Source organism: Streptomyces roseicoloratus (assembly GCF_004117935.1).
In the GTDB taxonomy this organism is placed as follows: Bacteria; Actinomycetota; Actinomycetes; order Streptomycetales; family Streptomycetaceae; genus Streptomyces; species Streptomyces roseicoloratus.
The window spans coordinates 1-55,872 of sequence record NZ_SDOY01000061.1 but is presented as its reverse complement, the minus strand read 5'-3'; the positions used below and the strand labels follow the sequence as shown (position 1 = coordinate 55,872).

Annotated in this window: 54 protein-coding genes and 2 riboswitches (1 of these 56 only partly in view); of the genes, 20 read left to right on the top strand and 34 right to left on the bottom strand. The window is 72.6% G+C overall.

Going from position 1 to position 55,872, the window contains the following annotated elements:
• The 5 genes from ESG85_RS05120 to ESG85_RS05100 form a co-directional block, all read right to left on the bottom strand.
• A protein-coding gene (locus ESG85_RS05120) for a hypothetical protein (RefSeq protein WP_128976808.1) crosses the window boundary here: on the bottom strand, nt 1-80 show its 5' portion. The gene continues 694 nt to the left of window position 1, outside the view; only the first 80 of its 774 coding nucleotides appear in the window; it begins with the start codon at nt 78-80; its stop codon lies beyond the left edge, outside the window.
• Between the two features lie 51 nt (nt 81-131).
• Nucleotides 132-1,049 (bottom strand): methylenetetrahydrofolate reductase [NAD(P)H], encoded by a 918-nt coding sequence (metF, locus tag ESG85_RS05115; RefSeq protein WP_128976807.1) that lies wholly within the window; start codon nt 1,047-1,049, stop codon nt 132-134.
• A gap of 199 nt (nt 1,050-1,248) precedes the next feature.
• Nucleotides 1,249-1,899, bottom strand: coding sequence for a thiamine phosphate synthase (thiE, locus tag ESG85_RS05110; RefSeq protein ID WP_128976806.1), 651 nt, complete (start codon nt 1,897-1,899; stop codon nt 1,249-1,251).
• A 123-nt stretch (nt 1,900-2,022) separates the two neighbouring features.
• Complete coding sequence (locus ESG85_RS05105) at nt 2,023-2,388, bottom strand: Rv2175c family DNA-binding protein (RefSeq protein ID WP_128976805.1); 366 nt, start codon at nt 2,386-2,388, stop codon at nt 2,023-2,025.
• Between the two features lie 43 nt (nt 2,389-2,431).
• Nucleotides 2,432-3,721 (bottom strand): NAD(P)/FAD-dependent oxidoreductase, encoded by a 1,290-nt coding sequence (locus tag ESG85_RS05100; protein WP_374050338.1) that lies wholly within the window; start codon nt 3,719-3,721, stop codon nt 2,432-2,434.
• Nucleotides 3,722-3,805: 84 nt separating this feature from the next.
• A riboswitch (TPP riboswitch) is annotated at nt 3,806-3,918 on the top strand.
• On the opposite strand from ESG85_RS05100, the gene thiO reads away from it, so the two are divergent.
• The 6 genes from thiO (at nt 3,916) to ESG85_RS05070 (ending at nt 9,741) form a co-directional block, all read left to right on the top strand.
• Nucleotides 3,916-5,082, top strand: coding sequence for a glycine oxidase ThiO (gene thiO / locus ESG85_RS05095; protein ID WP_128976804.1), 1,167 nt, complete (start codon nt 3,916-3,918; stop codon nt 5,080-5,082). Its footprint overlaps the riboswitch before it by 3 nt.
• A 104-nt stretch (nt 5,083-5,186) precedes the next feature.
• Nucleotides 5,187-5,387: a sulfur carrier protein ThiS gene (thiS, locus tag ESG85_RS35675; protein ID WP_374050425.1), complete on the top strand. Its 201-nt coding sequence runs from the start codon at nt 5,187-5,189 to the stop codon at nt 5,385-5,387.
• A gap of 5 nt (nt 5,388-5,392) precedes the next feature.
• Nucleotides 5,393-6,187, top strand: a complete 795-nt coding sequence (locus tag ESG85_RS05085) for a thiazole synthase (RefSeq protein ID WP_128976802.1) — start codon at nt 5,393-5,395, stop codon at nt 6,185-6,187.
• Between the two features lie 125 nt (nt 6,188-6,312).
• Entirely contained in the window at nt 6,313-8,229 is a 1,917-nt protein-coding gene (pknB, locus tag ESG85_RS05080) for a Stk1 family PASTA domain-containing Ser/Thr kinase (RefSeq protein WP_164986169.1), read from the top strand.
• 6 nt (nt 8,230-8,235) lie between these two features.
• Nucleotides 8,236-9,087 (top strand): deoxyribonuclease IV, encoded by an 852-nt coding sequence (locus ESG85_RS05075; RefSeq protein WP_128976801.1) that lies wholly within the window; start codon nt 8,236-8,238, stop codon nt 9,085-9,087.
• Nucleotides 9,088-9,177: 90 nt separating this feature from the next.
• The gene (locus ESG85_RS05070) at nt 9,178-9,741 is read left to right on the top strand and encodes a DUF4396 domain-containing protein (RefSeq protein WP_128976800.1); all 564 of its coding nucleotides are present in this window, start codon (nt 9,178-9,180) and stop codon (nt 9,739-9,741) included.
• Nucleotides 9,742-9,781: 40 nt separating this feature from the next.
• Here ESG85_RS05070 and ESG85_RS05065 read toward each other — a convergent pair whose 3' ends face one another.
• The gene (locus tag ESG85_RS05065) at nt 9,782-10,435 is read right to left on the bottom strand and encodes a sulfite oxidase-like oxidoreductase (protein ID WP_374050337.1); all 654 of its coding nucleotides are present in this window, start codon (nt 10,433-10,435) and stop codon (nt 9,782-9,784) included.
• A gap of 188 nt (nt 10,436-10,623) precedes the next feature.
• On the opposite strand from ESG85_RS05065, the gene bfr reads away from it, so the two are divergent.
• The gene (gene bfr, locus ESG85_RS05060) at nt 10,624-11,100 is read left to right on the top strand and encodes a bacterioferritin (RefSeq protein ID WP_128976798.1); all 477 of its coding nucleotides are present in this window, start codon (nt 10,624-10,626) and stop codon (nt 11,098-11,100) included.
• Between the two features lie 50 nt (nt 11,101-11,150).
• On the opposite strand, the gene ESG85_RS05055 is transcribed toward bfr, so the two are convergent.
• Both ESG85_RS05055 and ESG85_RS05050 read right to left on the bottom strand, forming a co-directional pair.
• Complete coding sequence (locus tag ESG85_RS05055; RefSeq protein ID WP_128976797.1) at nt 11,151-11,423, bottom strand: (2Fe-2S)-binding protein; 273 nt, start codon at nt 11,421-11,423, stop codon at nt 11,151-11,153.
• Between the two features lie 122 nt (nt 11,424-11,545).
• Nucleotides 11,546-12,892, bottom strand: a complete 1,347-nt coding sequence (locus ESG85_RS05050; protein WP_128976830.1) for a class II 3-deoxy-7-phosphoheptulonate synthase — start codon at nt 12,890-12,892, stop codon at nt 11,546-11,548.
• A gap of 171 nt (nt 12,893-13,063) precedes the next feature.
• Between ESG85_RS05050 and ESG85_RS35670 the strand changes: the two genes are divergently transcribed.
• From ESG85_RS35670 to ESG85_RS05035, 3 genes are all read left to right on the top strand, one after another.
• Entirely contained in the window at nt 13,064-15,271 is a 2,208-nt protein-coding gene (locus tag ESG85_RS35670; RefSeq protein ID WP_246094806.1) for a peptidoglycan recognition protein family protein, read from the top strand.
• Nucleotides 15,272-15,281: 10 nt separating this feature from the next.
• Nucleotides 15,282-15,338: a trp operon leader peptide gene (locus ESG85_RS36865; protein WP_078513512.1), complete on the top strand. Its 57-nt coding sequence runs from the start codon at nt 15,282-15,284 to the stop codon at nt 15,336-15,338.
• A gap of 129 nt (nt 15,339-15,467) precedes the next feature.
• Nucleotides 15,468-17,339, top strand: coding sequence for an anthranilate synthase family protein (locus tag ESG85_RS05035; protein WP_128976796.1), 1,872 nt, complete (start codon nt 15,468-15,470; stop codon nt 17,337-17,339).
• A 90-nt stretch (nt 17,340-17,429) separates the two neighbouring features.
• On the opposite strand, the gene ESG85_RS05030 is transcribed toward ESG85_RS05035, so the two are convergent.
• Genes ESG85_RS05030 through ESG85_RS05020 form a run of 3 tightly spaced genes read right to left on the bottom strand, consistent with a single transcriptional unit; the run spans nt 17,430 to nt 20,115 of the window.
• Nucleotides 17,430-18,077 (bottom strand): response regulator, encoded by a 648-nt coding sequence (locus ESG85_RS05030; protein ID WP_128976829.1) that lies wholly within the window; start codon nt 18,075-18,077, stop codon nt 17,430-17,432.
• A 44-nt stretch (nt 18,078-18,121) separates the two neighbouring features.
• Nucleotides 18,122-19,351, bottom strand: a complete 1,230-nt coding sequence (macS, locus tag ESG85_RS05025; protein WP_128976795.1) for a MacS family sensor histidine kinase — start codon at nt 19,349-19,351, stop codon at nt 18,122-18,124.
• 32 nt (nt 19,352-19,383) lie between these two features.
• A complete protein-coding gene (locus ESG85_RS05020) occupies nt 19,384-20,115 on the bottom strand; it encodes a lysophospholipid acyltransferase family protein (protein ID WP_128976828.1) in 732 nt (243 codons plus the stop codon).
• A 237-nt stretch (nt 20,116-20,352) separates the two neighbouring features.
• On the opposite strand from ESG85_RS05020, the gene ESG85_RS05015 reads away from it, so the two are divergent.
• A complete protein-coding gene (locus ESG85_RS05015; protein WP_128976794.1) occupies nt 20,353-21,171 on the top strand; it encodes an alpha/beta hydrolase in 819 nt (272 codons plus the stop codon).
• A gap of 214 nt (nt 21,172-21,385) precedes the next feature.
• Nucleotides 21,386-22,027, top strand: a complete 642-nt coding sequence (locus ESG85_RS05010; protein ID WP_425471159.1) for a hypothetical protein — start codon at nt 21,386-21,388, stop codon at nt 22,025-22,027.
• Between the two features lie 27 nt (nt 22,028-22,054).
• On the opposite strand, the gene ESG85_RS05005 is transcribed toward ESG85_RS05010, so the two are convergent.
• From ESG85_RS05005 to ESG85_RS04980, 6 genes are all read right to left on the bottom strand, one after another.
• Nucleotides 22,055-22,801 (bottom strand): endonuclease/exonuclease/phosphatase family protein, encoded by a 747-nt coding sequence (locus tag ESG85_RS05005; protein ID WP_128976793.1) that lies wholly within the window; start codon nt 22,799-22,801, stop codon nt 22,055-22,057.
• Between the two features lie 86 nt (nt 22,802-22,887).
• On the bottom strand, nt 22,888-23,829 hold the full coding sequence (locus tag ESG85_RS05000) for an ROK family glucokinase (protein ID WP_128976792.1): 942 nt from the start codon (nt 23,827-23,829) through the stop codon (nt 22,888-22,890).
• A gap of 77 nt (nt 23,830-23,906) precedes the next feature.
• The gene (locus tag ESG85_RS04995; RefSeq protein ID WP_164986168.1) at nt 23,907-24,446 is read right to left on the bottom strand and encodes a DUF5304 domain-containing protein; all 540 of its coding nucleotides are present in this window, start codon (nt 24,444-24,446) and stop codon (nt 23,907-23,909) included.
• A gap of 85 nt (nt 24,447-24,531) precedes the next feature.
• Nucleotides 24,532-25,674 carry an ArsA family ATPase gene (locus ESG85_RS04990; protein ID WP_128976791.1) on the bottom strand — a complete coding sequence of 381 codons (1,143 nt, stop codon included), beginning with the start codon at nt 25,672-25,674 and terminating at the stop codon, nt 24,532-24,534.
• Nucleotides 25,675-26,175: 501 nt separating this feature from the next.
• The gene (locus tag ESG85_RS04985) at nt 26,176-26,619 is read right to left on the bottom strand and encodes an SRPBCC family protein (RefSeq protein ID WP_128976790.1); all 444 of its coding nucleotides are present in this window, start codon (nt 26,617-26,619) and stop codon (nt 26,176-26,178) included.
• Nucleotides 26,620-26,689: 70 nt separating this feature from the next.
• Nucleotides 26,690-27,445, bottom strand: coding sequence for a metallophosphoesterase family protein (locus ESG85_RS04980; protein WP_128976826.1), 756 nt, complete (start codon nt 27,443-27,445; stop codon nt 26,690-26,692).
• A 316-nt stretch (nt 27,446-27,761) separates the two neighbouring features.
• Between ESG85_RS04980 and ESG85_RS04975 the strand changes: the two genes are divergently transcribed.
• Both ESG85_RS04975 and ESG85_RS04970 read left to right on the top strand, forming a co-directional pair.
• A complete protein-coding gene (locus ESG85_RS04975; RefSeq protein ID WP_128976789.1) occupies nt 27,762-29,558 on the top strand; it encodes an AMP-dependent synthetase/ligase in 1,797 nt (598 codons plus the stop codon).
• A gap of 107 nt (nt 29,559-29,665) precedes the next feature.
• A complete protein-coding gene (locus ESG85_RS04970) occupies nt 29,666-30,190 on the top strand; it encodes a hypothetical protein (RefSeq protein ID WP_128976788.1) in 525 nt (174 codons plus the stop codon).
• A 78-nt stretch (nt 30,191-30,268) separates the two neighbouring features.
• Here ESG85_RS04970 and ESG85_RS04965 read toward each other — a convergent pair whose 3' ends face one another.
• Nucleotides 30,269-31,411 carry a glycosyltransferase family 4 protein gene (locus ESG85_RS04965; RefSeq protein ID WP_128976787.1) on the bottom strand — a complete coding sequence of 381 codons (1,143 nt, stop codon included), beginning with the start codon at nt 31,409-31,411 and terminating at the stop codon, nt 30,269-30,271.
• An 87-nt stretch (nt 31,412-31,498) separates the two neighbouring features.
• On the opposite strand from ESG85_RS04965, the gene ESG85_RS04960 reads away from it, so the two are divergent.
• Nucleotides 31,499-32,824: a glycosyltransferase 87 family protein gene (locus ESG85_RS04960; protein ID WP_128976786.1), complete on the top strand. Its 1,326-nt coding sequence runs from the start codon at nt 31,499-31,501 to the stop codon at nt 32,822-32,824.
• On the opposite strand, the gene ESG85_RS04955 is transcribed toward ESG85_RS04960, so the two are convergent.
• Nucleotides 32,776-34,206 (bottom strand): MATE family efflux transporter, encoded by a 1,431-nt coding sequence (locus ESG85_RS04955; protein ID WP_128976785.1) that lies wholly within the window; start codon nt 34,204-34,206, stop codon nt 32,776-32,778. The genes ESG85_RS04960 and ESG85_RS04955 overlap by 49 nt on opposite strands.
• A gap of 121 nt (nt 34,207-34,327) precedes the next feature.
• On the opposite strand from ESG85_RS04955, the gene ESG85_RS04950 reads away from it, so the two are divergent.
• On the top strand, nt 34,328-34,879 hold the full coding sequence (locus tag ESG85_RS04950; RefSeq protein ID WP_128976784.1) for a PadR family transcriptional regulator: 552 nt from the start codon (nt 34,328-34,330) through the stop codon (nt 34,877-34,879).
• A gap of 84 nt (nt 34,880-34,963) precedes the next feature.
• Here ESG85_RS04950 and ESG85_RS04945 read toward each other — a convergent pair whose 3' ends face one another.
• The 5 genes from ESG85_RS04945 to ESG85_RS04925 all read right to left on the bottom strand — a co-directional run bounded on the left by ESG85_RS04945 (nt 34,964) and on the right by ESG85_RS04925 (nt 40,368).
• Complete coding sequence (locus ESG85_RS04945; protein ID WP_128976783.1) at nt 34,964-36,175, bottom strand: hypothetical protein; 1,212 nt, start codon at nt 36,173-36,175, stop codon at nt 34,964-34,966.
• 39 nt (nt 36,176-36,214) lie between these two features.
• A complete protein-coding gene (locus tag ESG85_RS04940; protein ID WP_128976782.1) occupies nt 36,215-37,228 on the bottom strand; it encodes a C40 family peptidase in 1,014 nt (337 codons plus the stop codon).
• 195 nt (nt 37,229-37,423) lie between these two features.
• The gene (locus tag ESG85_RS04935) at nt 37,424-38,452 is read right to left on the bottom strand and encodes a C40 family peptidase (RefSeq protein WP_128976781.1); all 1,029 of its coding nucleotides are present in this window, start codon (nt 38,450-38,452) and stop codon (nt 37,424-37,426) included.
• Between the two features lie 265 nt (nt 38,453-38,717).
• Entirely contained in the window at nt 38,718-40,082 is a 1,365-nt protein-coding gene (locus tag ESG85_RS04930; protein WP_128976780.1) for an NYN domain-containing protein, read from the bottom strand.
• A gap of 43 nt (nt 40,083-40,125) precedes the next feature.
• Complete coding sequence (locus tag ESG85_RS04925) at nt 40,126-40,368, bottom strand: hypothetical protein (RefSeq protein WP_128976779.1); 243 nt, start codon at nt 40,366-40,368, stop codon at nt 40,126-40,128.
• A 151-nt stretch (nt 40,369-40,519) separates the two neighbouring features.
• Here ESG85_RS04925 and ESG85_RS04920 point away from each other — a divergent pair, with 151 nt between their 5' ends.
• Together ESG85_RS04920 and ESG85_RS04915 are read left to right on the top strand one after the other, a co-directional pair.
• Nucleotides 40,520-41,263 (top strand): rhomboid family intramembrane serine protease, encoded by a 744-nt coding sequence (locus tag ESG85_RS04920; protein ID WP_128976778.1) that lies wholly within the window; start codon nt 40,520-40,522, stop codon nt 41,261-41,263.
• Entirely contained in the window at nt 41,260-41,541 is a 282-nt protein-coding gene (locus tag ESG85_RS04915) for an Lrp/AsnC family transcriptional regulator (RefSeq protein WP_128976777.1), read from the top strand. Before ESG85_RS04920 ends, ESG85_RS04915 begins: the two co-directional genes overlap by 4 nt.
• Before the next feature lie 111 nt (nt 41,542-41,652).
• Here the strand turns inward: ESG85_RS04915 and ESG85_RS04910 are convergent, their stop codons facing one another.
• The 6 genes from ESG85_RS04910 to ctaE form a co-directional block, all read right to left on the bottom strand.
• Nucleotides 41,653-43,149 carry an aminotransferase class V-fold PLP-dependent enzyme gene (locus ESG85_RS04910; protein WP_425471156.1) on the bottom strand — a complete coding sequence of 499 codons (1,497 nt, stop codon included), beginning with the start codon at nt 43,147-43,149 and terminating at the stop codon, nt 41,653-41,655.
• 182 nt (nt 43,150-43,331) lie between these two features.
• A riboswitch (SAM riboswitch) is annotated at nt 43,332-43,448 on the bottom strand.
• A gap of 106 nt (nt 43,449-43,554) precedes the next feature.
• Nucleotides 43,555-44,619, bottom strand: coding sequence for an anthranilate phosphoribosyltransferase (trpD, locus tag ESG85_RS04905; RefSeq protein ID WP_128976776.1), 1,065 nt, complete (start codon nt 44,617-44,619; stop codon nt 43,555-43,557).
• Nucleotides 44,620-44,754: 135 nt separating this feature from the next.
• Nucleotides 44,755-46,377: a cytochrome bc1 complex cytochrome b subunit gene (qcrB, locus tag ESG85_RS04900; protein WP_128976775.1), complete on the bottom strand. Its 1,623-nt coding sequence runs from the start codon at nt 46,375-46,377 to the stop codon at nt 44,755-44,757.
• On the bottom strand, nt 46,374-47,426 hold the full coding sequence (gene qcrA / locus ESG85_RS04895; RefSeq protein WP_128976774.1) for a cytochrome bc1 complex Rieske iron-sulfur subunit: 1,053 nt from the start codon (nt 47,424-47,426) through the stop codon (nt 46,374-46,376). Before qcrA ends, qcrB begins: the two co-directional genes overlap by 4 nt.
• Nucleotides 47,423-48,232 carry a cytochrome bc1 complex diheme cytochrome c subunit gene (gene qcrC, locus ESG85_RS04890; RefSeq protein ID WP_128976773.1) on the bottom strand — a complete coding sequence of 270 codons (810 nt, stop codon included), beginning with the start codon at nt 48,230-48,232 and terminating at the stop codon, nt 47,423-47,425. The genes qcrA and qcrC overlap by 4 nt, the downstream gene beginning before the upstream one ends.
• Before the next feature lie 74 nt (nt 48,233-48,306).
• A complete protein-coding gene (gene ctaE / locus ESG85_RS04885) occupies nt 48,307-48,927 on the bottom strand; it encodes an aa3-type cytochrome oxidase subunit III (protein WP_128976772.1) in 621 nt (206 codons plus the stop codon).
• Nucleotides 48,928-49,114: 187 nt separating this feature from the next.
• Here ctaE and ESG85_RS04880 point away from each other — a divergent pair, with 187 nt between their 5' ends.
• Complete coding sequence (locus ESG85_RS04880; RefSeq protein ID WP_128976771.1) at nt 49,115-49,516, top strand: DNA-binding transcriptional response regulator; 402 nt, start codon at nt 49,115-49,117, stop codon at nt 49,514-49,516.
• A gap of 104 nt (nt 49,517-49,620) precedes the next feature.
• Here ESG85_RS04880 and ESG85_RS04875 read toward each other — a convergent pair whose 3' ends face one another.
• The 4 genes from ESG85_RS04875 to ctaC all read right to left on the bottom strand — a co-directional run bounded on the left by ESG85_RS04875 (nt 49,621) and on the right by ctaC (nt 54,086).
• Complete coding sequence (locus ESG85_RS04875; RefSeq protein WP_128976770.1) at nt 49,621-50,877, bottom strand: L,D-transpeptidase; 1,257 nt, start codon at nt 50,875-50,877, stop codon at nt 49,621-49,623.
• A gap of 115 nt (nt 50,878-50,992) precedes the next feature.
• Nucleotides 50,993-51,391 carry a cytochrome c oxidase subunit 4 gene (locus tag ESG85_RS04870; RefSeq protein ID WP_128976769.1) on the bottom strand — a complete coding sequence of 133 codons (399 nt, stop codon included), beginning with the start codon at nt 51,389-51,391 and terminating at the stop codon, nt 50,993-50,995.
• Nucleotides 51,388-53,124, bottom strand: coding sequence for an aa3-type cytochrome oxidase subunit I (gene ctaD / locus ESG85_RS04865; protein ID WP_128976768.1), 1,737 nt, complete (start codon nt 53,122-53,124; stop codon nt 51,388-51,390). Before ctaD ends, ESG85_RS04870 begins: the two co-directional genes overlap by 4 nt.
• On the bottom strand, nt 53,121-54,086 hold the full coding sequence (gene ctaC / locus ESG85_RS04860) for an aa3-type cytochrome oxidase subunit II (RefSeq protein WP_128976767.1): 966 nt from the start codon (nt 54,084-54,086) through the stop codon (nt 53,121-53,123). Before ctaC ends, ctaD begins: the two co-directional genes overlap by 4 nt.
• A 292-nt stretch (nt 54,087-54,378) precedes the next feature.
• On the opposite strand from ctaC, the gene ESG85_RS04855 reads away from it, so the two are divergent.
• Entirely contained in the window at nt 54,379-55,764 is a 1,386-nt protein-coding gene (locus tag ESG85_RS04855; RefSeq protein WP_128976766.1) for a cysteine desulfurase/sulfurtransferase TusA family protein, read from the top strand.
• The last annotated feature ends 108 nt before the right edge of the window (nt 55,765-55,872 follow it).

Sequence of the window (55,872 nt, the reverse complement as noted above, 5' to 3'; positions counted from 1 at the left end):
GCCTTGTACTGCAGCAGCACCTCACCCAGCAGCCACAGCGCCACGACACCGAATGCGATGTAGAGGACCGTCCACCACATGCCCGCCCCTCTCCTACGGCCTCCGCCGCGGGTAGGGGCGGGTACGACCGGTCACGACTGCTGGTGCAGTCCGAGATTCTCGTAGATCTCGAGCGTAGCCCTGGAGTTGTTCAGCGTGATGAAGTGCAGCCCTGGGACACCCTCGGACAGCAGCCGCGCGCAGAACTCCGTCGCGAACTCGATGCCCATGGAGCGTACAGCGGCCGGATCGTCCTTGACCGCGAGGATGCGTTCTTTCACGTTCTCGGGGAAGTGCGCGTTGCTCAGGACGGGCAGCCGTTCCAGCGTCCGGACGCTCACCACCGGCATCACCTCGGGGATGATCGGCGTCTCGCAGCCCGCCTTCTGCACGCTGTCGCGCAGCCGCAGATAGGCCTCCGGGTCGAAGAACATCTGGGTGATCGCGTAGTCGGCGCCGGCCCGGCACTTGTCGACGAAGTGCCGGACGTCGGTGTCCCAGTCCGTGGACCGGGGGTGCATCTCCGGGAAGGCGGCGACTCCGACGCAGAAGTCGCCCGACTCCTTGATCAGCCGGACGAGGTCGGCGGCGTAGTGGACGCCCTCCGGATGGGCGACCCACTCGCCGAGCGGGTCGCCCGGCGGATCGCCGCGCACGGCGAGCATGTTCCGGATGCCGGCGTCGGCGTACTGGCCGAGGACGTTGCGGAGCTCGGCGATGGAGTGGTCGACGGCGGTGATGTGGGCGACCGGGGTGAGCGTGGTGTCCGAGGCGATCTTCTGGGTGGCCTTGACCGTGCCGCCGCGGGTGGAGCCTCCGGCGCCGTAGGTCACGGAGACGAAGCTGGGGCCGACCGCCTCGATCCGGCGCATGGCGTCCCAGAGGCTCTGCTCGCTCTTCTCGGTCCGGGGGGCGAAGAACTCGAAGGAGTACGAGGTGCCACCGGCGGCGAGGATGTCGCGGACCGTGCGAGCGCGGTCCGAGCGGACGGAAGCGGTACCAAGGGCCATACGGGCAGGTTAGACGGGGTCCAGGAGTCGAGTGAAGTCGAGTCCGCTCCGTGGACACCTTTCCGGACACCCGGCACAGGTCACCGTGTGCGGGAGACCACGATGCGGACGGCGCCCCGGGCGCCGCACGGGATGACGGCGAGCCATGCGCCGCACGGGATGACGGCGGCCCGGGCCCCGCGCCGGGTTCCGGTCCGGCTCAGCCCAGGCGCTCGCGGACCCGCTTGGCGAGGGAGGCCGCGGCGGCCGCGGGGTCGTCGGCCTCGGTGACGGCGCGGACCACGACGATGCGCCGGGCGCCCGCGTCGAGGACCTCGTCCAGATTGGTCTCGTCGATGCCGCCGATGGCGAACCAGGGCCGGTCCTGGGCCAGGCCCGCCGCGTACCGCACGAGGCCGAGGCCCGGCGCGTACCGCCCGGGCTTGGTGGGGGTGGGCCAGCAGGGACCGGTGCAGAAGTAGTCCACGCCGGGCTCGGCGGCGGCCGCGGCGGCCTCCTCCTCCGCGTGGCAGGACCGGCCGATCAGCACCTCGTCGCCGAGGATCGCCCGGGCGGCGGGCACGGGCAGGTCGCCCTGGCCGAGGTGGAGCACGTCGGAGCCGATGGCGTGGGCGACGTCGGCCCGGTCGTTGACGGCGAGGAGCTTGCCGTGGCGGCGGCAGGCCTCGGCGAACACGGCGAGGTGCTCCAGCTCCTCGCCGGCCTCCATGCCCTTGTCGCGGAGCTGCACGATGTCGACGCCGGAGGAGAGCACGGCGTCGAGGAAGGCGGGCAGGTCGCCCTGGCGCTTCCGGGCGTCGGTGCACAGGTAGAGGCGGGCGTCGGCGAGCTGCGCGCGAGGCGTGGGCATGTGGGTGTCCCCCCGTCGGGTGGTGCGGGCGCCGGGCCGCCGACCGGGGGTCGGCCGGTGGCCCGGCACCGCTGTGGTGTCTTCGGTGCGGCTCGGCGAGCGTGCGTCGGACGGCGCCGGCCGTCAGACGGCGAGCGCCTGGGCGCGGCGCTTCACCTCCGTGCCGCGATTCTCGCCGAGGGCCTGCGCGGGCGTGCCCGGCAGGGTCGGGTCCGGAGTGAAGAGCCACTCCAGCATCTCTTCGTCGCTGAAGCCGTCGTCCCTCAGGAGCGTCAGGGTCCCGGAGAGGCCCTTGACCACCTTGTCGCCCTGAATGAAGGCGGCAGGCACCTGCAGCGCCTTGTTCTCACCGCGGCGGACGGCGATGAGCTGGCCTTCCTTGACCAGCTGCCGCACCCGCGTCACCTCCACGTCGAGCATCTCGGCGATGTCCGGGAGGTAGAGCCAGTCGGGGACGAGAGCATCGATCTTTGCGTCAATCTCGGTCACGGAACAAGCCTGCCATCCCGGACTGACAGTGGGTAGCCGGGCCCTACCGGACTGCCGCCTTCAGAGGTACGGAGGGGTCGGCGGCCCGTGCCGGGTCGACGGCGGTGCCGTGCTCGATCAGCCTGCGGCCCTGGGCCAGGTCGCGCGGCCGGCCGACGGCGAGCAGCGCGACCGGGGTCTCGCCGCGCAGCCACAGCACCGTCCAGGACTCGTCGGCCGGGTCGCCGCGCCACAGCAGGGTGTCGGCGGCGCCGTGGTGCCCGGCGTACTGGACGAAGCGGCCGAACTGCTCGGACCAGAAGTAGGGCACCGGGTCGTACGGCCCGGGAGCCTCGCCCGCGATGCCGGCGGCGACGGTGCGGGGGCCCTGGAGGGCGTTGTCCCAGTGGTGGACGAGGAGCCGTTCGCCGTAGCGGGCGGACGGGAAGGAGGCGCAGTCGCCGACGGCGTACACGTCGGGCAGCGAGGTGCGCAGCCGGTCGTCGGCGGTGAGCGCGCCGCTGGGGTCGAGGGCGGCGCCGGAGCCTTCGAGCCAGCCGGTGGCGGGGCGGGCGCCGATGCCGACGACGACGGCGTCGGCGGGCAGTTCGCGGGTCTCGCCGGTGGCGCCGAAGTCGTCGGAGTCGGCGGTGAGGACGACGCGGCCGTCCTCGACGCGCTCCACGCGCGCGTGGAGCCGGAGTTCGGCGCCGGCCTCGGCGTACCAGGCGGCCATGGGGGCGGTGACCTCGGCGGGGAGCGCTCCGGCGAGGGGGCGGCCGGCGGCCTCGACGACGGTGACGGCGCAGCCGGCCTGGCGGGCGGCGGTGGTGAACTCGGCGCCGATCCAGCCGGCGCCGACGACGACGATGTCGTGGCGGCGTTCGAGGACGGGCCTGAGCCGGGCGGCGTCGTCGAGGGTGCGCAGCAGATGGACGCCGGGGACGCCTTCGGAGCCGGGCAGGGTGAGCGGGTGGGCGCCGGTGGCGATGACGAGGACGTCGTACGGGACGGGTCCGGACCCGGTGTCGAGTTCGTGGTCGGCGGCGCGGAGTCCGGTGACCTCGACGCCGAGGCGGAGGTCGACGTCGAGGGCGGCGAAGTCGATGTCGAAGGCGGAGTCCTCGGCCTTGCCGAGCAGCACCGCCTTGGACAGCGGCGGCCGGTCGTAGGGCTGGTGGGGTTCGGCGCCGATGAGGGTGACGGGGCCGGTGAAGCCCCGCTCGCGGAGGGCCACGGCGGTCTGGACGCCGGCCATCCCGGCACCGGCGATCACGACGTGCCGTCGGGTCCCGTCGGGCGACCGGTGCTGCGGCTCGACCCCGGACTGCTGCTGCTCGCTCTGCTCGCTCACCCGACCACTGTATTCACCTGACGATGCGTCAGGAAGGGAGGGGGTCCTGTGGCGGTGCGGCCCGGGCGGTTAGTCTGGCCGCCGTAGAGCACTCGCGGGAGCCCGGACGCACCGGGCTGAGAGGGAGGCTGGCCGGCCTCCGACCGTACGAACCTGATCCGGGTCATGCCGGCGAAGGGAGGGGCTGGACGCCCATGTCGCGTACACGCACCACCTCGGACGTTCTCGTCGTCGGAGGTGGCATCATCGGCCTGGTCACGGCCTGGCGCGCCGCGCAGCGCGGACTACGCACCGCCGTGGCCGACCCCGAGCCGGGCGGCGGCGCCGCCCGGGTGGCGGCGGGCATGCTCGCCGCCGTCACCGAACTCCACTACGGCGAGGAGACCCTGCTCGGCCTCAACCTGGCCTCCGCGCGCCGCTATCCCGGCTTCGTCGCCGAACTCGCCGAGGCGACCGGCGGCATGGACGTCGGCTACCGGGCCTGCGGCACCCTGGCCGTCGCGCTCGACGCGGACGACCGGGCCCATCTGCGCGAGCTCCACGCGCTGCAGACCCGCTGCGGGCTCGCCTCCGAGTGGCTCAGCGGCCGCGAGTGCCGCCGCCTCGAACCGATGCTGGCGCCGGGCGTGCGCGGCGGGCTCCGGGTCGACGGCGACCACCAGGTGGACCCGCGGCGGCTCGCCGACGCGCTGGTGGTGGCGTGCGAGCGGGCCGGGGTGGTCTTCCACCGCTCGCTCGCCGAGCGGCTCACGGTGGTGCGGGACCGGGCCGCGGGCGCGGTGCTCGCGGACGGCACCGAGCCGGCCGCGGAGCAGGTGGTACTCGCCGCCGGCAGCATGAGCGGCCGGCTCGCCGGGGTGCCGGAGAAGGTCCTGCCGCCCGTGCGACCCGTGAAGGGGCAGGTGCTGCGGCTGCGGGTGCCGCCCGCGTACGCGCCGTTCCTGTCCCGGACGGTCCGGGCGGTCGTCCGCGGCAGCCACGTCTACCTGGTGCCGCGGGAGAACGGCGAGCTGGTCGTCGGCGCCACCAGCGAGGAGCTCGGCTGGGACACCACGGTCACCGCCGGAGGCGTGTACGAGCTGCTGCGCGACGCGCACGAGCTGGTCCCCGGCATCACCGAGCTGCCGCTCACCGAGACCCGCGCCGGGCTGCGGCCCGGCTCCCCCGACAACGCGCCGCTGCTCGGCCCCAGCGCCCTGCCCGGGCTGCACCTGGCCACCGGCCACTACCGCAACGGGGTGCTGCTCACCCCGGTCACCGGTGACGTCATGGCGGAGGCGCTGACCACCGGCACGCTGCCGGACGAGGCACGCCCCTTCACCGCCCGCCGCTTCTCCCCCGCCCACCTGGAGCACGCATGAACGCGCCCCTGTCCGCATCCCCGTCCGCATCCCCGTCCGGGCCCTTGTCCGCATCCCCGTCCGCATCCCCGTCCGGGCCCCTGTCCGCATCCCCTTCCGGGCCCCTGTCCGTCTCCGTGAACGGCGAGCCCCGCACCGTCGAGGGCCCGCTCGCCCTCGACGCCCTCGTCGCCGCCCTGACCACGGCGCCGTCGGGCGTGGCCGCCGCCGTCAACGAGACCGTGGTCCCGCGCGGCCAGTGGGCCGCGACCCTGCTCGCCGACGGCGACCGGGTCGAGGTCCTGACCGCGGTGCAGGGAGGGTGAGCGCGATGTCCGACGACGTGTTCCTGATGGGCGGTACCGAGTTCTCGTCCCGGCTGATCATGGGAACGGGCGGGGCGCCCAGCCTCGACGTTCTGGAGCGCTCGCTCGTGGCGAGCGGCACCGAGCTGACGACGGTCGCGATGCGCCGGCTCGACCCGACGGTCCGCGGCTCGGTCCTGTCGGTCCTGGAGCGGCTCGGCATCCGGGTGCTGCCCAACACGGCGGGCTGCTTCACCGCCGGCGAGGCGGTGCTCACCGCCCGGCTGGCGCGGGAGGCCCTGGGCACCGAGTGGATCAAGCTGGAGGTCATCGCCGACGAGCGGACCCTGCTGCCGGACGGCGAGGAGCTCCTCGCGGCCGCCGAGACGCTGGTGGACGAGGGCTTCGTCGTGCTGCCGTACACCAACGACGACCCGGTCCTCGCCCGGAAGCTGGAGGACGTCGGCTGTGCGGCGATCATGCCGCTGGGCTCGCCGATCGGCTCCGGCCTGGGCATCCGCAACCCGCACAACTTCGAGCTGATCGTGGACCGGGCCACCGTGCCGGTGATCCTGGACGCGGGGGCGGGCACGGCGTCGGACGCGGCGCAGGCGATGGAGCTGGGCTGCGCGGCGGTGATGCTGGCGTCGGCGGTCACGCGCGCCCAGGAGCCCGTCCTGATGGCCGAGGCGATGCGGCACGCGGTCGAGGCGGGCCGGCTGGCCCACCGCGCGGGCCGCATCCCGCGCCGCCACTTCGCCGAGGCGTCCTCCCCGCACGCCGGACGCGCCCGCCTGGACCCGGAGCGCCCGGCGTTCTGAGGCACCGGAGGCGGTCCCGCGGCGACGCACCGGGACCGCCCCGCCCCGTCACGCTCGTCACAGCTGCGCTGCAGTACGGGCCGCGGGGGTCGGGGCGGGTCCGGGGCCCTCGTAGACTCGACGCCGTGGACACGACCCTTCAGGACCCCCTCGTCGGGCGGCTGCTCGACGGCCGCTACCGCGTCGACGCGCGCATCGCCGTCGGCGGGATGGCCACGGTCTACCGGGCCCTGGACACCCGGCTGGACCGGGAGCTCGCGCTCAAGGTGATGCACCCGGACCTCGCCACGGACGCCGCGTTCGTGGAGCGGTTCATGCGGGAGGCCAAGTCCGTCGCCCGGCTCGCCCACCCCAACGTGGTCGGCGTCTTCGACCAGGGCGCGGACGGCGCGTACGTCTACCTCGCGATGGAGTACGTGCCCGGCTGCACCCTCCGCGACGTGCTGCGCGAGCGCGGCGCCCTGCGGCCGCGGGCCGCGCTCGACGTCCTGGAGCCGGTGCTGGCCGCGCTCGGCGCCGCGCACCGGGCCGGGTTCGTGCACCGGGACATGAAGCCGGAGAACGTCCTGATAGGGGACGACGGCCGGGTGAAGGTGGCCGATTTCGGTCTGGTGCGGGCCGTGGGTTCGGTCACCGACACCAGCGGCGCGGTCCTCGGCACCGTCTCCTACCTGGCGCCGGAGCAGATCGAGCACGGCACCGCCGACACCCGCGCCGACGTGTACGCGTGCGGCGTGGTGCTCTACGAGATGCTGACCGGCGGCAAGCCGCACTCCGGCGACACCCCGGCCCAGGTGCTCTACCAGCACCTCAACACCGACGTGCCCGCGCCCTCCGCCGCCGTCCCCGGCCTCGCCGTGGAACTGGACGAGCTGGTGGCCGCCGCGACCGCGCGGAACCCCGACCTCCGGCCGTACGAAGCGGTGGAGCTGCTGGCCCGGACCCGGGAGGCCCGCGCCGCACTCGGCGACGAGCAGCTCGACGCCGAGCCCCCGCAGGCCCGCGCCCAGGCCGTGCCGGACGGTGCCGGCGACGAGGACCCGACCTCCGTCATCCCGCGCGTGCGGCCGCTCCCGGTGGAGCACACGAGCCTGCTGCCGGCGCCCGCCGCCACCGCCGCCGAGTCGGCGCCCGCCCCGCGGCGCGGCCCCCGCCGCCCGCGCGGGCCGCTGCTCGTGGTCGCCGCCGTGCTGCTCGCCCTGGGCATCGGGAGCGGCGTCTGGTACATCAACTCCGGCCAGTTCACCCGCGTCCCCGCCGTCCTCGGCCAGACCGAGGCGCAGGCCACCCAGCGGCTGGCCGACGCCGGGCTCGAGGTGGGCGCGACCGAGCGGGCGTTCAGCGACGTGTACGAGCGCGGCACCGTCATGGCCGTCGACCCGGCGCCCGGCGAGCGCATCCGCGGCAACGGCACGGTGACGCTCACCCTGTCCCGCGGGCCGAGGATCGTGAAGGTCCCGAACCTGAAGGGCACCCCGCTCGCCGAGGCCAGGAAGGCCCTGGCCGAGGAGGGCCTGGCGACCGGTGTGATCACGTACGAGTTCAGCCGCTCGGTCGCGCAGGGTGCCGTGATCGGCTCCGACCCGGAGCCGGGCACCGAGCGCAACCCCGACTCGGCCGTGGCGCTCGTGGTCAGCAAGGGCGCGCCGGTCGAGGTGCCCTCCGTCACCGGCGAGTCGGTCGAGGACGCCACGGCCACGCTCCAGGAGGCCGGTCTGAAGGTCGTCGTCGCGCCGGAGCGGATCCACTCGCCCGAGGAGACCGGCTCCGTCGCCGCGCAGTCCCTGGCCGAGGGCAGCCGGGCGGCGAAGGGCGACACGATCACGCTGACCGTCTCCAAGGGACCGAAGATGGTCGAGGTCCCGGACGTCGTGGGCATGAAGACGGACGAGGCCCGCGCCGAGCTGGAGGACGCCGGCTTCGAGGTGAAGGTCGAGAAGACCTTCCCGTACCTCGGCGACACGGTCGCCGGCCAGTCCGTCGAGGGCGGCTCCACCGCCGCCGAGGGCTCCACCGTCAGCATCACGATCAAGGGACTGTAGGCACTCATGCGCAACCCCGTCGGCGGCCACGTCCCCGTGGCCGGCGGTCTCGCCACCGTCGGGCTCGGCTACGCCCGGGAGCTCGGCGCGGAGACGGTGCAGGTCTTCGTCGCCAACCCGCGCGGCTGGGCCACCCCGGCCGGAAACCCGGCCCAGGACGAACTGTTCCGGGCCGGCTGCGAGGCCGGGGGCCTGTCGGCCTGGGTCCACGCCCCGTATCTGATCAACTTCGGCTCGCACACCGAGGCCACCGTGGAGAAGTCGGTGGACTCGCTGCGGCACTCGCTGCGCCGCGCGCGGCGGATCGGCGCCAGGGGCGTGGTCGTGCACACCGGCTCGGCGACCGGGGGCCGGCCGCGCGCCGAGGCCCTGGCGCAGGTGCGCGAGCGTATGCTGCCGCTGCTCGACGAGCTGACGCACGAGGACGACCCGGACCTGCTCATCGAGTCGACGGCCGGTCAGGGCTTCTCGCTCTGCTCGACGGCGGAGGACTTCGGTCCGTACTTCGAGGCGCTCGACCGCCATCCCAGGCTGGGCATCTGCCTCGACACCTGCCACATCTTCGCCGCGGGCCACGACCTGACCGGCCCCGACGGCGCGGTCCGCACCCTCGACGAGCTGGTGGCGGTGGTCGGCGAGGGCCGGCTGAAGCTGATCCACGCCAACGACTCGAAGGACGTCGTGGGTGCGCACAAGGACCGGCACGCCAACATCGGCGCAGGTCACATCGGCCAGGAGGCCTTCCGGAATCTGCTGGGCCACCCCGCCACGGACGGCGTACCGTTGATCATCGAGACGCCCGGCGGACCGCAGGGGCACAAGGCGGACGTGGAGCTGCTGAAGAAGCTGCGGCCCTGAGCCGGGGTCCTCGAATTCCCGTTGAGGAATACCCTAGGGGGGTATACGGTTCCGAGTACGGAGGAACCGTCACCCGGACTTGGGGGCACCATGCAGCACGAAGCGCACGCCCACCACGAACACCACGAGCAGCACGAGCAGCACCAGACCCCCGGACACCACGAGACCCATGAGGGTCACCAGCACCACCAGCACCAGCACGGCCACGGCCACGGCAAGGTGTCCTGGTCGACGGCCGCGCAGGCGACGCTCCACTGCCTCACCGGCTGCGCCATCGGCGAGGTGCTCGGCATGATCATCGGCACCGCGCTCGGCTGGGGCAACGTCCCGACGATGGCGCTCGCGATCGTCCTGGCGTTCTTCTTCGGTTACGCCCTCACCCTGCGCGGCATCCTGAAGGCCGGCGTCGACTTCGGGACCGCGTTCAAGGTGGCGCTCGCCGCCGACACGTTGTCCATCACCGTCATGGAGATCATCGACAACGGCGTGATCGCCCTGTGGCCGGGCGCCATGGACGCCCATCTGACCGAGCCGCTGTTCTGGATCGTGCTCGCCATCGCACTGGCCGCCGCCTTCGTGATCACCACGCCGGTCAACAAGTGGATGATCGGCCGCGGCAAGGGCCACGCCGTCGTCCACCAGTACCACCACTGACGGCGCCCGAGGGCGGGACGGCCGCGAGGACGCCGGAATTCTAGAGCTCGGGGCCGTCGCCCGGCTCCTCCTGGTACGAGTAGCGCTGCTCCCGCCACGGGTCACCGACGTTGTGGTAGCCGCGCTCCTCCCAGAAGCCGCGCCGGTCGGCGGCCATGTACTCCACGCCCCGGACCCATTTGGGACCCTTCCAGGCGTACAGGTGCGGCACGACGAGCCGCAGGGGGAAGCCGTGCTCGGCGGTGAGCAGTTCGCCGTCCTTGTGGGTGGCGAAGATCGTGTGCTCCGCGGCGAAGTCGGCGAGCCGCATGTTGGCGCTGTAGCCGTACTCGGCCCAGACCATGACGTGGGTGACGTTCGGCGCCGGCGGGGCGAGCTCCAGGAGCGTTCGGGCGGGCACACCGCCCCATTCGGCCCCGAGCATGCTGAATTTCGTCACGCAGTGCAGATCGGCCACGACGGTGGCGAAGGGCAGCGCCGAGAACTCCTCGTGGTTCCAGCAGCGCTTGTCGCCGTCGGCGGTCGCACCGAAGACCCGGAACTCCCAGCGCTCCGGCTTGAACCGGGGAACGGGGCCGTAGTGGGTCACCGGCCATCCGCGCTGCAGCCGCTGCCCCGGCGGAAGATCCGGCGGAAGATCCGGCGAAACCGCCATTCCTGATTCCCGGCGTGCTCCGCCCTCCGGCTGACCCATGTCATCCATGGTGACAGACCGCGAGGGGTGGTCATGACCAGCCATGCCTCGCCATCCCCGTGGATATTCTGACAATTTAGGCAACCCACAGTAAGCCTGCACTTACTGGACGTCACCCGTGCGTGCTGCGAGGATGCGGCCATCCTGCCCAGTGGCGGCACCGACATGCGTGGAAGGATCCTGAAGCGATGCAGGGCGACCCCGAGGTCCTCGAGTTCCTCAACGAGCAGCTGACCGGCGAGCTGACGGCCATCAACCAGTACTGGCTGCACTACCGCATCCAGGACAACAAGGGCTGGACCAAGCTCGCCAAGTACACCCGCGAAGAGTCCATCGACGAGATGAAGCACGCGGACAAGCTGACCGAGCGGATCCTCATGCTCGACGGCCTGCCCAACTACCAGCGGCTCTTCCACGTCCGCGTCGGCCAGACGGTCAAGGAGATGTTCGAGGCCGACCGCCAGGTCGAGGTGGAGGCGATCGACCGGCTCAAGCGCGGGATCGAGGTCATGCGCGCCAAGGGCGACATCACCTCGGCGAACCTCTTCGAGGAGATCCTGGCGGACGAGGAGCACCACATCGACTACCTCGACACGCAGCTGGAGCTGATCGTGCAGCTGGGCGAGGCGCTGTACTGCTCCACCCTGATCGAGCAGCCGAGCTAGGGCCGGCCCGGCACCGATCCGGAAGGAAGCCTCAGGCGGCTCCGGGGAGCCTAGGCGGCTTCGCGGAGCTCCGTGACCTCGGCGGTCTCGGTCATCGCGGTGACCTCGGACGCCAGGGCCGGCATGCCCTGGTCCACGAGCTCACGGCGGGGGCAGGTGCCGCGACCGAGAATGGCCTGAATGCGTCGTACACACGAGCCGCAGTCGGTACCCGCCTTGCAGGCGGACGCTATCTGGCGGGGGGTGCAGGCGCCGGCTTCCGCGTGCGCCTTGACCTGCTTCTCCGTCACTGCGAAACACGAGCAGACGTACACGCGGTTCACCTCCCGCCGAGATCGATAAGGCTAACCTAACCTTACCCGGCGGCTTGGGGGCGCAAAAGTCCCCGATACGACAGTGGGGCGCGGATCACAAGGATCCGCGCCCCACTGTCGTAGGAACCTACTTACTGATCGCGGTACATCTCGGCCACGAGGAACGCCAGGTCCAGCGACTGGCTGCGGTTGAGACGCGGGTCGCAGGCCGTCTCGTAGCGCTGGTGCAGGTCGTCGACGAAGATCTCGTCGCCGCCGCCCACGCACTCGGTGACGTCGTCACCGGTGAGCTCGACGTGGATGCCGCCCGGGTGGGTGCCCAGCTCCTTGTGGACCTCGAAGAAGCCCTTGACCTCGTCCAGGACGTCGTCGAAGCGACGGGTCTTGTGGCCGGAAGCCGCCTCGAAGGTGTTGCCGTGCATCGGGTCGGTCACCCAGGCGACCGTCGCACCCGAGGCGGTGACCTTCTCGACCAGCTCGGGAAGCCGGTCGCGGACCTTGTCGGCGCCCATGCGGACGATGAAGGTCAGCCGGCCCGGCTCGCGGTCCGGGTCCAGGCGCTCGATGTAGGTGAGCGCCTCTTCCGGCGTGGTCGTCGGGCCCAGCTTGATGCCGATCGGGTTCGCGATCTGCGAGGCGAACTCGATGTGGGCGTGGTCGAGCTGGCGGGTGCGCTCACCGATCCAGACCATGTGGCCGGAGGTGTCGTACAGCTTGCCGGTGCGCGAGTCGGTACGCGTCAGCGCGCCCTCGTAGTCGAGGAGCAGCGCCTCGTGCGAGGCGTAGAACTCCACCGCGCGGAACTCGGCCGGGTCGGTGCCGCAGGCCTTCATGAAGTTCAGCGCGTTGTCGATCTCGCGCGCCAGCTGCTCGTAGCGCTGGCCCGACGGGGAGGACTTCACGAAGTCCTGGTTCCAGGCGTGCACCTGGCGCAGGTCGGCGTAGCCACCCGTGGTGAAGGCGCGGACCAGGTTGAGCGTCGACGCGGAGGCGTTGTACATCCGCTTCAGGCGCTCGGGGTCCGGGACGCGGGCCTTCTCGTTGAAGTCGAAGCCGTTGACCGAGTCGCCGCGGTAGGTCGGCAGGGTCACGCCGTCGCGCGTCTCGGTCCCCTTCGAGCGGGGCTTGGAGTACTGCCCGGCGATGCGGCCGACCTTGACGACGGGCACGGAGGCCGCGTACGTGAGGACGGCGCTCATCTGGAGCAGGGTCTTCAGCTTGGCTCGGATGTGGTCGGCGGACACGGCGTCGAAGGCCTCGGCGCAGTCGCCACCCTGAAGCAGGAACGCCTCGCCACGGGCGACGGCTCCCATCCGGGCGCGCAGCTGGTCGCACTCGCCGGCGAAGACGAGCGGCGGATACGACTCGAGGTCCGCGATCACATCGCGCAGAGCCTCGGCATCGGGGTACTCGGGCTGCTGCGCCGCGGGCAGGTCTCGCCAGGTCGCCTTGGCGACGGCGTGGGTATCAGCGTTCACGGTCACGCGACAACAGTACGGGGTCTTCGCCCCGTCTCGTCCCTCTGCCCAGCTGCTGAGACGCGGACCCGCCATACGGACATGCGCCGCGACACCTTCCGCGGGTCCGCGCGTTGAACAGCGCTGCCGGTTTCCCGGCCCTTCTCCCCACATCGGAACCGAGGGATGGGTGTGATCCGCAGACACTTCAAGAGACACCGCCAGGACCGCACGAGGAAACGCCTGCTGTACGGCACGCTGGCGGGCGTCGTCGCCGGCGCCGCCATCGGCACGCTCGCGGTCGCCGCACCCGGCGCCGTCCGCGGCGGCGGGGCGGCGGACGACGGCGGGAACGGCGGGCGCGGCCGGCCCGCGCCCTCGCTGAGCACGGCGTTCACCGACGCGGCGCGCGAGTTCGACGTGCCGCGGAGCGTGCTGATGGCGGTCTCGTACCGGCAGACCCGCTGGGAGTCGCACGACGGCGAGCCCAGCATGACCGGCGCGTACAACGTCATGGGGCTGACCGACGTCGACCCGGAGGACATCGAGGCGCCCGACGCCAGGGCGCGCCTCGCGCATCTCGACGGGAGCGGTCGCCCGGAGACCGAGCGGACCTCCGACCCGGCCGGGGCTCTTGCCGCCCTGCCGGAGCGGGCCGTCGACACCGGCGATCCGCGGCTGCACACCGCCGACGCGGCCGCCGCGCTGATCGGCGCCTCCGCCGAGTCCGTGAAGCGGGACCCGGTGCAGAGCATCCGGGCCGGCGCGGCGCTGCTCGCCCACTACCGGCGGCAGGCCGGCGGCGGACCGGCGGACGCGCCCGGCGCCTGGTACCCGGCCGTCGCGCGCTACGGCCAGTCGCCCGACCGCGCGGGCGCCGAGCTCTTCGCGCGGCGCGTCTTCGCGTCGGTCAGGACCGGCGAGAGCGGCCGGACGACGGACGGCGAGCTGATCGTGCTGCCGGCCGACCCGTCGGTGCGGCCGGTCCCGCCCGCGCGGCTGCCGCTCACCGCCGTGCCCGCGGCCGCCGCCACGGCTCCCGTTCCCGAGTGCCCGCCCGGTCTGGCGTGCACCTTCGTGCCCTCGCGCACGGCCGCGGACGGCACCCGCAACTACACGCCCGCCGACCGTCCGCACCAGGGCGTCACCGTCCGCCGGATCGTGATCCACGACACCGAGGGCGGCTACGACGGTGCGCTCGCCGCCCTCACGAACCCGGCCGTCAAGGCCAGCGCCCACTACCTGGTCCGCGCCTCCGACGGCCTGGTCACCCAGATGGTGGAGAACCGGAACCTGGCGTGGCACGCCGGCAACTGGACGCTGAACATGCACTCCATCGGCGTGGAGCACGAGGGCTACGCCCTCAAGGAGGGCAGCTGGTACACCGAGTCGCAGTACGCGTCGAGCGCCGCCCTGGTGCGGTTCCTGGCCGGGAAGTACGGTGTCCCGCTGGACCGCGAGCACGTCATCGGGCACGACGAGGTGCCGGTGCAGCTGGACGGCCACAGCGGCAGGACGCACTGGGACGCGGGCCCGTACTGGGACTGGAACCACTTCATGGCCCTGATGGACGCGCCCGCGGACGAGGGCGGCCCGGGCAGCACGGACGGTCCGGACGGCACGACCCGCCCGGCCGGCACGACCGGCGCGGACAGCCCGGCCGGCCCGGCCGGCGCGAACGGTCCGGACACCACGACCCGCCCGGGCAGCGCGACCGGCTCGAACGGTGGTGACGGCAGCGCTGCGGCGGCCCGGTCGCTGACGGCCGGCCAGGTCGTCCGGTTCGTCCCGCCGTTCACCGCGGACAACCAGCCGCCGCTGACGTCCGGCGGCCGCCCGGTCCCGCCCCGGCCCGCCAACTTCGGCTATCTGTACACCGGCCCGTCGGCCGGTGCGGCACCGCTCGGCGACCCGTACTTCTCCGCGCTGTGGACGGAGGCCTCGAACTGGGCGGACAAGATCCGCGCGGGCGGTGCCTACGTGGTCGCCGAGCAGTCGGCCGACTGGACCGCCGTCTGGTACGCCGGGAAGAAGGCCTGGTTCCACAACCCGGGCGGGCGGTACACCGTGCCGGTCACGTCCGCGCCGGTCCGCGTGCGCGCCAGGCCCGGGGTGACGCCACGGATCTACGGCCGCTCCTTCCCCGAGGCCGCCGCCTACGCGGCCGCCGGCCTCCCCGCGCCCGCCGACAGCCCCGACCACCTCACCCGGTACGCGCTCACGGGCGAGTACGCGCAGGCCGGCGCCGAGGTGAACGGCGACGACTGGTTCGGCTCCGTCCAGCGGAACGTCGTCGGCACCGTCACGTACGTCCCGATCCGCTACCACCACCGGCTCGCGTGGGTACGCGCCGATCAGGTGGAGCGGATTCCGGCGGTGACCGGCCCGACGGTGGGTTAGAGTGCGGGGCATGTTCGCGCAGACGACCCAGAACTGGTGGTGGACCGCTCATCCGGCGGCCCACTGACTACGCGTACACCGAAACCACGCGAAGGCCGCCCGAGGGGCGGCCTTCGTCGTATCCGGAAGGCCGTTCCTCTCCGAACCCCGTCCGCCAAGGGCTTCCCGGCCCTGGCTCCCGGAAGGAACACGCCCCATGGACCTCTCCCGCCTCCTCGACGACTCCGCCCCTCCCTTCGCCCTGCTGCGCCGCCGCACGCCCGGTCGCGACCACGACACCGTCGAGGTGCTGACCGGCCCCGTGCACGAGGCCGAACGGCTCGCCGATCTGCCCGTACGGGACCTGCCCACGCTCGCGCTCGTGCCGTTCCGGCAGATCCGCGAGCGCGGCTTCGACGTGCGCGACGACGGCACCCCGCTCTCGGTCCTGGTCGCCGAGGAGGCCTACGAGCTGTCGCTCGCCGACGCCCTCGCCCAACTGCCGGATCGTGCCGTACGGGTGGAGGGCGGCGGCTTCGACGTCTCCGACGAGGAGTACGGGCGGATCGTGCGGCGGGTGATCGAGGAGGAGATCGGGCGCGGCGAGGGCGCCAACTTCGTCGTCCGGCGCACCTTCACCGGCGCGATCCCGGGCTTCGGCCGGGCCGACGCGCTCGCCCTGTTCCGGCGGTTGCTGACCGGCGAGCGGGGCGCGTACTGGACCTTCGTCGTCCACACGGGAGAGCGCACCCTGGTCGGCGCGAGCCCGGAGGTGCACGTGCGGATGTCCGGCGGCACGGTCGTGATGAACCCGATCAGCGGCACCTACCGCTACCCGGCGGGCGCCGTGCCGACCCCGGAGGACCTGCTGGCGTTCCTGGCCGACCGCAAGGAGACCGAGGAGCTGTCGATGGTGGTCGACGAGGAGCTCAAGATGATGTGCACGGTCGGCGACCGGGGCGGCGTGGTGATCGGGCCGCGGCTGAAGGAGATGGCGCACCTCGCGCACACCGAGTACGAGCTGCGCGGCCGCTCCTCGCTGGACGTGCGCGAGGTGCTGCGCGAGACGATGTTCGCGGCGACCGTGACCGGTTCGCCGCTGCAGAACGCCTGCCGGGTGATCGAGCGGCACGAGGTCGGCGGCCGGGGTTACTACGCGGGCGCGCTCGCGCTGCTCGGCACCGACGGGAACGGTGCGCAGACCCTCGACTCCCCCATCCTCATCCGTACCGCCGACATCGCGGCGGACGGGACGCTGCGGGTGCCGGTCGGGGCCACGCTCGTGCGGCACTCCGATCCGGCGGGCGAGGTCGCCGAGACCCACGCCAAGGCGGCGGGCGTGCTGACGGCCCTGGGCGTACGGGAGGGCAGGCCGGGTGACGGGGCGGCGCCGGCGCCGGCCCGGCTCGCCGACGACCCGCGGGTGCGGGCGGCGCTGGACGCGCGGCGGGCGGACCTGGCGCCGTTCTGGCTGAAGATGCAGGCGAGGACCGCGGAGCTGTCCGGGCACGCGCTGGTGATCGACGCCGAGGACACCTTCACCGCGATGCTGGCGCATCTGCTGCGGTCCTCGGGCCTTGAGGTGTCGGTGCTGCGCTACGACGAGCCGGGGCTGCCCGAGCTATCGCTCGCGCACGAGGGCCCGGTGGTGCTCGGCCCCGGCCCCGGCGACCCGCGGGACGCGGCCGATCCGAAGATGCGTTTCCTGCGCGGTCTGACGGCGGAGCTGCTGCGCGGTCACCGGCACGGGGTGCTCGGCGTGTGCCTGGGCCACGAGCTGATCGCGGCCGAGCTGGGTCTGGAGATCGTCCGCAAGCAGACCCCGTTCCAGGGCGCGCAGGTGCGGATCGACCTGTTCGGGCAGGAGCGGACGGCCGGCTTCTACAACAGCTTCACGGCGCGCTGCGACGAGCGGACGGCGACCGAACTGGCCCTGCACCGGATCGAGGTGAGCCGGGACGCGGCGACCGACGAGGTGCACGCGCTACGCGGCCCCGGCTTCGCGGGCGTGCAGTTCCACCCGGAGTCGGTGCTGACGACGGACGGGGCGGCGGTGACGGCCTCGCTGCTCGCGGGCGTGCTGGTCTGAGCCGCGCCGTGGTCCCGAGAGACCGCCCGGCCCCCGGAGTCCCGGCCCTGGAGTCCCGGGGCCGGGCGGGCCGGGGCCGGGCGGGCCCGGTCAGGCGTCGTCGAGGCCGCGCTCGATGGCGTAGCGGACCAGCTCGACCCGGTTGTGCAGCTGGAGCTTGCCGAGGGTGTTCTGCACGTGGTTCTGCACCGTGCGGTGCGAGATGACCAGGCGTTCGGCGATCTGCTTGTAGCTCAGGCCCTTGGCGACGAGCCGCAGCACCTCGGTCTCGCGCTCGGTGAGCTGCGGGGCCTTCGGCTCGTCGGCGCCGGGCGCCGGGCCGGGCTCGGAGGCGAGCCGCCGGTACTCGCCGAGGACCAGACCGGCCAGGCCCGGGGTGAACACGGGGTCGCCGACGGCGGTGCGGCGCACCGCGTCGATGAGCTCCTCGGTGCTGGCCGACTTCAGCAGATAGCCGGTGGCGCCCGACTTCACGGCCTCCAGGACGTCGGCGTGCTCGCCGCTCGCGGAGAGCACCAGGACCCGCAGTCGCGGGTTGGCGCCGACCAGTTCCTTGCAGACCTGGACGCCGGGCTTGAGCGGCAGGTTCAGGTCGAGGACCAGGACGTCCGGGTCGGCCGCCGCGGCGCGGCGCACCGCCTGCTCGCCGTCGCCCGCGGTGGCGACCACGTCGAGGCCCGCCTCGCCGAGGTCGCGGGCGACGGCGTCCCGCCACATGGGGTGGTCGTCGACCACCATGACCCGGACCGGCCGCTGCGGCTGCTCGTTCTGTTCCCGCTCGCTCACTTCGCTCCTGCCTTCCCCCGTTCCCGCGGCGCGCGCGGGACCTTCAGTTCCACTTCGGTGCCCTGTCCGGGGACCGAGATCAGCTCGGCGGTGCCGCCGAGGTCCCGGAGTCTGCCCCGGATGGACAGGGCGACGCCCATCCGGCCCTCGCCCTCGGCCTGCGCGAGCCGGCCGTCGGGTATGCCGGGCCCGTCGTCCCGGACGGTCACGATCACCTCGTCGCCCCAGTCCTCGACCAGGATCCAGGCCCGCGCCCCGTCCCCGGCGTGCGCCCGCACGTTGTCCAGGGCGGCTCCGACGGCCGCGGCCAGTTCGCGGGCGGCCGGGGCGGGCAGGACGACGGGCGCGCCCGGGTCGGCGAGGGTGACCCGGGCCCCGGCGCGCGGTGCGAGCAGGGTGCGCAGGTCGAGCTCGGCGCCCTCGGTCTCCTCGGCGTCCGGGACCTCCACGATCCGGACGACCGCGCCCTCGGACTCGTCCTCGGAGACGTGCGAGGTTCGGGTGAGACCGCCGGCGACCAGGGTGCGCAGGGCGACCTCCTGTTCGCCGGCCATCCTGCCGAGCTCGGCCGCCTCGCCGCCGAGGGCGGTGCCGCGGCGCTGCACCATGGCGAGGACCTGGAGCACGCTGTCGTGGATGTCGCGGGCGAGCCGCTCGCGTTCGCGGGTCGCGGCCTCGATCTCCAGGGCCCGGGCGAGGGTGCGCTCGGAGGCGCGGGCGACCTCGACGACGTAGCCGATGGCGATGGAGGCGACCCAGACGAGGAGCACGTTGTGGAGGGTGTCCCGGCTGGGCGAGCCGCGTTCGATGATGTTGGCGACGGCGACGAGCGAGGAGGCGAAGCCGGCCCAGCGCCAGCCGCCCCTGAGGGCCCAGGCCAGGGCGGTGCCGGCGGTCCAGATCGTCGGCAGGGTGGGGTGGTCGGTCGACCGCGCGTCGAGGTCCGCGAGCGGTGTGAGGAGGATGCCGGTGAGCGCGACGGCCAGGTCGGCGACCAGGAAGCGCTTGCTGCAGCCCGCCGCGTTCGCCACCTTGGGAAGGGTGACGAGCGTCCACACGCCCAGGGCCGCGAGGAAGGCGACGGCTATCCACGGCCGCTCGTACCGCTCGCGTCCGAAGACGAAGACCAGCACCGCGTAGACCATCGTGCCCACGCGGTACGCGGTGACCGCGCGCCACAGCGGCTGCTCGACCGACATGCGCACGACACGTTCACGCCTGGCCATGTTCCCCACCCCCGACTGCGCCGGCCCAGGCGTCAGGCGCCGGACTCTTCCCGTGCCGCGATCTCGGCCTTGACGGCCTCCTTGGCGGCCTTCTCGGCCTCCGCGATCTGCCGCTTGGCGGCGGTCGCGTAGATGTCCACGTACTCCTGGCCGGACAGCTTCATGATCTCGTACATGACCTCGTCGGTCACCGAGCGCAGGATGAAGCGGTCGCCCTCCATGCCCATGTAGCGGCTGAAGTCGAGCGGCTTGCCGATCCGGATGCCCGGGCGCATCAGCTTGGGCACGACCTTGCCGGGCGGCTGGATCTTCTCGGTGTCGATCATCGCGACGGGGATCACCGGCGCGCCGGTGGCGAGCGCCACGCGCGCGAGACCGCCGGGCTTGCCGCGGTAGAGCCGGCCGTCGGGCGAGCGGGTGCCCTCCGGGTAGATCCCGAACAGGCCGCCCTTCTCGATCACCTCGATGCCGGCCCTGATCGCCGCCTCGCCCGCGCCGCGCGCGCCGGAGCGGTCGACCGGGAGCTGCCCGACGCCCTTGAAGAAGGCGGCGGTCAGCCGTCCCTTGACCCCGGGGGTGGTGAAGTACTCGGCCTTGGCGATGAAGGTCACCTTGCGGTCGAGTACGGCCGGCAGGAAGAAGGAGTCCGAGAAGGAGAGGTGGTTGCTCGCGAGGATCGCCGGTCCCTCGGCGGGGATGTTCTCGAGGCCCTCCACCCAGGGCCTGAAGGCGAGCTTCAGGGACCCTCCGAGGGAGAACTTCATTGCGCCGTAGATCAACTCGCCATGCCTTCCGTGTGCCGTCACGACGACCTTATCCCGTACCGGCCCGGGTGGTCCGCCGCAGGCGCCGCGGCCCGTGTCCGTCCGCCGTTCCCCCGGGGTGCGAACGGCCCTGGTCGGTGTCGGTCCGGTCGCGTACGGTGAAACCCTTCCCTTACCGAAGCCGCTTCGGCCGCCCGCGAGAGCGCGGACCGGAGTCGAACCCGAACAGGAGACCCCGTGCCGGTCCTTCCTGGAGCCGAGCCGTACCGCCACGAGGGCGGAGAGGTCGGCGTCCTCCTCTGTCACGGATTCACCGGTTCCCCCCAGTCGCTGCGGCCCTGGGCCGAGTATCTGGCCGGGCGCGGACTGACGGTGTCGCTGCCGCTGCTGCCCGGGCACGGCACTCGCTGGCAGGACATGCAGCTCACCACCTGGCACGACTGGTACGCGGAGGTGGACCGCGAGCTGCGGGAGCTGACCGCGCGCTGCGAGCGGGTCTTCGTCATGGGCCTGTCGATGGGCGGGGCGCTCACGCTGCGGCTCGCGGCGAAGCACGGCGACGCGATCAGCGGCATCGTGCTGGTCAACCCGGGCAACAAGGTGCACGGCCTGGCGGCGTACGCGCTGCCGGTCGTCCGGCACTTCGTGCCCACCACCAAGGGCATCGCCAGCGACATCGCCAAGGCCGGCGCGCAGGAGGTCGGCTACGACCGGGTGCCGCTGCACGCGGCGCACTCGCTGCGGCGCTTCTTCCGGACCGTCGACGGCGAGCTGCCGCAGGTCACGCAGCCGATGGTGCTGCTGCACAGCCCGCAGGACCACGTGGTGCCGCCGGTCGACTCGGCGCGGATCCTCGCGCGGGTGTCGTCGACGGACGTCAAGGAGATCCTGCTGGAACAGAGCTACCACGTGGCGACGTTGGACCATGACATGGAGCGGATCTTCGAGGAGAGCTGGGCGTTCGTGACCCGGCTCGCCCCGGAGCTGGTCGCGGAAGGCGTCGGTGGCGTCGGTGGCGCCGAGGACACCGGGAAGGGAAGCGCGAGCGGTGGCTGAGCAGCAGGACGGGGAGCGCGAGCCGCAGCCCATCGACGAGGAGGCGGCCTGGGCCGCGATCGTCGCCGGCTACGGCGAGGAGCCCGCCGATCCTCCGGGCGCGCGCCCCTACCGCCCGGTGGAGGACCTGGCGCTGCCGGAGCCCGAGGACGAGGAGGACGAGGAGGACGGCGGCGCCGGGAGGACGGGACCGCGGGGCGGCTCGGGTGACGCCGTGGGCGACGGCGACTCCGACGCCTCGGGCACGGACGGTGCGGGTGGCGTGGCCGGCGCGGGTGGCGCGGGTGGCGTGGCCGGTGCGGGTGGCGCGGGTGGCGTGGCCGGTGCGGTCGGTACGACCAGTGCGCCCGGGGAGTCTTCCGGTGCCGGTGGTGCCTCGGGTGCCTCCGGTGGTCCGGGTGCCTCCGGCGGCCCGGCCGGGACGGAGAAGCCGGACAAGTTCCGCAAGCCGGAGGCTCCCGGGGCGGACGACGGGCCCGCGAGGCCCGCGCTGGGCTCGTCCGTGGTCTTCGCTCCGGGCGTGGGCCTGGGCGGCGGCCCGCGCGACTACTCGCTCGCCGATCCCGACGCGTCCGGCGACGACGCCGGGGACGGGGACGAGGGCCACTTCGTACCGCCGGAGCCGCCGCCGCTCCCGGAGGCCGACACCACGACCAAGTTCGCCTGGCTCGCGGTGGTCGGCGGCCCGGTCCTGATGCTGCTGGCCGTGCTGTTCCGCTGGGAGATGACCTGGTGGCTCACCACGGTGTGCGTGGGCGGCTTCCTGGGCGGCTTCGCGACCCTGGTGGCCCGGATGAAGCACGACGACGAGGACGACGACGGCTTCGACGACCCGGGCCGCGGCGCGGTGGTGTAGCGAGCGGCCGAGTCCCCGGTATCGCGGCTAGGGAACGGCAGGCACACGGACCACCGCCAGGACGGGCAGGTGGTCCGTCGCCGTTTCCAGGTCTCTCGGGTCGAGGTCCGTCGGGACGCCGCAGGAGAGGAAGTCGACGCCCGGGGTGGCGAGGACGGCGTCGATGCGGCGGTCCGGGGCGGTGGCCGGCCAGGTGTGTTCGGCGCCCCAGGGAGCGACGTCCCAGCCGTCCTGGAGTTCCTTCGCGAGCCGGGTGCGGCTCCGGCCGCCGGGGCGTTCGTTGAGGTCGCCCGCGACGACGGTGTACGGCGTGCCGAGCGCGGCCACCCGGTCGAGGAGCAGGCCCGCCTGCGCGTAGCGCTCGGTCTCGGCGAGGCTCAGGTGGCAGCTGACCAGGCCGAGCCGCGCACCGCCGAGGCGGACCACGGCGGTGGCGAGGCCACGCCGGTGCAGCCCGGGCGTGAGCGGCAGCAGGACGTCCTCGGTGCGCTCCACGGTGGCCCGCAGCGAGCACAGCAGCAGCGGTCCCGCGGCCGTGGCGCCGCCGCCGAGGACGACGAGTTCGCTCTTGGCGGCCAGTCGGGCGGCGTGCTTGCGCCAGCGGAAGAAGCGCGGGGCCTCCTGTACGAAGACCAGGTCCGGGGCGCAGGCCCGGATCACCCGGGCGAGCGCGTCCTCGTCGTCGCGCATCGAGCGCACGTTGTAGGAGAGGATCCGCACCACGGCCGAACCGTCGGGCTCGGTACGGGAGTCGGTCAGCTCGCTGATCGCCATGGAGCCACCATAGGCACGGTGCCCGCCGCGCCCCAGAGGGCACGACGGGCACCGAGGTGTGAACGCGCGGAACCGGAGGAGCGGCCTCAGCCCTGGCGGGCGAGGTCGGCCGCGCCGACCAGACCGGCCTTGTTGCCGAGCTGCGCGGCGAGCACCTGGGCGTGCGGACGGTACTGGCCGCCGATCAGCCAGCGCCGGAAGGACTTCCGGATCGGGTCGAGGACCAGCTCGCCCTCGTCGGAGACGCCGCCGCCGACGATGAACGCCGACGGGTCGAACAGCGACGCCAGGTCCGCGAGTCCGGCACCCGCCCAGCGGGCGAGCTCGCGGAAGGAGTCGACGGCCACCTTGTCGCCCGCGCGGGCCGCCTGGCTGACGTGCTTGCCCTCGATGCCGGCGGGGGTGCCGTCGCCGAGGCCGAGGAGGATCTCGGCGTTCTCGGGTGTGGCGGCGGCGCGCTGCTTCGCGTACCGGACGAGGGCGCGCCCGGAGGCGTACTGCTCCCAGCAGCCCTGGCTGCCGCAGCCGCACAGCAGGCCGTCGGGGACGACCCGGACGTGGCCGAACTCGGCGGCCACGCCGAAGCGGCCGCGGCGCAGCTTGTTGCCGATGATGATGCCGCCGCCGAGGCCGGTGCCCAGCGTGATGCAGATGACGTCCTCGTGGCCCTGGCCGGCGCCGAAGCGGTACTCGCCCCAGGCGGCGGCGTTGGCGTCGTTCTCCACGACGACGGGGAGTCCGACGCGCTGTTCGACCTTGTCCTTCAGCGGCTCGTGCCGCCAGTCGATGTTGGGCGCGAAGAGGACGGTGGCGCGCTTGTCGTCGACGTAGCCCGCGGCTCCGATGCCGACGGCCTCGATCTGGTACCCCTTGCCGGCCTCGGAGACCGCGGCGCAGATGGCGTCGACGATGCCCTCGGGGGTCGGCGGGGTGGGCACGGTGTGCGTGTCGAGGATCTTGCCGTCCTCGTCCACCACGCCGGCCGCGATCTTCGTGCCGCCGATGTCGACGCCGATGGTGAGTCCCATGTGTCCCTCAGTTTTCGGTCGAGCCCCGCTACGGCCCACCGTACCCGAGGAGGACGGCCCTCCTGATCAGTCCTGGATCAGTCGAGGTCGATGTGCTGTCCGGTTCCGGACCCGTCGTCGGGCCCGCCGTGCCCGTCCCCGGGACCGCCGTCCGTCCGACCGTCCTGGGGGCCGCCGTCCTTCCGGCCGTCACCGGGTCCGGCGTCCCGGCGGCCTTCCGCGTCGGCCGCGCCCGTCGCCTGGCGGGTGTCGCCGCGGGTCCAGCGGGCCTCGTGGCCCTGGACGGCGGAGCGGTAGGCGGCGAGCAGTTCGTTCCCGGCGGCGGCGAGGTGGTCGAAGACCTGCGGGTTGCGCTCGATGACGGGCTCGACGAGGGCCTTCGCCTGGTTGACGACCTGCTGGACGGTGGCCGCGGCCTGGCCGCCGGCGAGCGGTCCGCCGAGGCCGCCGAGCGGGCCTCCCAGGGTGCCGGAGAGCTTGTCGGCGACGGCCTCGAAGAGCTTGCGGAACTCCTCGGCCGGGGAGCCGGGCTGTTCGCCGGACCGCGCGCGGCGGCGGGCCTTCTCGGCCTCCAGGTCCTCGGCGCAGGCCTCGGCCCAGGCGTCCGAATCGCTCATGGCGCACTCCTGTACTTCTCAGGCCTCGGGTCCCGGATGTCCGTCCCGGGTCCCCTACGGTCGACGGTACACGCCCCGCGCCGGCTCAGGGAGCGGTCCTCGGCCACAGTCCGGGGTCGGGCGTGAAGCGGATCCGCAGGTCGCCGTCGACGAGCCCGGCGCCGGTGACGGTGCAGCGGCGGAGCACCGCGGGCAGCGGGACGGCGCGGCGGAAGGGTCCGGCGCCGAGGAGGAGTTCGTCGCCGCGGCGGACGAGCGAGAGGCCGTCCTTGACGGCGCCGGGCAGCGGGACGTGCCAGACGAGGATGCCGTCCTCGTCGCGCCGGTCCTCGACGGTCCACTCGGGCGGGGCGGCCGGGGCGGCCCCGGTGGCCGGGGCGGTGACGGCGAGCAGGGCGAGGTCCTCGGGGCCGCGGAGCGCGCGGCCGAGGTGCGGCAGCTCGTGGAGGCCGGGCTGGGTCTCGCGCAGCGCGGCGAGGTGGCGGTGCTGTTCGGCGGCGAGGCCGGCGAACCAGGGGTCGGGCGAGTCGGCGGGCAGCACGCGGTTGGCGACGACGCCTTCCAGGGCCAGGCCGTGCAGGGCGAGGCCGAGCCGGGCGGTGCGCAGCGCCTCCTCGGCGGCGGGGCCGGGCTCGACGACGAGCCGTACGGCGGTGCCGGGCGCGTCGAGGACGTCCTGGACCGCGGCCAGCTCGGCCTCCCAGCGGGCGGTCGTCTCGTACAGCCACTGCGCGGGCAGCGGTACGCCGGCGAGCTGGGCGAGCATGGGGCGCAGCGCGCGGGCGGCCTGGCGCTCGGGCGGCAGGAGGCGGCGGAGGTAGCGCCGCAGCTGGGCGGGGAGCGCGAGCAGGGCGAGGGCCTCGGTCACCGGCGGCAGCTCGACGACGGCGAGGTCCCAGTCGCCGGCGGCGGCGTCGCGGAGGGACCTGAGCAGGGCGAAGTCCCGGCTGCCGGGGAGCTCGGTGAGCTCGGCGTCCTCGAAGGGCGCGGCGCCGAGCAGGTCGAGGGCGGTGGTGGAGCGGGCCTGGAGGGCGAGGAACTCGCGGCGGAAGTCCGCCGCGGGGTCGGGAGCGAGCAGGCTCAGGTCCTCACCGGCGACGGCCGCGGGGTCGGCGTCCGCCGACACCAGCAGGACGCGGCGGCCGGCCCGGGCCTCGGCGAGTGCGGTGCCGAGGGCGACGGAGGTGCGGCCGGCGCCGGCGGTTCCGGTGACAAGAGTGATCCACATGCGCCGAAGGTACCGGCGCGGGCCCGCCGACCCGCGGGCCGGGCGGCCCCGCCGTCGCGGGTCACCGCCGCGGCCGCCGACGGTCATCGCGCGGGGCGCTGGGGGCTGCGACGCGGACCGCTGGGGTTACGGCGCGGCTCGGGGTTACGGCACGGCCCGGGGCTGCGGCGCGGGACTGACCACCCGCAAGCCGGGCGCCCCGGCCCTCACGGGCCGCCGCCCCGCCCTCCGGCGGTCGGCGTCCGGCCCGTACGGATCACCGCCCCGCCCTCCGGCGGTCGGCGTCCGGCCCGTACGGATCACCGCCCCGCCCTCCGGCGGTCAGCGTCCGGCCCGCACCGATCACTGACCCGCCCTCCGGCTGTCACCGTAGGCCGGCCCGCACGGATCACCGCCCGGGCCCGCGCGCGGTCACCGCAGGCCGGCCCGCCGGCGGCTTCCGGCCGGGCCCTCCGGGGCACGGCCCGGGCCCGCGCGGGTGGTCGGCCGAGGCCGCCGCGGTTACTTCGTCGACTCGACGCGGGTCTTGAGGCCCGCCAGGGCACGGTCGATGATGACCTTCTCCGCCTTGCGCTTGATCATGCCGAGCATCGGGATCTTGACGTCCACCGTCAGCTGGTACGTCACCTCGGTGTGCTTGCCGTCCGCCGTCGGCGCGAGCCGGTAGGAGCCGTCGAGGGCGCGGAGCATCTGGGACTTGACCAGGGTCCAGCTGACCTCGTGGTCGCCGGTCCAGGTGTAGGCGAGGGTGTGGTCGTCCCGGATGGCGCCGGCGTCCAGGAGGAGCCGGACCTTCTCCGCGCGGCCGGCCGCGTCCGTCTCCAGGACCTCGGCCTCCTTCACCTCGCCCGTCCACTCGGGGTAGCGGGCGAAGTCGGCGATCACGTTCATGACCTCGGCCGGGGCCGCCTCGATGGTGATGCTCGAGCTGGTGTGTTCCGCCATCGCGGGGGCTCCTCGTATGGGCGCGTTCGTCAGTCTGCGAGCAGGCTATCGCGGGCCCGTCGCGCGTCCGTCACCACTCCAGGCTCCAGGGGCGGCCCGTCGCCGCGAAGTGTCCGACATTGACGCACTCGGTCGCGCCGACCCGCATGCGGCGGGCCAGCGGCTGGTGGACGTGGCCGAAAAGCGCGTAGCGCGGGCGGATCCGGTGGATCGCGTCGAGCAGCGCGCGGCTGCCGCGCTCGAAGCGGCGGGCGACGGTGTCGTAGGTCAGTTCGGGCACGTCCGGCGGGATGTGGGAGCAGAGCACGTCGACCTCGCCGAGTGCCTCGACCTTCGCCGCGTACTCCTCGTCGGAGATCTCGTAGGGCGTGCGCATCGGGGTGCGCAGGCCGCCGCCGACGAAGCCGAAGACCAGCCCGCCGAGCTCGACGCGGTCGCCGTCGAGGACGGTGGTGCCGGGGCGGGCGTACTCGGGCCACAGGTGGGGGATGTCGACGTTGCCGTACGTGGCGTACGTGGGCGCGGGGAAGGCGGCGAACATCTCCGCGTACTGGCCGCGGACGGCCGACTCGATGGCGTCGGCGCGGTCGATGCCGAGTTCGGCCCACAGCCGGCGGCCGAGGTCGCGGGCCTCGTCGAAGCGGCGGGCGGTGCGCAGCTCGACGATGAGGTCGGCGTTCTCGACGCCGAACAGGTCGGGGAAGATGCCGCGGCTGTGGTCGGCGTAGTCGAGGAAGAGCACCAGGTCACCGAGGCATATCAGGGCGTCGGCGCCCTCTCCCGCCTTGGCGAGGGCTCCGGTGTTGCCGTGCACGTCGCTCACCACGTTGATCCTCATGAGGTCAGCCTAGGGGTGCCCGACGAGTCCCCGCGGGGAGTTGCCGACACCTTCCGATGCGGGTGTGACCTGCGGTTACTTGGGAGTCCCGAAAGCGGTGGACTACTGTGCGCCGAGGAACGCCATCGATGTGTGACGCACGGAACATTGGCCTGAACCCTCTATCCGGAACCGTCTACTGATGGGTAACGTCCGGGCAGTCCACAGTCGTGCTCACCCCCACCCAGAGCACCTGCCCGATCATGGACCCGACCGGTGCATCACACAGAGCCGTGGCGCCGGCGCCCGATGAGGAGCAGCAGTCTTGCGCGAGTTCAGCCTTCCGGCCCTGTACGAGGTCCCCGCGGACGGCAACCTGACGGATCTCATCCGCCGCAACGCCTCCCAGCACCCAGATGTCGCCGTGATGGGCCGCAAGGTGGCCGGTGCCTGGACCGACGTCACCGCGAAGCAGTTCCTCGCCGAGGTGCGGGGCGCGGCGAAGGGGCTGGTGGCCGCCGGCGTCGAGCCGGGCGACCGGGTCGCGCTGCTGTCCCGCACCCGCTACGAGTGGGTGCTCCTGGACTTCGCGATCTGGAGCGCGGGCGCGGTGACCGTGCCGGTGTACGAGACCAGCTCCCCTGAGCAGATCCAGTGGATCCTCGGCGACTCGGGCGCGTCCCTCGCGCTCGTCGAGACCGCGGCGCACGAGGCCTCGGTGGAGTCGGTGCGCGCGGGCCTGCCGGCCCTGAAGGGCGTGCGGCAGATCGAGGCGGACGCGGTCGCCCGGCTGACCGCCGAGGGCGCGGACGTCTCCGACGAGGAGCTCGACCGCCGGATGTCGATCGCGCACGCGGACGACCCGGCGACGATCGTCTACACCTCCGGCACCACGGGCCGCCCCAAGGGCTGCGTGCTGACCCACCGCGCCTTCTTCGCGGAGTGCGGCAACGTGGTCGAGCGGCTGAAGCCGCTGTTCCGTACGGGCGAGTGCTCGGTGCTGCTGTTCCTGCCGGCCGCGCACGTCTTCGGGCGGCTGGTCGAGGTCGCCTCCGTGATGGCGCCGATCAAGCTGGGCTGCGTGCCCGACATCAAGAACCTCACCGACGAGCTGGCGTCCTTCCGGCCGACGCTGATCCTCGGTGTGCCGCGGGTCTTCGAGAAGGTCTACAACTCGGCCCGGGCCAAGGCGCAGGCCGACGGCAAGGGCAAGATCTTCGACAAGGCCGCGCACACGGCGATCGCCTACAGCCGGGCGATCGGCACGCCGCAGGGCCCGTCCTTCGGCCTGAAGCTGAAGCACAAGGTCTTCGACAAGCTGGTGTTCAGCAAGCTGCGGGCGGTGCTCGGCGGGCGCGGCGAGTACGCGATCTCGGGCGGCGCTCCGCTGGGCGAGCGCCTCGGCCACTTCTTCCGCGGCATCGGCTTCACGGTCCTGGAGGGCTACGGCCTGACGGAGTCGTGCGCGGCGACCGCGTTCAACCCGTGGGACCGGCAGAAGATCGGCACGGTCGGCCAGCCGCTGCCCGGTTCGGTGGTGCGGATCGCCGACGACGGCGAGGTGCTGCTGCACGGCGAGCACATCTTCTCCGGCTACTGGAACAACGACGCCGCGACGGCGGAGGCGCTGGCGGACGGCTGGTTCCACACCGGTGACATCGGCACGCTCGACGAGGACGGCTACCTCGCGATCACCGGCCGCAAGAAGGAGATCCTGGTGACGGCGGGCGGCAAGAACGTCGCCCCGGCGGTCATCGAGGACCGGATCCGGGCGCACGCGCTGGTCGCCGAGTGCATGGTGGTCGGCGACGGACGGCCGTTCGTGGGCGCGCTGGTCACCCTCGACGAGGAGTTCCTGGGCCGCTGGGCGGCCGAGCACGGCAAGCCGGCCGGCGCGACGGCGGGCTCGCTGCGCGAGGACGCGGACCTGCTCGCCGAGGTCCAGCGCGCGGTGGACGACGGCAACGCGGCGGTCTCGAAGGCGGAGTCGGTGCGGAAGTTCCGTATCCTGTCCGCGCAGTTCACGGAGGAGGCGGGGCACATCACCCCGTCGCTGAAGCTGAAGCGCAACGTGGTGGCGAAGGACTTCGCCGAAGAGATCGAGGCGATCTACCGGGCCTGACGGCTCCCGGAACGCCCCTGGCCGGCCCGTACCCGGGCCGGCCAGGGGCGTTCGCGCGCGTCAGGGCCGGAATGGTCGATTCCGTACACACGAGAGGAAATGCCGTCATGCGGCTCCAGCGAACCGCCGCCGCCCTGGGCGCGGCCCTCACCGCCCTCGTCGCCCTCACCGGGTGCAGCAGCGACACGTGGGGCGAGGACGCCGGCCTGCCGGCGGCCGGCGACATGGCGGCGATCGAGAAGCTCGTCGGGTCCCGGACGATGTGCAGCGACCTGCGCACGGGCACGGCCGGCGGCACCATGAGCCAGGAGTCGCGGGACCCGGCCTGGGCGGTCAGGGAGCGCGGGGTGTGCGGCGACGACGCCCGTGACACGCTCACGCTGCTGTCGGTCGCGGACATGGAGAAGTTCCAGCAGGCCGCGAAGAAGGCCGCCGGCGACGGCCACGCCACCCGCTTCCTGCTCGGCCAGGACTTCGCGGTCGTGGCGCCGGACCCGGCGGTGGCGAAGGCCCTGATGGCCTCCGACGTCCTCCTCTTCACCTGCGAGCGGGACTTCACGGTCCCGGACGGCTACCGCACGGAGAAGCTCCTCGTCGACGGCTGCGTCCTGACGGACCACCTGCCGGCGTAGCCGGTCGGCCCGGTTCCGGCGCACGCCGGAATCCCGTTCCGGCGGCCGGGGCCCGCCGGAACGGGCCCCGGACATCTCCTACAGCAGTTCCCTCAGGCGGTCCGCCAGGAGGTCCCAGCGCCACCGGTCCTCGACCCACCGGCGGCCGCGCTCGCCCATGCGGGCGCGGAGCTCCGGGTCGAGGAGGAGCGTGGCGACGCGGTCGGCGGACTCCTCCGGGACGCCGCCGCGGACGACCCAGCCGGTCTCGCCGTCGAGGACGGCGTCCGGCGCGCCGCCGGAGTCGCCGGCGACGACGGGAAGGCCGGTCGCGGAGGCCTCCAGGTAGACGATGCCGAGGCCCTCGACGTCCAGGCCGCCGCGGCGGGTGCGGCACGGCATGGCGAAGACGTCGCCCGCCCCGTAGTGGGCCGGCAGCTCCGACCAGGGGACGGCGCCGGTGAACCGGACGGAGGCGGCGACACCGGTCCGTACGGCGAGCTTGCGCAGCTCCTGCTCGTACGGTCCGCCGCCGACGATCAGGAGCACCGCGTCGGGCACCCGCCGCAGGATCTCCGGCATGGCGAGGATCAGCGTGTCCTGGCCCTTGCGCGGCACCAGGCGCGACACGCACACCACCACGGGCCGGTCGCTCAGCCCGAGTCGCTCGCGCACCTCGGCGCCGCCCGAGTCGGGGTGGAAGGTCTTCTCGTCGACGCCCGGCGGCAGCTGCGTCATGCGCGCGGCGGCGGCCGGGGTGAGCGCGGCCGCGATCCGGGAGCGGGTGTACTCGCCGAGGTACGTGAGGGTGTCCGTGCCCTCGCCGATCCGCCGCAGCAGCTGCCGCGAGGCGGGCAGCTGCGCCCATCCGGCCTCGTGTCCGTGCGTCGTGCCGACCAGGCGCCGCGCGCCCGCCCGCCGCAGCGCCGGGGCCATCAGGCCGAGCGGGGCGGCGGCGCCGAACCAGACCGACTCGCAGCCGTGCTCGCGCAGCAGCGCGGTCGCGCGCGCGGTGACCCGGGGAGTGGGCAGCAGCATGGTGGTGCGATCGCGGACGACCGTGAAAGGCTGTTCGGCGTCGAACGCGGCGGTCGCCTCGATCCCCTCGCGGCTGCGCTTCCACGTGGAGGCGTAGACCACGATCCGCTCGGGATCCAGACGCAGCGCCATGTTGTGCAGGAAGGCCTGGATTCCGCCCGGACGCGGCGGAAAGTCGTTCGTTACGATCAGGGTCTTGTGCATCGTGGCCGACAGTACCGCGATCGCGCCCCAGCCCGGCACCACCACCCTCCGCCCCGGCGGACCGACAGGACAGGAAGCAGGACAGGTATGACGGGCGCAGTGGGCGCGGCGGTACGCGACGGTCTGGACCGCGTCCGTGAGGCGGTCGACGCCCGCGAGGGGCGACGGGCCCGGATGCTGGGCCTGTGGGCCTTCTCCCGGGTGCTCATACTGCTCTGCGTCTTCAAGATCGTGGTGATCCCCGGTCCGGACGTGACCAGCGACGTCGAGCAGATCTACCAGGGCTGGTACGAGGTCCTGCGGACCGGCACGTACCCGCTGGACGACGTCACCTGGCAGTACCCGCCGGCCGCCGCGCTGGCGATCCTCTCCCCCGCCCTGCTGCCGTTCCTCGGCTACTCCTCCGCCTTCTTCGTGCTGTCGCTGCTCTGCGACGCCTTCGTCTTCGGCCTCCTGGCGTACACGGGCCGGCGCCCCGGCCGGTCGATGCGGGGCGCCTGGCTGTGGCTGGCCGGGGTGCCGCTGCTCGGCCCGACCGCGTACTGCCGCTACGACCTGATGGTGACGGCGGTGGCCGTGGCGGGTCTGCTCGCGGCGCTGCGCAGCCCGGTCGTGCTGGGCGCGCTCGCCGGTTTCGGGGCCGTCCTGAAGGTGTGGCCGGTGCTGCTGCTCGCGGGCGCGGCGCGCGGCCGGGCCGCGTTCCGCTCGACGGCCGCGGCGGCGGGCACGGCGGCCGCCGTGCTGCTGGCCTGTGTGCTGGCGGCGCCGGGCGCGCTGTCCTTCCTGGGCTTCCAGCGCGACCGCGGCACGGAGATCGAGTCGCTGGGCGCGATGGTCTTCCACGTGGCCCGGCACTTCGGCTGGCCGGGCGAGGCGCGGATGAACTACGGCTCGATCGAGTTCCTCGGCCCCGGCGTGAAGGCGGTGTCCACGGCGGCGATGCTGCTGTCGGTGGCCGCGTTCGGCTGGCTCCTGGTGTGGTGGTGGCGGGCCCGCGGCCGGACGTCGGGCACCACGGCGGACGTGGCGTTCGTGGCGGTACTGCTGTTCACCACGACGAGCCGGGTGATCAGCCCGCAGTACATGATCTGGCTGGTGGGCCTGGCCGCGGTGTGCCTCGTCTACCGGACGAGCCGGATGCGCCGGCCCGCGTATCTGGTGCTGTGGGCGACGGCGGTCACGCAGTTCGAGTTCCCGGTGTGGTTCTCGCACGTCGGGGACAGCGACCCGCTGGGCGTCGGGCTGCTCCTGGTCCGCAACGGGCTCCTCGTGGCCGCCACGTTCTCCGCGTGCCGGATCCTGTGGCGGCAGACGGTCACGGAGCCGCGCCTGGAGGCGGTGGACGGCGCGGTGCGCCTCCCGGCTCAGGCCGACCGCGAGAGGACGCCGGCCGCGGTGTCGTCGTCCTCCTGAGGCGGGGTACCGTCCGCCGCGGCCCGGCCCGGCGCGCGGCGGCGGTGCAGCAGCCCCAGGGCCGCGCACTGGACGGCCATCGCCAGCGCCATCGCGAGACAGACCCCGCCGAGGCCGAGCGGGCCGGAGAGCGCGTACGCGAGCGGTAGCTGGAGCAGGACGCCGAAGACGGTGATCCGGGCGAGCGGCGCGGAGTCCCCCGCGCCCTCGAAGACCCCGGCGAGGGCGATGAAGACGGCCATGAGCAGCAGGTACGGGCCGAGGCAGCGCAGGAACAGCGCGCCGGCGGCGACGACCGACGGCTCCGCGCCGAAGCCGCGCATGACCGGCCCGGCGGCCACGAGCAGCAGCACCGCGGCCCCGGCGCCGAGCAGCCCGCCGAGGACGGCCGCCTGCCGGCCGACGGCCCGGCGCACCTCCCGCGCTCGCCACCCGGGTCCGGACTCCGCCCCTTCCGGGGACGCTCCCGGGACGCCCAGGGCGCCCAGCCGGTGCGCGGTGTGGATGGCGGCGGCCTGCTTGACGGCGTAGAAGGCCATCGTGGTGACGTACATGGCCTTGGTCGCGATGCCGTAGGCGGCGATCTCGGTGACGCCGATCCGGGCGACGACGGAGACCAGGGCGAGCGCCCCGGCCATGCGGACGGCGAAGTCGACGGACATCGGCAGGCCGAGGGCGGCGGTACGGCGCACGGCTGCGGGCAGTCCCTCGGCGGGACGCGCGGCGCGGGCGGCCCGCAGCACGGCGTTCCGGCGCAGGACCAGGAGTCCCACGGCGAACGCCGCGGTGCGGCCGACGACGGTGGAGACGGCGGCCCCCTCGACCCCGTACGCGTGGATCAGCAGCGGGTCGAGGACCAGGATCAGCCCGTTGGCGAGGAAGGCGAGCCGCATGGGCGTGCGGGTGTCGCCGGTGCCCTTGAGGATGCCGTCGAGGACGGTGGTCGCGAAGAAGACGGCCGTGCCGGGCAGGGAGATCGCGAAGTAGGCGGTCGCCAGGGCGTGTGCGGGGTGGCCGGTTCCGCCGAGCAGGAGGGCGGCGAGCGGGTCCCGCAGCAGAAGGCCGCCGATCGCGACGGGCGGGACGAGCAGGGCGCCGAGGACGGCTCCGCCGCGCACGGCGGAGCGCAGGGCCGCCGGGTCGTCGGCGCCTCTGGCCCGGGCGACGAGCACGGTGGTGCCGGAGGCGGCCATGAGCACGACGCCGAGGAGCAGGTTCTCGACGTTGGTGGCGACGGCGACGGCGGCGACGGCGTCCCCGCCGAGGCGGGCGACCCAGACCATGTTGATGATGCCGGCGGCGACTCCGGCGAGGAGCTCCAGGTAGACGGGCCCGGCGAGCCGGGCGAGCGTGCGGCGGTGCTCCTTCGCGGAAGCTCCCATGGACAAGTCCCCCCACTTTCCGGGCCGCCTCCGGGCCCTCTTTTCGATGTACCTCGAATCGAGGCAGCTCGAAAAGAGATAGCATGACGCTGCGTACACGACAAGCGCGAAGGAGTCCGCGGTGCTGGAGCTGACGATCCTGGGCTTCCTCGACGGCGGGCCGCTGCACGGCTACGAGCTGAAGGAACGCATCCAGGGCCTGAGCGGCCACGTCCGCCCGGTCAGTGACGGCGCGCTCTACCCCGCGATCACCCGCCTGGTGAAGAACGGCCTCGTCGACAGCCGCACGGAGCCGGGCGCGGGCGCGGCCCCGCGGCGGGTGCTCTCGCTGACGCCCGGGGGCCGCACGGCGCTGTACGACCGGCTGCGCTCGCCCAAGGAGGTCGAGATCACCGACGGGCAGCGCTGGTTCACCCTGCTCGCCTTCCTCGGCCGGCTCCCCGACCCGGCCGACCAGGCCGCCGTCCTGCGCCGCCGCCAGGCCTTCCTCTCCGCCCCCGCCAGCTTCTTCTACGAGGAGGGCGCGCCGGTCCGCGCGGAACGGGAGCCGGACCTCTTCCGCCGCGGCATGCTCCGCATCGCCCGGGCCACCGGCACGGAGGAGAAGGCCTGGCTGACCGAGGCCCTGGCCGAACTGGACGCCAAGGCGACGGAAAGCCACCGCGTCCAGTAGGGGGGCGTCCGGCCATTCCGCCACGACGTCGCAGGGGGTTGCCGGACACCCACCCAAACAGCCGCCTCATTCAAGAGGCAGGCTCTAGCCCAGCCGCTCCCGCAGGTACGCGCGCCAGTCCGCCGTGAACTCCTCCGGCGTCGTGTGCAGGACCTCCGCCAGCGCCTTCTCCAGCGCGCCCTCGCGCTGCGGGTGCGCGCCGACGGTGCGGTAGAAGGCGGTGAGGCGCTCCTCGCCCCGGCGTTCGGCGATCAGCAGACAGGCCAGCCAGCCGCTCTCGTACGCCCGGGCCACGGCCTCGGCCTCGCCGCCGAAGGCGAACTCCTCGTCGTCCGGGAGCACGGCGGGCGTCCGGCCGGCCCGCACCGCGCGGGCGAGTTCGGGTGCGGCCTGGGCGGGCGTCCGGCCGGTGCCGCGGTAGGCGACCCAGTCGGCGAAGCCCTCGGAGAGCCAGAGGGGGGTGGCGGCGGTGGTCTGCGCACGGGTGGCGACATGGGTGGTCTCGTGGGTCAGGACGAAGCGCCGCCCGAAGTCGCCGAGGACACCGTACGCCTCCGGGTTGACGATCACCCGGTCCGCGGGCGCGGTCGGCCCGCCGCCCACCCGGCCGGTGGTGACCGCCGCGATCCCCCGGTACGAGGCGGCGGGCGCGCCGAGCAGTGCGCCCATCGCGTCCACCGAGGCCGGGACCAGGACCACGACCCGGCCCGCCCACGGCGAGGGCCAGGCGTCGCCGACGGCGGGCACCGCCCCGTCCGCCGCGTCCGCGATCTCCCGCAGCCGCTCCCGGCTCTGACCCACGCCGAGGACGAGGCTGCGCCGGCCGGTCACCGTCGTGACGTCGCCCTGCTGCCACAGCTGCTGCGGGGCGCCGTCGGCCGCGCGGTCGCCGGTGACGTACCAGCGGCCGTCCCGCTCGGCGAGGTCGAGGATCCGCTCGCTGGTGGCGGGGCCGGAGTCGTAGCCCCTGATGCGGTAGCCGAGTTCGGCTCGGACGGTGGCCCGTCCGGCGCCGGCCGGGTCGACGTCCGTGACCCGGTATCCGACGTCGAGCGGGATCCCGGCGAGCCGCTCGAACTCGGTGCGCGCGGCGGGCGCGAGGGCCGGGTCGAGGCCGGCGAGATAGCCGGTCTCGTCGCGGGCGAGGAGGGCGGCGGCGTGCCGGTCGAGCAGGCCCTGCACCTCGGCGCGCGCCGGGCCGTCCGGCTCCCCGGTGGCGCAGCCGGTGAGGGCGAGCAGCCCGGCGAGCAGGCACACGCCCGCGCCGCGCGCCGCTCCGATGCCCTGACCTGCCACGCTCCGATCGTACGGGGGACGCGGACGGCGGTGGTCCGCTCAGACCCGGGTGACCGTCACGTGGGACATCATGTTCACCGGGTCGTAGCGGACCCGGGCGCCGGGGTAGGGCGCGTGGATGACCTGGCCGTTGCCCGCGTAGATCGCCACGTGGCTGGCGTCGCCGCGGTAGGTGACGAGGTCGCCGGGCTGCGCCTGGGAGAGCGGGACGCGGCGTCCGGCGTTGCGCTGGGCCTGGGAGGTGCGGGGCAGGGCGATGCCCGCCTGGCGGTAGGACCAGACCATCAGGCCCGAGCAGTCGAAGGCGGAGGGCCCGGTCGCGCCCCACACGTACGGCTTGCCGATGGCGCTGCGCGCGGCGATCACCGCGGCGGCGGCGCGGGAGGGGCCGAGGTCGGCGAGCGGCGGGAGTTCCTCGTCGAAGGCGGCGCGGCCGGAGCGGGAGGCCCGCTCGAAGCCGGCGCGTTCGTCGGCGGAGAGGGAGGCGAGCACCCGCCGGGCCTCGGCGAGCTTGCGCTCGACGGTGCGCTTGTGCCGGGCCACCTCGCTGCGGCTGCGCTCCAGTTCGGCGAGGCTCCGGCCGGCCTCGGCCCGCTGCTGCGCCAGTCTGCGCAGCTCGTGCTTCAGTTCGTCGAGGGCCGCGCCCTGACGGGCGGTGACCCGGTCGAGGACGGAGGCCCGTTCGAGGTAGCTGTCCGGGTCGGAGGAGAGCAGCAGGGCGAGGGCCGGGTCGACGCCGCCGGAGCGGTACTGGGCGCCGGCGACGGAACCGAGCGCGCCGCGCATGCGGTTGATCCGTTCCTGGGCGCGGGCGAGGCCGTCCTGGGCCTGGGAGACCGTCTTGCGCAGCCGGTCGGCCTTCTCGTCGGCGCGGTTGAAGCCCTCGGTGGCGCGCTCGGCCTCCTCGAAGAGCCGGTCGACGGTGGCGCGGGTGCTCTCGGGGGTGGCGCCGCCCGGGTCGGCGTGCGCGGGGACGGCGCCGAGTGCCGTGGCCGCGGTGGCCGCGGCTGCGGTGAGGACGGTGACCCTGGCGGGTCGGCGGTGGGACGCCACGAATCGCGCTCCGTTCCGTTCGACGGACTTGGCGCGGCAGACAGTAGCGGGTGATCAACCCGTGTCCAACGAGGCTGCCGGGCACACAAAGTGACGCCCCGCCGGAGACCGCGAGGTCACCGGCGGGGCGTCACGTCAGTCCGGGATCCGGCGAACCACCCGTTCGGAGGGCGGGTCGCGCGGGTCGGCGTCGCGTCAGACGCGGACGCCGAACTGGAAGGTGCCCATGTAGTCCATCGACTCGTAGCGGACCACGGCGCCCGGCTTCGGGGCGTGCAGGATGGTGTTGTTGCCCGCGTAGAGGCCCACGTGCGACAGGTTGTTGAAGAAGACCAGGTCGCCCGGCTTGAGCTGGCTGCGGCCGATCTTCACGCCGTCGTTCTGCTGGGTGTAGGTGGTGCGGCTCAGGCTGACGTTGGCCTGGCGGTAGGCCCACTGGGTCAGACCGGAGCAGTCGTACGAGTTGGGGCCCTCGGCGCCGGAGACGTAGGGCTTGCCGAGCTGGGTGGCGGCCGCGCTGAGGGCGGCGGCGCCGCGCTGCGAGGCGGGCACCTCGTTGCCGAGGTCGACGCGGTCGCCGGCGGCGCGGCTGGCGCGCTGCTCGTCCTGCTGCATCTTGGCGCGCTCGGCGGCGGTCAGGGTGTTGAGCAGCTTCTGCGCCTCGGCGAGCTTGCCCTGGTACTTCTTCTTCTTCTCGCCGAGGGTCTTGCGGACGTCCTCGAGGTCGGCGAGCTTCGTCGTCGCCTCGGCACGCTGCTGGGCGAGGGTGCGCTGCTTGGTCTGGATGGACTGCAGCACGTCGGCCTGCTTGGCGCCGAGCTGGTCGATCGCGGACGCCTTGTCGAGGTAGGTGTCCGGGTCGGAGGAGAGGAAGAGCTGCAGCGCCGGGTCGATGCCGCCGGAGCGGTACTGGGCGGTGGCGACCGAACCGATCTGGCCGCGCAGGGTGTTGAGCTCCTGCTGGCCGCGGGCCACCTTGTCCTGGAGGGCGCTGATCTCCTTCTGCAGCTTGCCGCGGCGCTCCTCGGCGAGGTTGTACTGCTCCGTGGCCTCCTCGGCCTCGTGGTGCAGCTTGTCGACCTTCGACTTGACCTCGTCGATCTTCGGCTTGGGGGCCGCCTGGGCACCGGACTGGGCGGAGAGCGCGACGGCCGCGGCGGCGGTCGCGGTGAGCACGGTCACACGGGCGCGGCTCGGCTGCTTGGGACGACGGTGGGACGCCACGAAGGCGATCTCCTTCTTCCTCCAGCCGCCAACCGGGCAGCGGCAGGCGGGACCCGCGCCGTCATCCCCGATGGATGATCAACCGCGCGCAGGTTCGAGGCCCGACCCTAGTGACCATCTTGTGATCAGTTCAAATCCCCACAGGCAAAATCTGGCCCGCTCAACACATTATTTACGCGCATCCCACAGGCAGTAGCGGTCACTTGACCCTCTGCGGATCAGAAACCGGGCATTACCCGGCAAAGCCGTCGTACATGACGAGACGTCACGAGAGGCGCGAAAGGCGCTTCAGCAACAATGCGGACGCGACCGGCCGGGCACCGGACTTGGCGACCCCGTCGGCCACCTCCCGGTCGGTGGAGACCACCACCACGGGACGGCCGGGCGGCTCCGCGCGCACCAGCTGACGGATCAACTCGTCCGCGGTGACGCCGGGCTTGGAGAACAGCACCCGCACGCCGCGCGGCGGGGCGAGCAGCACGGGGGCCGCCAGCTCGGCCCCGTCGAAGACACAGGTGACCTCCGCGCCCGAGCGGGCCGCCAGGGCGGACAGCCCGCCGAGCAGCCGCAGCCGCTGCTTCTCCAGCGGCATCGTCGGATAGCCGGTCTTCGTCACGTTGTAGCCGTCCACCACCAGGTGCGTCTGGGGCAGTTCGAGCAGCTGGTCGAGCAGTGCGGGGTCCGTCTCGGACAGGGCGCGCGCCGCGATGTCCTTCGGCGACATCCGGCCTGGCTCCACGGCGTCCACCGTGTCCGCCGGGTGCGTCGACACCGGCGGCAGGGCGAGTTCACGGCGCAGCCCCTGGGCGGCGTCGAGCACCGTGTCCAGGAGCAGGCGCAGCCGCATGTCCTCGACCGAACGGCCCTCGCGGGCGGCCCGCCGGCTGGCCTCCAGGGCCGCCTCGACCTCACCGAGCCGGGCCTTGAGGCGCCGGCTCTCGCTCTCGGCGGCGGACACCTGCGCGGCGGCCTCGGTGCGCGCCGCGTCGATCTCGGCCTGGACGCGGCGCAGCGCGGCCTCGCCGCGCTTGACGTCGCTCTGGGCGCTGCGCAGCTTGCGGTGAAGCGATTCGGCTTCCTTGCGGGCGGCCTCCAGGTCGCGTCGCAGCTGCTCGGTCTCGGCCTTGGCGCGCTCCTTCGCCGCCGCGACCTCCTCGCGCAGCCGCTCCAGTTCGCGCCGGCCGGCCTCGTCGGCGCGCTCGGCGTCGGCGCGCTCGGCCTCCTCGCCCGCCGCGGCCACGAGCTTGCCCCAGCCGGGCGGGCGCAGCACGTACGCCGCCGCGGCCACGTCGACCGGGTCGGCGGCGGCGGGCGGGGCGCCGGACTCGACGGCGCCGGCCAGCTCGGGCTGCGACTCCTTGAACCGCTCCCCGATCCGCTGCCGGAACAGCGGATCGCCCTCGAGGGCGGCGGCCATCGCGTTCCCGGCGAACTTGGCCCGGCGGGAGGCGGTGAAGCGGGCGTACTGACGCAGGGCGGCGGGCAGCTCGGTGACGGTCAGACCGCCGAAGGCGTCGGCGACGAGCGCGACGACCTTGCGGCGTACGGCCTCGGGCAGCGGTCGGTCGAGCGCCTCGGCAGCGCCGTCTGCCGAGCCTTCCGGCCCGGCACCGTGCGCGGGCTGCTCCACGATCCGTCACCCACTCCCTGTCTCGCCCTCGCCGGGCCGCTCCTCAGGAAGCGGCGCCCGGCCTGTCCACCAATTCGATCTGGTCCACCGCGTTGCACCAGCGGCAGCGGACCGACTCGATGGTCTCACTGACCACCTCGCGCTCCTCGACCTTGGGTTCCCCGGCGAGGTCCAGATGGACGTACTCGACGACCTTGGACGAGCGGGTCACGTCGAAGCGGGTCAGATTGCCGCAGAGGGTGCAGCGCCAGCGGGTTTCGGCGGTCGGCAGGGGAACCGTCGTCATCGTGCCGTCCTCTTTCCGTACGAGGATTTACGGGCCCGCGGTGCGCCGTCGAACTGCGGGAGTACTGCCTGTCACCCTACGGCCTCGCGGGTACCCCGTGTCACGGCGAGGCACTCTGTCCAGGTGGGCCCCGGTACGCCATGATCTGTCCATGATCGACTGGCGGAGCGCGGCCCTCGGCGCCTGGCGCGGCGCCCGCGGCGGGCCCACCGTGACCTACGGACTCATCGCCTGCTGCGTGCTGCTCTTCGCCGTGAGCCCGGTGTCCGGACTGCATCCCGGACACGGCACCGGCGAGGAGCTGCTGGCGGCGCAGAGCGGGTACTTCCAGCGCTGGGGCGTCATCCCCGCCGAGCTCACCCGGGGCGAGCCGCGCGCCCTGCTCACCCCGCTGACCGCGCTCTTCGTCCACGGCAGCTGGCTGCACCTGCTCGGGAACATGCTGTTCCTGTACGTCTTCGGCGCCATGGCCGAGGAGCGGATGGGCCCGGCCGGATTCGGCCTGTTCTACCTGGGCGTGGGGTATCTGGCGCTGGCCGGCTACGCGGCGGCGCACGGCGGCCAGGCGGACGGGGAGCAGACGCTGGTCGGGGCCTCGGGCGCGATCTCGGGCGTGCTCGGCGCCTTCCTCTATCTCTTCCCGCGCTCCCGGGTGACCAGCCTCTTCCCCTTCCTCTTCTTCCTGCCGCTGCGCTTCCCCGCCTGGATCGTGCTGGTCTTCTGGTTCGCGCTGCAGTGGCTGGCGGCCCGCTCCGCCGGGTCCGGGCCCGGAGTGGCCTACCTGGCGCACGTGATCGGCTTCGCGCTGGGCTTCCTCTACGCGTGGGCCCGCTACGGGCGTGGCGATAAGGTGAAGCCACCAGCCGCGGCCACCGAGGGAGAAAGCCAGCCGTGATCACCGCGATCGTGCTCATCAAGACCAGCGTGGACCGCATCCCCGAGATCGCCGAGGCGATCGCCGCGATCGACTCGGTGAGCGAGGTCTTCTCCGTCACCGGCACCTACGACCTGATCGCCATGGTCCGGGTCGGGCGCCACGACGACCTGGCCGACATCATCCCCGGCCAGATCTCCAAGATCCCCGGCGTCGAGGCCACCGACACCCACGTCGCCTTCCGCGCCTACTCGCAGCACGAACTGGACGCGGCCTTCGCCATCGGCCTGGAGTCGTAGGAGCCGTACGGCGGACCGCCCGGGACCCCGGACAGGACACGACACGACGGCGAAGCCGGCCTCTCCCCCGCGGGAGGCCGGCTTCTCGCGTATCACTCGAACGGGTGAGGGTCAGCCGCGGTCCGGGACGCAGCGGCCGTCCTCGGTGCGGTACTTCCACCGGGCGCCGTCCCGCACGAGCTCCTTCACCGCGCCGACGAAGCGCTCCACGTGCTCGTCGGGCGTGCCCGCGCCGAAGCTCACCCGGATGGCGTTGAGGACGGGGGTCCCCCCGGACGAGGTCCGGTCGAGTTCGCCGGGGGCCGCCTCGGGGGCGCCGCACTCGCCCGGGTCCTGCGGGTCGCTGCCGAGCAGGGTGCGCACCAGCGGGTGGGCGCAGAACAGGCCGTCGCGGACGCCGATGCCGTACTCGGCGGAGAGGGCGGCGGCGAAGTGCGAGCTGTTCCAGCCCTCCACGACGAAGGAGATGACGCCGACGCGGGGGGCGTCGTCGCCGAAGAGGGAGAGGACGCGGACCTCGGGCACCTCGGCCAGGCCCTCGCGGACCCTGGCGATCAGGTGCCGCTCGCGGGCGACGAGGGAGTCGAAGCCGGCCTCGGTGAGCGCCTTGCAGGCGGAGGCGATGGCGTAGACGCCGATGACGTTCGGCGAACCCGCCTCGTGCCGGGCCGCGGTGGTGTGCCACTCCACGTCCACACCACCGTCGGCCCGGCGGGCCACCGTGCGGGAGGCGCCGCCGCCCGCGAGGTAGGGCTCGGAGTCCTGGAGCCAGTCGGCGCGCCCGGCGAGCACGCCGGAGCCGAACGGGGCGTACAGCTTGTGCCCGGAGAAGGCGACCCAGTCGACGTCCAGGTCCCGTACGGAAACGGGGTGATGGGGCGCCAGCTGGGCGGCGTCCAGGACGATCCGCGCGCCGTGCGCGTGCGCGGCGGCGGCGAGTTCGCGCACCGGCCAGAGTTCGCCGGTGACGTTCGAGGCGCCGGTCACGCAGACCAGGGCGGGTCCGTAGGGGTCGCGGTCGGCGAGCGCGCGTTCCAGGGTCTCGACGGCCTGTGCCGGGGTGCGCGGCGCGTCGAGGCAGGTGACCCGGGCGTCCCTCCACGGGAGGAGCGAGGCATGGTGCTCGGTCTCGAAGACGAAGACCTGGCAGTCGGCGGGGACCGCCTGGGCGAGCAGGTTGAGGGAGTCGGTGGTGGAGCGGGTGAAGACGACCTGGTCGCCGGGGCGGCAGTCGAGGAACTCGGCGACGGCGGCGCGGCTGTTCTCGAAGAGGTCGGTGGAGAGCTGGGAGAGGTAGCCGGCGCCGCGGTGGACGCTGCCGTAGTACGGGGCGTAGGCGGCCACGTCGTCCCAGACGCGCTGGAGCGCGGGGGCGCTGGCGGCGTAGTCGAGCGCCGCGTAGGTGACCTCGCCGCCGGTGACGAGCGGGACGGTGACGTCCCGGCCGAGCACCGGCAGCGGGGCGTCGCAGCAGGGATCGGCCTCGGCCGGAGCGGCGGCGGGGACCGGGGTGGCGGCGGAGTCGACCGGGGCGGCGGACACGGCGGAGGTGACGGCGGCGAAGGTGACGGCGGAGGAGGTGACGACGGCGTTCGGGCGTGCGGACATGACGGTGTCTCCCGGCATAAAAGGGGCGCGAAAAGGCGTACGAGGGCCCGTGGACGGCAGCGAGCGGAGGGGTGCCGCGGACGGGGTGTCGAGGTGGAGAGAGGGGCCGGAGGCCCTAACGCATTCGCTTGCTCACGAGACAACGCTCCCTAGAGGACCAAGGACCCCAGGGTGTGCGCAGGGGTCCGCGCTTGCCGCAGGCTTCTGCTCGTGCGGCCTGGTCTTCACCCGGGGCACCCCGCCACGGACGGAGGGTTGCCGGACAGCCAGCCGGGGCTTTGTCGCTGTCACTCATGACCTGGTCCAGAACCTATGACAGACGGTCACGACGACGCAACCCCGTCCGGCATCCGGGACGGGGGCGCGACGTGCCGTTCACGGCCGCCATGTGCCGTTCACCCGCGGTCAGGCGTTGCTGGCCGCGATCCAGCGCTCCAGGGCGCGGCGGGCGGAGCCCGAGTCGATCGACTCGGCGGCCCGGTCCATGCCGGCCCGCAGCTGCTCCGCGAGGGTGCCCCCGCCCGGCTCCAGGGCGACCAGCGCGGCCGCCGAGTTGAGCAGCACGGCGTCCCGCACCGGGCCGGTCTCGCCGGAGAGCAGCCGGCGGGCGACGTCGGCGTTGTGGGAGGGGTCGCCGCCGCGCAGGGCGTCGAGGGTCACCGGCTCGATGCCGACGTCCCGCGGGTCGAAGCGCTCCTCGCGGACGGCGCCGTCCCGGACCACCCACACCCGGGAGGTGCCGGTGGTGGTCAGCTCGTCCAGACCGTCGTCACCGCGGAAGACGAGGGCGGAGTTCCCGCGGTCGGCGAGCACGCCGGCCACGATCGGCGCCATGCGCGCGTCGGCGACGCCGACGGCCTGGGCGCGCACCTTGGCCGGGTTGGTGAGCGGGCCGAGGACGTTGAAGGTGGTGCGGATGCCGAGCTGGCCGCGGGCGGCGGCGACGTACCGCAGCGAGGGGTGGAACTTCACGGCGAAGCAGATGGTGATGCCCGCCTCCTCGGCGACCTCGGCGACCCGCTTGGGGGTGAGGTTCAGGTTGATGCCGAGCTTCTCCAGGACGTCGGAGGAGCCGGAGGCGGAGGAGGCGGCGCGGTTGCCGTGCTTGACGACGCGGACCCCGGCGCCGGCGACCACGATCGACGACATCGTGGAGATGTTCACCGTCCTGGCCCCGTCGCCGCCGGTGCCGACGATGTCGACGGACGGGCCCGGCACCTCGATGACGTTGGCGTGCTCGTACATGGTCCGGACGAGACCGGAGATCTCCGCCACCGTCTCGCCCTTGGCCCGCAGGGCCACCATGAACCCGGCGATCTGCGCGTCGGTCGCCTCGCCGCGCATGATCAGGTCCATCGCCCAGGCGGTGTCGTCGGCGGACAGGTCACGGCCTTCGAGGAGGCCGTTCAGCAGGGCGGGCCAGGAGCGGCCCGCCGCGGTGTCGCCTCCAGCGGGGTGCACAGCGCTCATGGTCGCTCCTGTGTGTACGTACGGGACTGCGAGGTCGTCTCCCACCCTATCGATCTCCGGGGACGGCAAAGAGCCCCGTCCATCGAATGGACGGGGCTCTCGCCGTGGCGACGACCGGCTCAGGCGGTCGGGTGATCAGTGGTGGCCGTGGCCGCTCTCGATCTCCCGGAACTCCTCCGCCGTCGGCTTGGCGACCTGGTTGTCCGCGCCGTAGTAGCCCTGGTTCAGCTTGACCCGGAGCTTCTGCAGGCGGCCGATCTTGCGCTCCACGCCGTTCTCGTCGACGGCCGGCGGCAGCTCGGCCGGCTCGTACTGCTCGTGGGCGGTGAGCTTGTAGCGCTCGCCCTGGCTGAGCGGCTGGTGGACCTCGACGAACTCACCGTGCGGCAGGCGCTTGATGATGCCGGACTCGCGACCGTGCAGCACCTTGTCCTTGTCCCGGCGCTGGAGGCCGAGGCAGATCCGCTTGGTGATGATGAACGCGATGACCGGTCCGGCGAAGAAGAAGATCCGGACGAACCAGGTGATCGCGTTGATCGACAGGTGGAAGTGCGTGGCCCAGAGGTCGTTGCCACCACCGACGAGCATGATCATGTACGCCGTGATCCAGGCGACGCCGAAGGCGGTGCGCGTCGGGGCGTTGCGCGGGCGCTGCGCGATGTGGTGCTCGCGCTTGTCGCCGGTGATCCAGGACTCGATGAACGGGTAGACCGCGATCGCGCCGAGCACCAGCGGGAAGATCACCAGCGGGATGAAGACGCCCAGGACCAGCGTGTGGCCCCAGAGGTTGATCTCCCAGCCCGGCATGACACGGATCAGACCCTCGGCGAAGCCCATGTACCAGTCGGGCTGGGCGCCGGTGGACACCTGGTCCGGGCGGTACGGGCCGAGGGCCCAGATCGGGTTGATCGAGGCGACCGCCGCGATGACCGCGATGACACCGAAGACCAGGAAGAAGAAGCCTCCGGCCTTGGCCATGTACACGGGCAGCAGCGGCATGCCGACGACGTTCTTGTTCGTGCGGCCGGGGCCCTCGAAGTGCGTGTGCTTGTGGACGAACACCAGGATGAGGTGCGCGACCACCAGGCCGAGCATGATGCCCGGGAGCAGCAGCACGTGCGCCGAGTAGAACCGGGCGACGAAGTCGCCGCCGGGGAACTCGCCGCCGAACAGGAACATCGACAGGTACGTGCCGACGATCGGCACGGACAGGATCGCGCCCTGCATGAAGCGGACACCGGTGCCGGAGAGCAGGTCGTCCGGGAGCGAGTAGCCGGTGAAACCGGTGAACATGCCCAGGAAGAACAGCAGGAAGCCGAACAGCCAGTTGATCTCGCGCGGCTTGCGGAACGCGCCGGTGAAGAACACGCGCATCATGTGCACGAACATGCCGGCGAGGAAGATCAGCGCCGCCCAGTGGTGGATCTGCCGGATGAGCAGACCACCGCGCACCTCGAACGAGATGTGCATGGTCGAGTTGAACGCCTCGGACATCAGCTGTCCCTGGAGCGGGACGTACGGTCCGACGTACTCCACCTCGTTCATCGACGGGTGGAAGAACAACGTCAGGTAGACGCCCGTCAGGATGATGATGAGGAAGCTGTAGAGGCAGACCTCGCCCAGCATGAAGGACCAGTGGTCCGGGAAGATCTTCCGCATGTTGGCCTTGGCCAGCGTGTAGATCCCCAGGCGGCCGTCGGCCCAGTCGGCGATCCGCTCTCCGGCGGGCGCCTTCTTGGTGTTGGTCACAGTGCTCATCCGCGCTCCCAGAAGGCAGGGCCGACGGGCTCTTCGAAGTCGCCGTGCGCTTCGAGGAAGCCCTTGTCGTTCACGCCGATCCGCAGCTGCGGGAGGGCGTGGCCGGCCGGGCCGAAGATGACGCGGGCGCCGTCGGACAGGTCGAAGGTGGACTGGTGGCACGGGCAGAGCACGTGGTGCGTCTGCTGCTCGTACAGGGAGATCGGGCAGCCGACGTGGGTGCAGATCTTCGAGAAGGCCACGATGCCCTCGTGCGACCACTCGAGCTCGCGCTTGTCCTTGATGTCCTCCGGCTGGATCCGGACGATCATCAGGGCGGCCTTGGCGATCTCGGTCTGGAAGTGGTGGTCGTGCTCCTCCAGGCCCTCGGGCTTGGCGAACGTCAGCGAACCGACGGCGACGTCCTCGGGACGCAGCGGCTCGTTGGTGTTCATGTTGATGAGGAGCTTGCCCTTCGCCCACATGGTGGAGCGGAGCTTCTTCTCGGGCAGCGGACCCATGTCACGCAGCAGCACGACGCCGGAGAGCGGCACCAGGGCCAGCGCGCCGAACAGCGTGTTGCGGACCAGCTTGCGGCGGCCGAAGCCGGACTCGGCGGCACCGGCCGCGAAGTCCGCCATGACCTTGGCCTTGACCTCGGGCGACGCCTCCATCGGGTGACGCTCGTCGGCCACCTCGACGTCGGACATCAGGGTGCGGGCCCAGTGGACCGCGCCCGCGCCGATGAAGAACAGGGCCAGGCCCAGCGTCCAGCCCAGGGCGAAGTTGAGCGCGGACACCCGGCCGAACGGCCAGATGTACACGATCTCGTCGACCGGGAAGATCACGTACGAGGCGATGAAGCCGATCGTGGCCAGCATCGACAGCGTGAACATGAAGGCGATCGCGCGCTCGGACCGCTTGGCGGCCCGCTCGTCGATGTCCTGGATGCGCGGCTTGTGGGGCGGGAGGCCCGGGTCGGCGAACGGGTCGTCGGCGACCTTCACCGCGCCGTGCGCGGTGGCCTGCTCGGTCGGCAGGTTCTCTTCTGGAATCTCTTGGGTACTCATGACTTCTTGGCCTTAGCGGTGTGGGCCGCGACCCAGACGGCAACTGCGATCAGCGCGCCCAGACCGAAGATCCACGCGAACAGACCCTCGCTGACGGGGCCGAGGCCACCCAGCTTGAGACCACCCGGGTTGTCGGCCTTGTCGCTGTTCACAGCCTGGACGTAGGCGATGATGTCCTTCTTCTGCTTCTCCGGCATCGTGGTGTCGGGGAAGGAGGGCATGTTCTGCGGGCCGGTCTGCATGGCCTCGTAGAGGTGCTTCGGGCTGACGCCCTCGAGGCTCGGCGCGTACTTGCCGTAGGTCAGGGCACCGCCCTCACCGGTGAAGTTGTGGCACTGGGCGCAGTTGGAGCGGAACAGCTCGCCGCCCTTGGCGATGTCGGCGCCCTCAGGGTTGTACTGGCCGGGCTTCGGGATGGCCGGGCCGGCACCGAGAGAGGCGACGTACGCCGCGAGCTGATCGATCTCAGCCTGCGTGTAGATGACCTTCTTCCTCGGGACCTGCGCGCCCGGCTGCTGCGCGGGCATGCGGCCGGTGCCGACCTGGAAGTCCACGGCCGCCGAGCCCACGCCGACCAGGGACGGGCCGTCAGAGGTGCCCTGACCGCCGGTTCCGTGGCAACTGGCACAGCCGACGGAGTAGAGCTTCTTGCCCTCCTCGATGGCCAGGGACTGGGCGGTTTCGTCGGCCTTCGCCGTGCCCGCGGGCGCGAACGCGGCGTAGAGCCCCCCGGTTGCCGCCAGCGCGAGGAGTAGGACGACGACCGCCGCCAGCGGATGGCGTCGTCGTGCGGAGAGCTTTTTCACGGATTACCCCGGTGTCAGGATCTTCTGCGTCGATGCTTGCTGGATGTGTCGGTCCGCCGGGAGGCGGAGCCCGATTACTTGATCAAGTAGATCGTGGCGAAGAGGCCGATCCAGACGACATCGACGAAGTGCCAGTAGTAGGACACGACGATGGCGGCGGTTGCCTGCTCGTGAGTGAACCTCTTGGCGGCGTACGTCCGGCCGAGGACCAGCAGGAAGGCGATGAGACCGCCCGTCACGTGCAGGCCGTGGAAGCCGGTGGTCAGGTAGAACACCGTGCCGTACGGGTCGGACGAGAGCGAAAGGCCCTCGTGCTTGACCAGCTCGGTGTACTCGAAGACCTGGCCGCCGATGAAGACCGCGCCCATCACGAACGTGATGATGAACCACGTCCGGAGCTTCTTCACGTCACCGCGCTCGGCGGCGAAGACGCCGAGCTGGCAGGTGAGGGAGGAGAGCACCAGGATCGTGGTGTTCGTCGCGGAGAACGGAAGGTTCAAGGCGTCGGCCTTTTCCGTCCAGAACTCCGCGCCCATCACGGATCGCAGGGTGAAGTACATCGCGAAGAGGGCCGCGAAGAACATCAGCTCGGAGCTCAGCCAGATGATGGTTCCGACGCTGGTGAGGTTCGGTCGATTGACCGACGGGTGCGCGTGCCCGGTATCTACTGTCGTTACTGTCGCCACGACCGACATTATGTCGGTCGCTTATCCCGCCCTCACTCCGGGGGGTGCCGTTCGGAGTGTCCGGGGCGCGTGTCCTGCCCGAACGGCCCATCCGGAGGGGCTTCCGGCACCCTTCGAACAGGTGTTGAACGGGTGTTGACGGGGTGTGGAGCGGAGTAGCATCCGCGCAACGGCCGACCACCTTCACGGAGGAACGATGCAGTCGAGCGCCACGGTCCTGGTCTACAGCGACGACGCGAACACCCGCGCGCAGGTCCGCCTCGCGGCCGGACGCCGGCCCGCCGCCGATGTTCCCCCGGTCGAGTTCGTGGAGTGCGCGACGTTGCCGGCGGTGCTCACGGCCCTGGACGAGGGCGGCATCGACGTCTGCGTGCTCGACGGCGAGGCGGTGCCGGCGGGCGGCATGGGCGTGTGCCGTCAGATCAAGGACGAGATCTTCCGCTGCCCGCCGGTGCTGCTGCTCATCGGCCGCCCCCAGGACGCCTGGCTGGCCACGTGGAGCCGCGCGGACGCCGCGGTCACCCTTCCGGTGGAACCGGTCGAGTTCGCGGCGTCCCTGGCGTCCCTGCTGCGCTCGCGCCTGAGCATCGGCGCGTAGGGCGTGTGCCGAGGGTCCCGCCTGCCCTTCGGGCAGACGACGCCGCTTTCGGCACACGCCCCGTAGGGGCACCCATACGGGTTACGGGCCCGGACTGAGCCGGGTCACAGACTCGGCCTGAGCCGGGCCTTCGCGTCCTCGGTGGCCGTGGGGTCGCCCTTCTCGGCCACCAGGGCGCTGCCGCGGCGCCACTTGTCCCAGGACAGGTTCCAGTCGCCGAAGCCGTTGCCGAAGGCGTCCATCATCTCTCCGGCGCTGTTGACGACCTTGACGATGTCGCCGCGGCGGACGTTCTCGTAGAACCAGGCGGCGTTCCCGGTCGACATGCCGGTGCAGCCGTGGCTGACGTTCGCGACGCCCTGGGAGCCGACGGACCAGGGCGCGGCGTGGACGTACTCGCCGCTCCAGGTGACCCGGGTGGCGTAGTAGACCGGCAGGTCGTACGACTCCGAGCTGCCCTCGGCGATGCCGATGCTGGTGCCGCGCATCCGGACGTAGTACTCCTTGCCGAGCACCACTTTGATCCCGTTCCGGGTGGAGAAGCCCGGTTTTCCGGTGGTCACCGGAATGGTGTTGATCACTTCTCCGTTCCTGCGCACCGTCATGGAGTGCGAGCCGGCGTCCGTGATGGCCTCGACGCGGTCGCCGATGGTCAGCGTGAGCGGCTTGGACTCGCCGCCGTAGACCTTGTCGTCGACCTTGACGCCCCCGAGGTTTCCGGTGACGGTGACGGTCGCGCCGGTGGGCCAGTACTCCTTCGGGCGGTAGTGCAGCTTCTTGTCGTCGACCCAGTACCAGGAGCCCTCGACGGCCGGTACGGAGCGGACCTTGAGGGCCCGTTCGACGACGGCGCGGGCCTTGCGGTCCTTCACCGGGAGGCTCAGCTCCGCGGTGACGGGCTGGCCGACGCCGTACTTGCCCGCCTCCGGGCCGAACGTGACGGTCAGCGCCCTTTTGGCCGGGGCGGTCTCGAACGTGAACGTACGGGCCCCTGGGGCGCCGTCCTCGTCCTCGGTGGCCACCCGGACGGTGTAGCGGGCGCCGGCCGCCAGCGCGGCCGTGGAGCGCCACTTCTGCCCGTCCGCGGTGAGTTCGCCCGCCAGGTGGTGCCCGGCCTCGTCGGTCGCGGTGACGTCGGTGATCCGCCCGTCCTCGCCCTTGGCGGTGATCTCCAGGGGCTTCTCGGGGTCGGCCTTCCCGCCGCCCTCGGGCGCGTTGAAGGCGATCCGGTCCGCCGCGTCGAAGGGCCTCGCCGACAGCGGATGGCCGTCGCCGCCCGCGCACGCCGTGACGCCCGCCGTGACGGTGACGGCCAGAAGAGTGCAGCTCAGAACAGTCCGAATGCGCGGCGTGTCGTTCATGACTTCACGCTAAGAACAATCCCCGCGCCCGGCGCGCCGAGCGCGGCAAAAGAGGGGCCCGGCCGCTTCGTCGGAACGAAGTGGCCGGGCCCCTCCCGGGTGTTGCGGGGTGCTGCTACTGGTTCTGGTTCTCACCGCGGTAGAACTCGAACACCCAGCCGAAGATGCCGACCAGAATGAACGGAGCGGAGAAGTAGAGCAGCCACCAGCCGATGGCGATGGCCGCGAAGGCCAGCGCACCACCGAGGGCCAGCGAGAGCGGCTGCCAGCTGTGGGGGGCGAAGAAGCCCACCTCGCCGGCCTCGTCCGCGACGTCGGCCTCCTTGTCGTCCTGCGCCATGGCGTCGACACGCTTGGCCGTGAAGGCCAGGTAGTAGCCGATCATGATGCAGAGACCGAACGCCAGGAACAGCGCCGTCGTACCGACCGGCTCCTTCGACCACACGCCATAGACGATCGCCATGGCGAGGACGAAGACGCTCAGCCAGATGAACATCTTGCCCTGGATCTTCACTTGCCGGCCTCCTTGCCGCCGCTGAGGGCCGCCACCTCGTGAGGCTTGTTCTCGAGCTGGTCGAGAGCCGCGATCTCAGGGTGGTGCAGGTCGAACGCCGGGGATTCGGAACGGATCCGCGGCAGGGTGAGGAAGTTGTGCCGCGGCGGCGGGCAGGACGTCGCCCACTCGAGCGAACGGCCGTAGCCCCACGGGTCGTCGACCTCGATCTTCTTGCCGTACTTGGCCGTCTTCCAGATGTTGTAGAAGAACGGCAGGATCGACAGGCCGAGGAGGAACGAGGAGATCGTCGAGACGGTGTTCAGCGCGGTGAAGCCGTCGGCGTCCAGGTAGTCCGCGTAACGACGCGGCATGCCCTCGGCACCCAGCCAGTGCTGCACCAGGAAGGTGCCGTGGAAGCCGATGAACAGCGTCCAGAAGGTGATCTTGCCGAGGCGCTCGTCCAGCATCTTGCCCGTGAACTTCGGCCACCAGAAGTGGAAGCCGGAGAACATCGCGAACACCACGGTGCCGAAGACGACGTAGTGGAAGTGCGCGACCACGAAGTACGAGTCGGAGATGTGGAAGTCCATCGGCGGCGAGGCCAGGATGACGCCGGTCAGACCACCGAAGGTGAAGGTGATCAGGAAGCCGGTCGCCCAGAGCATCGGCGTCTCGAAGGACAGCGAGCCCTTCCACATCGTGCCGATCCAGTTGAAGAACTTCACGCCGGTCGGTACGGCGATGAGGAACGTCATGAAGGAGAAGAACGGCAGGAGCACACCGCCGGTGACGTACATGTGGTGGGCCCACACGGTCACGGACAGACCGGCGATCGCGATGGTCGCGGCCACCAGACCGATGTAGCCGAACATCGGCTTGCGGCTGAAGACCGGGATGACCTCGGAGATGATGCCGAAGAACGGCAGCGCGATGATGTACACCTCAGGGTGCCCGAAGAACCAGAAGAGGTGCTGCCAGAGCAGGGCACCGCCGTTGGCCGCGTCGAAGACGTGGGCACCGAACTTGCGGTCCGCCTCGAGGGCGAACAGCGCGGCCGCCAGGACCGGGAAGGCCAGCAGGACCAGGACACCGGTCAGCAGGACGTTCCAGGTGAAGATCGGCATGCGGAACATCGTCATGCCCGGAGCGCGCATGCAGATGATCGTGGTGATGAAGTTGACCGAGCCGAGGATCGTGCCGAAGCCGGAGAAGGCCAGACCCATGATCCACAGGTCGGCGCCGACGCCCGGCGAGCGGACCGCGTCCGACAGCGGGGAGTAGGCGAACCAGCCGAAGTCGGCGGCACCCTGCGGGGTGAGGAAGCCGGCGACGGCGATGATCGAGCCGAAGAGGTAGAGCCAGTAGGCGAACATGTTCAGCCGCGGGAACGCCACGTCGGGCGCGCCGATCTGCAGCGGCATGATCCAGTTCGCGAATCCGGCGAACAGCGGCGTCGCGAACATCAGCAGCATGATCGTGCCGTGCATCGTGAACGCCTGGTTGAACTGCTCGTTCGACATGATCTGCGTACCCGGACGGGCCAGCTCGGCGCGCATGAAGAGCGCCATCAGGCCGCCGATGCAGAAGAAGGCGAACGACGTGACCAGGTACATCGTGCCGATGGTCTTGTGGTCGGTGGTCGTCAGCCACTTCACCACGACGTTGCCGGGCTGCTTGCGGCGTACCGGGAGCTCGTTCTCGTACGAGTCCTCAGCCGCGGCCGCACCCTGGGGTTCGTTGAGGATGCTCACAGTTGGTTCTTCTCCGCATTCCGGGCGGGGTCAGTCTGCTCGATGCCCGCGGGGATGTAACCGGTCTGACCCTTCTCCGCCAGCTCCTTCAGGTGCTGCTGGTAGCGCTCCGGGGAGACCACCTTGACGTTGAAGAGCATCCGGGAGTGGTCGACGCCGCACAGCTCGGCGCACTTGCCGAGGAACGTGCCCTCCTGGGTCGGGGTGACCTCGAAGGAGTTGGTGTGACCCGGAATGACGTCCTGCTTCATCAGGAAGGGAACCACCCAGAAGGAGTGGATGACGTCACGCGAGGTCAGGACGAAGCGGACCTTCTCGCCCTTGGGCAGCCACAGGGTCGGGCCCGGGTTGCCGGTCTGCGGGTTCCGGGTGCCCGGGATGCCCGCGTCGTAGACGCCGCCGGCGTTCGCCGGGAACGCGTCCTTGAACTTGTCCGGAATCGCCGCGAGGTTCTTGTCCGTCTTGGCGTCGCCCGTCACGCCGGGGACGTTCTCGACGTAGTTGAAGCCCCAGCTCCACTGGTAGCCGACCACGTTGACCGTGTGGGCGGGCTTGGGGGTGAGCTCGAGGAGCTTCGACTCGTCGCGCGCGGTGAAGTAGAACAGCACCGAGACGATGATGAGCGGAGTGACCGTGTACAGCGCCTCGATCGGCATGTTGTAACGGGTCTGCGGAGGTACCTCGACCTTGGTGCGGCTGCGCCGGTGGAAGATGGTGGCCCACAGGATGAGGCCCCACACCAGCACGCCGGTGGCGAGCGCGGCGGCCCACGAGCCCTGCCACAGGGAGAGGATCCGCGGAGCCTCTTCCGTCACGGGGGTGGGCATGCCAAGGCGAGGGAAGTCTTCCCAGTTGTACGAGCAGCCGGTGGCTGTCGCCAGGATCAGGCCCGCAGTCAGCACCTGCGGCAGCTTCCGCCGCATCGGGCGCCGCGACGAGCGGTCGGAGCCGTTGGGACTCACGTAGCGCCTTCCCGAGAGTCTCGGCCCGCATAGGTCGGCTGCCACGGCCGTCCGTCTCGCTGGTCGGTCGCCGCCCCGGCCGCGGGCAGGGGTTTGGATGTTTATGCGGACCAAACCCTACTGGACGCTATTTGGGGTCGCGCGGGGAGGGTGCCCAACGCGCCGTCCGAGTCCCCGAAGGGGTGGACTCCGGAGTTCCGGGGAGGGATTCCGGGGGGCCGTACGGCGGTCGAACGGCGGCCCGAACGGTACTTCTGACGGGGGATCACGCGACAGGGCCTACCGTGGGCGGATGCCGTACTTCGACGCCGCGTCCACCGCTCCGCTGCACCCCGTCGCCCGCCAGGCGCTCCTGGCCGCCCTGGACGAGGGCTGGGCCGACCCGGCCCGGCTGTACCGGGAGGGGCGGCGGGCCCGGCTGCTGCTCGACGCCGCGCGGGAGGCGGCGGCGGAGGCGGTGGGCTGCCGCCCGGACGAACTGGTCTTCACTCCTTCGGGGACGCGCGCGGTTCACGCGGGGGTCTCCGGAGCACTCGCCGGGCGCCGGCGGGTCGGCGACCGGCTCGTGGTGTCGGCCGTGGAGCACTCCTCCGTCCTGCACGCCGGCGAGGCGCACACGGCGGCCGGCGGGACGGTGGCCGAGGTGCCGGTGGACCGGTCGGGCGCGGTGGATCCGGAGCGCTTCGCGGCGGCGCTGGACGCCCGTACGGCGCTGGCCTGCCTGCAGTCGGCCAACCACGAGGTGGGCACCGAGCAGCCGGTGGCCGAGGTGGCGGACGCCTGCCGGGCGGCCGGGGTGCCGCTGCTGGTCGACGCGGCGCAGTCGCTGGGCTGGGGGCCGGTGCCGGAGGGCTGGTCGCTGCTGGCGGCGAGCGCGCACAAGTGGGGCGGGCCGTCGGGCGTGGGGCTGCTCGCGGTGCGCAAGGGTGTCCGGTTCGCCCCCCAAGGCCCGGGTGACGAGCGGGAGTCGGGGCGGGCGCCGGGCTTCGAGAACCTGCCGGCGATCGTGGCGGCGGCGGCCTCGCTGCGGGCGGTACGGGCGGAGGCGGCGGAGGAGGCGGCGCGGCTGCGGGCCCTGGTGGACCGGATCCGGGCACGGGTGCCGGAGCTGGTGCCGGACGTGGAGGTGGTCGGCGATCCGGTGCGGCGGCTGCCGCATCTGGTCACCTTCTCCTGTCTCTATGTCGACGGGGAGACGCTGCTGCACGAGCTGGACCGGGAGGGTTTCTCCGTTTCGTCCGGTTCGTCGTGCACGAGTTCCACGCTGACGCCCAGCCATGTGCTGCGCGCGATGGGCGTCCTGAGTGAGGGAAACGTCCGGGTCTCGCTGCCGGCGGGCACCGCCGAGGAGGACGTGGACCGCTTCCTCGGCGTGCTGCCGGGCGTGGTCGCCGCCGTGCGCGAGCGGCTCGGCGCCCCGCGGCCGTCGGCCGTGGCCGGTGCGGCGCCGGACACGCTGCTGGTCGACGCCCTCGGCAAGCGCTGCCCGATCCCGGTGATCGAGCTGGCCAGGGTGATCGGCGACGTACCCGTGGGCGGCACGGTCACCGTGCTCTCCGACGACGAGGCCGCCCGTCTGGACATCCCGGCCTGGTGCGAGATGCGCGGCCAGGAGTACGTGGGCGGGGAGCCGTCCCCGAAGGGCGGCACCGCGTACGTGGTGCGCCGGGTGGCGTAGCCCTTCGCCCCGCGGCGCTGCACGCCGCCCCGCGCCGGGGCGGCGTGCCGCGAGGGTGCGGCGCCCGTTCGCGCGGGCAGGCGCAGGGGGCGGACGCGCCGCCGGAGG

What these genes read in the sequence shown, in the direction of transcription:
- ESG85_RS05065 (WP_374050337.1), bottom strand. Translation starts at nt 10,435, where the DNA reads ATGGGTCAGCCGGAGGGCGGAGCACGCCGGGAATCAGGAATGGCGGTT.
- ESG85_RS04955 (WP_128976785.1), bottom strand. Translation starts at nt 34,206, where the DNA reads ATGGGAGCTTCCGCGAAGGAGCACCGCCGCACGCTCGCCCGGCTCGCC.
- ESG85_RS04970 (WP_128976788.1), top strand. Translation starts at nt 29,666, where the DNA reads ATGCGGCTCCAGCGAACCGCCGCCGCCCTGGGCGCGGCCCTCACCGCC.
- thiE (WP_128976806.1), bottom strand. Translation starts at nt 1,899, where the DNA reads ATGCCCACGCCTCGCGCGCAGCTCGCCGACGCCCGCCTCTACCTGTGC.
- ESG85_RS04990 (WP_128976791.1), bottom strand. Translation starts at nt 25,674, where the DNA reads ATGTGGATCACTCTTGTCACCGGAACCGCCGGCGCCGGCCGCACCTCC.
- thiO (WP_128976804.1), top strand. Translation starts at nt 3,916, where the DNA reads ATGTCGCGTACACGCACCACCTCGGACGTTCTCGTCGTCGGAGGTGGC.
- ESG85_RS04880 (WP_128976771.1), top strand. Translation starts at nt 49,115, where the DNA reads ATGCAGTCGAGCGCCACGGTCCTGGTCTACAGCGACGACGCGAACACC.
- ESG85_RS04910 (WP_425471156.1), bottom strand. Translation starts at nt 43,149, where the DNA reads ATGTCCGCACGCCCGAACGCCGTCGTCACCTCCTCCGCCGTCACCTTC.
- qcrA (WP_128976774.1), bottom strand. Translation starts at nt 47,426, where the DNA reads ATGAGTACCCAAGAGATTCCAGAAGAGAACCTGCCGACCGAGCAGGCC.
- ESG85_RS05030 (WP_128976829.1), bottom strand. Translation starts at nt 18,077, where the DNA reads ATGGTGGTCGACGACCACCCCATGTGGCGGGACGCCGTCGCCCGCGAC.
- ESG85_RS04925 (WP_128976779.1), bottom strand. Translation starts at nt 40,368, where the DNA reads ATGACGACGGTTCCCCTGCCGACCGCCGAAACCCGCTGGCGCTGCACC.
- ESG85_RS04875 (WP_128976770.1), bottom strand. Translation starts at nt 50,877, where the DNA reads ATGAACGACACGCCGCGCATTCGGACTGTTCTGAGCTGCACTCTTCTG.
- bfr (WP_128976798.1), top strand. Translation starts at nt 10,624, where the DNA reads ATGCAGGGCGACCCCGAGGTCCTCGAGTTCCTCAACGAGCAGCTGACC.
- ESG85_RS05005 (WP_128976793.1), bottom strand. Translation starts at nt 22,801, where the DNA reads ATGGCGATCAGCGAGCTGACCGACTCCCGTACCGAGCCCGACGGTTCG.
- ESG85_RS04960 (WP_128976786.1), top strand. Translation starts at nt 31,499, where the DNA reads ATGACGGGCGCAGTGGGCGCGGCGGTACGCGACGGTCTGGACCGCGTC.
- ESG85_RS04985 (WP_128976790.1), bottom strand. Translation starts at nt 26,619, where the DNA reads ATGGCGGAACACACCAGCTCGAGCATCACCATCGAGGCGGCCCCGGCC.
- ESG85_RS05020 (WP_128976828.1), bottom strand. Translation starts at nt 20,115, where the DNA reads ATGAAGTTCTCCCTCGGAGGGTCCCTGAAGCTCGCCTTCAGGCCCTGG.
- metF (WP_128976807.1), bottom strand. Translation starts at nt 1,049, where the DNA reads ATGGCCCTTGGTACCGCTTCCGTCCGCTCGGACCGCGCTCGCACGGTC.
- ESG85_RS04965 (WP_128976787.1), bottom strand. Translation starts at nt 31,411, where the DNA reads ATGCACAAGACCCTGATCGTAACGAACGACTTTCCGCCGCGTCCGGGC.
- ESG85_RS05035 (WP_128976796.1), top strand. Translation starts at nt 15,468, where the DNA reads ATGGACCTCTCCCGCCTCCTCGACGACTCCGCCCCTCCCTTCGCCCTG.
- ESG85_RS05070 (WP_128976800.1), top strand. Translation starts at nt 9,178, where the DNA reads ATGCAGCACGAAGCGCACGCCCACCACGAACACCACGAGCAGCACGAG.
- ESG85_RS05000 (WP_128976792.1), bottom strand. Translation starts at nt 23,829, where the DNA reads ATGGGACTCACCATCGGCGTCGACATCGGCGGCACGAAGATCGCGGCC.
- ESG85_RS04995 (WP_164986168.1), bottom strand. Translation starts at nt 24,446, where the DNA reads ATGAGCGATTCGGACGCCTGGGCCGAGGCCTGCGCCGAGGACCTGGAG.
- ESG85_RS05085 (WP_128976802.1), top strand. Translation starts at nt 5,393, where the DNA reads ATGTCCGACGACGTGTTCCTGATGGGCGGTACCGAGTTCTCGTCCCGG.
- ESG85_RS04920 (WP_128976778.1), top strand. Translation starts at nt 40,520, where the DNA reads ATGATCGACTGGCGGAGCGCGGCCCTCGGCGCCTGGCGCGGCGCCCGC.
- trpD (WP_128976776.1), bottom strand. Translation starts at nt 44,619, where the DNA reads ATGAGCGCTGTGCACCCCGCTGGAGGCGACACCGCGGCGGGCCGCTCC.
- qcrB (WP_128976775.1), bottom strand. Translation starts at nt 46,377, where the DNA reads ATGAGCACTGTGACCAACACCAAGAAGGCGCCCGCCGGAGAGCGGATC.
- ctaE (WP_128976772.1), bottom strand. Translation starts at nt 48,927, where the DNA reads ATGTCGGTCGTGGCGACAGTAACGACAGTAGATACCGGGCACGCGCAC.
- macS (WP_128976795.1), bottom strand. Translation starts at nt 19,351, where the DNA reads ATGGCCAGGCGTGAACGTGTCGTGCGCATGTCGGTCGAGCAGCCGCTG.
- ESG85_RS04855 (WP_128976766.1), top strand. Translation starts at nt 54,379, where the DNA reads ATGCCGTACTTCGACGCCGCGTCCACCGCTCCGCTGCACCCCGTCGCC.
- ESG85_RS05075 (WP_128976801.1), top strand. Translation starts at nt 8,236, where the DNA reads ATGCGCAACCCCGTCGGCGGCCACGTCCCCGTGGCCGGCGGTCTCGCC.